At 55.7% G+C, this 53,221-nt stretch carries 45 protein-coding genes (1 of these 45 running past the window's edge); 23 read left to right on the forward strand and 22 right to left on the reverse strand.

The window, feature by feature from the left end; all coding sequences use genetic code 11:
- The 3 genes from E1H13_RS08240 to E1H13_RS08250 all read left to right on the forward strand — a co-directional run.
- Window positions 1-77, forward strand: the 3' portion of a protein-coding gene (locus tag E1H13_RS08240; protein ID WP_169612930.1) for a DUF4168 domain-containing protein. Its footprint begins 430 nt before the window's first position; only the last 77 of its 507 coding nucleotides appear in the window; its start codon lies beyond the left edge, outside the window; its stop codon occupies window positions 75-77.
- A 431-nt stretch (window positions 78-508) separates the two neighbouring features.
- Window positions 509-1,192 carry a type 1 glutamine amidotransferase domain-containing protein gene (locus tag E1H13_RS08245; protein ID WP_169612931.1) on the forward strand — a complete coding sequence of 228 codons (684 nt, stop codon included), beginning with the start codon at window positions 509-511 and terminating at the stop codon, window positions 1,190-1,192.
- Between the two features lie 104 nt (window positions 1,193-1,296).
- On the forward strand, window positions 1,297-2,220 hold the full coding sequence (locus E1H13_RS08250; RefSeq protein ID WP_169612932.1) for a CHAD domain-containing protein: 924 nt from the start codon (window positions 1,297-1,299) through the stop codon (window positions 2,218-2,220).
- Between the two features lie 21 nt (window positions 2,221-2,241).
- On the opposite strand, the gene E1H13_RS08255 is transcribed toward E1H13_RS08250, so the two are convergent.
- Together E1H13_RS08255 and E1H13_RS08260 are read right to left on the reverse strand one after the other, a co-directional pair.
- Window positions 2,242-2,388, reverse strand: coding sequence for a hypothetical protein (locus E1H13_RS08255; protein ID WP_169612933.1), 147 nt, complete (start codon window positions 2,386-2,388; stop codon window positions 2,242-2,244).
- A gap of 76 nt (window positions 2,389-2,464) precedes the next feature.
- Window positions 2,465-4,417 carry an FAD-dependent oxidoreductase gene (locus E1H13_RS08260; RefSeq protein ID WP_169612934.1) on the reverse strand — a complete coding sequence of 651 codons (1,953 nt, stop codon included), beginning with the start codon at window positions 4,415-4,417 and terminating at the stop codon, window positions 2,465-2,467.
- A 214-nt stretch (window positions 4,418-4,631) separates the two neighbouring features.
- On the opposite strand from E1H13_RS08260, the gene E1H13_RS08265 reads away from it, so the two are divergent.
- The gene (locus tag E1H13_RS08265; protein WP_169612935.1) at window positions 4,632-5,405 is read left to right on the forward strand and encodes an ABC transporter permease; all 774 of its coding nucleotides are present in this window, start codon (window positions 4,632-4,634) and stop codon (window positions 5,403-5,405) included.
- A gap of 194 nt (window positions 5,406-5,599) precedes the next feature.
- On the opposite strand, the gene E1H13_RS08270 is transcribed toward E1H13_RS08265, so the two are convergent.
- Together E1H13_RS08270 and E1H13_RS08275 are read right to left on the reverse strand one after the other, a co-directional pair.
- A complete protein-coding gene (locus E1H13_RS08270; protein WP_169612936.1) occupies window positions 5,600-6,013 on the reverse strand; it encodes a DUF4058 family protein in 414 nt (137 codons plus the stop codon).
- 453 nt (window positions 6,014-6,466) lie between these two features.
- Window positions 6,467-7,480 (reverse strand): endonuclease/exonuclease/phosphatase family protein, encoded by a 1,014-nt coding sequence (locus E1H13_RS08275; RefSeq protein ID WP_169612937.1) that lies wholly within the window; start codon window positions 7,478-7,480, stop codon window positions 6,467-6,469.
- Window positions 7,481-7,646: 166 nt separating this feature from the next.
- Here E1H13_RS08275 and E1H13_RS08280 point away from each other — a divergent pair, with 166 nt between their 5' ends.
- The 3 genes from E1H13_RS08280 (at window position 7,647) to ald (ending at window position 11,387) form a co-directional block, all read left to right on the forward strand.
- On the forward strand, window positions 7,647-8,891 hold the full coding sequence (locus E1H13_RS08280) for an adenylate/guanylate cyclase domain-containing protein (protein WP_169612938.1): 1,245 nt from the start codon (window positions 7,647-7,649) through the stop codon (window positions 8,889-8,891).
- 187 nt (window positions 8,892-9,078) lie between these two features.
- Window positions 9,079-10,266, forward strand: coding sequence for a hybrid sensor histidine kinase/response regulator (locus tag E1H13_RS08285; protein WP_169612939.1), 1,188 nt, complete (start codon window positions 9,079-9,081; stop codon window positions 10,264-10,266).
- 23 nt (window positions 10,267-10,289) lie between these two features.
- Entirely contained in the window at window positions 10,290-11,387 is a 1,098-nt protein-coding gene (ald, locus tag E1H13_RS08290) for an alanine dehydrogenase (RefSeq protein ID WP_169612940.1), read from the forward strand.
- Here the strand turns inward: ald and E1H13_RS08295 are convergent.
- Together E1H13_RS08295 and E1H13_RS08300 are read right to left on the reverse strand one after the other, a co-directional pair.
- Window positions 11,371-12,948, reverse strand: a complete 1,578-nt coding sequence (locus E1H13_RS08295; protein ID WP_169612941.1) for a type II CAAX endopeptidase family protein — start codon at window positions 12,946-12,948, stop codon at window positions 11,371-11,373. The genes ald and E1H13_RS08295 overlap by 17 nt on opposite strands.
- A gap of 329 nt (window positions 12,949-13,277) precedes the next feature.
- The gene (locus E1H13_RS08300) at window positions 13,278-14,741 is read right to left on the reverse strand and encodes a YdiU family protein (RefSeq protein ID WP_169612942.1); all 1,464 of its coding nucleotides are present in this window, start codon (window positions 14,739-14,741) and stop codon (window positions 13,278-13,280) included.
- Between the two features lie 139 nt (window positions 14,742-14,880).
- Here E1H13_RS08300 and E1H13_RS08305 point away from each other — a divergent pair, with 139 nt between their 5' ends.
- Together E1H13_RS08305 and E1H13_RS08310 are read left to right on the forward strand one after the other, a co-directional pair.
- Entirely contained in the window at window positions 14,881-15,021 is a 141-nt protein-coding gene (locus E1H13_RS08305; RefSeq protein ID WP_169612943.1) for a hypothetical protein, read from the forward strand.
- Between the two features lie 57 nt (window positions 15,022-15,078).
- On the forward strand, window positions 15,079-15,852 hold the full coding sequence (locus E1H13_RS08310) for an MOSC N-terminal beta barrel domain-containing protein (RefSeq protein WP_169612944.1): 774 nt from the start codon (window positions 15,079-15,081) through the stop codon (window positions 15,850-15,852).
- Between the two features lie 116 nt (window positions 15,853-15,968).
- Here E1H13_RS08310 and E1H13_RS08315 read toward each other — a convergent pair whose 3' ends face one another.
- The gene (locus E1H13_RS08315; protein ID WP_169612945.1) at window positions 15,969-16,292 is read right to left on the reverse strand and encodes a hypothetical protein; all 324 of its coding nucleotides are present in this window, start codon (window positions 16,290-16,292) and stop codon (window positions 15,969-15,971) included.
- Between the two features lie 305 nt (window positions 16,293-16,597).
- Here E1H13_RS08315 and E1H13_RS08320 point away from each other — a divergent pair, with 305 nt between their 5' ends.
- Complete coding sequence (locus tag E1H13_RS08320) at window positions 16,598-17,482, forward strand: GvpL/GvpF family gas vesicle protein (protein WP_169612946.1); 885 nt, start codon at window positions 16,598-16,600, stop codon at window positions 17,480-17,482.
- Between the two features lie 173 nt (window positions 17,483-17,655).
- Window positions 17,656-17,856: a heavy-metal-associated domain-containing protein gene (locus E1H13_RS08325; protein WP_169612947.1), complete on the forward strand. Its 201-nt coding sequence runs from the start codon at window positions 17,656-17,658 to the stop codon at window positions 17,854-17,856.
- Window positions 17,857-18,025: 169 nt separating this feature from the next.
- Here the strand turns inward: E1H13_RS08325 and E1H13_RS08330 are convergent, their stop codons facing one another.
- From E1H13_RS08330 to E1H13_RS08340, 3 genes are all read right to left on the reverse strand, one after another.
- Complete coding sequence (locus E1H13_RS08330) at window positions 18,026-19,015, reverse strand: Gfo/Idh/MocA family oxidoreductase (RefSeq protein WP_169612948.1); 990 nt, start codon at window positions 19,013-19,015, stop codon at window positions 18,026-18,028.
- A gap of 24 nt (window positions 19,016-19,039) precedes the next feature.
- Window positions 19,040-19,924 carry a hypothetical protein gene (locus E1H13_RS08335; protein WP_169612949.1) on the reverse strand — a complete coding sequence of 295 codons (885 nt, stop codon included), beginning with the start codon at window positions 19,922-19,924 and terminating at the stop codon, window positions 19,040-19,042.
- 69 nt (window positions 19,925-19,993) lie between these two features.
- Window positions 19,994-20,656 carry a hypothetical protein gene (locus E1H13_RS08340; protein ID WP_169612950.1) on the reverse strand — a complete coding sequence of 221 codons (663 nt, stop codon included), beginning with the start codon at window positions 20,654-20,656 and terminating at the stop codon, window positions 19,994-19,996.
- 608 nt (window positions 20,657-21,264) lie between these two features.
- Between E1H13_RS08340 and E1H13_RS08345 the strand changes: the two genes are divergently transcribed.
- The 6 genes from E1H13_RS08345 (at window position 21,265) to E1H13_RS27220 (ending at window position 29,831) form a co-directional block, all read left to right on the forward strand.
- Window positions 21,265-22,914 (forward strand): alpha-amylase, encoded by a 1,650-nt coding sequence (locus E1H13_RS08345; RefSeq protein WP_169612951.1) that lies wholly within the window; start codon window positions 21,265-21,267, stop codon window positions 22,912-22,914.
- Window positions 22,915-23,365: 451 nt separating this feature from the next.
- Window positions 23,366-23,515, forward strand: coding sequence for a hypothetical protein (locus E1H13_RS08350; RefSeq protein WP_169612888.1), 150 nt, complete (start codon window positions 23,366-23,368; stop codon window positions 23,513-23,515).
- A gap of 259 nt (window positions 23,516-23,774) precedes the next feature.
- Window positions 23,775-25,283: a sodium/proline symporter PutP gene (gene putP, locus E1H13_RS08355; protein WP_169612952.1), complete on the forward strand. Its 1,509-nt coding sequence runs from the start codon at window positions 23,775-23,777 to the stop codon at window positions 25,281-25,283.
- A 121-nt stretch (window positions 25,284-25,404) separates the two neighbouring features.
- A complete protein-coding gene (locus E1H13_RS08360; protein WP_206070238.1) occupies window positions 25,405-26,478 on the forward strand; it encodes a fatty acid desaturase in 1,074 nt (357 codons plus the stop codon).
- 98 nt (window positions 26,479-26,576) lie between these two features.
- Window positions 26,577-26,996, forward strand: a complete 420-nt coding sequence (locus E1H13_RS08365) for a hypothetical protein (protein WP_169612954.1) — start codon at window positions 26,577-26,579, stop codon at window positions 26,994-26,996.
- Between the two features lie 153 nt (window positions 26,997-27,149).
- Complete coding sequence (locus E1H13_RS27220; RefSeq protein WP_240966538.1) at window positions 27,150-29,831, forward strand: glycoside hydrolase family protein; 2,682 nt, start codon at window positions 27,150-27,152, stop codon at window positions 29,829-29,831.
- 366 nt (window positions 29,832-30,197) lie between these two features.
- Here E1H13_RS27220 and E1H13_RS08380 read toward each other — a convergent pair whose 3' ends face one another.
- On the reverse strand, window positions 30,198-30,593 hold the full coding sequence (locus E1H13_RS08380) for a response regulator (RefSeq protein ID WP_169612955.1): 396 nt from the start codon (window positions 30,591-30,593) through the stop codon (window positions 30,198-30,200).
- A 329-nt stretch (window positions 30,594-30,922) separates the two neighbouring features.
- On the opposite strand from E1H13_RS08380, the gene gyrA reads away from it, so the two are divergent.
- Both gyrA and E1H13_RS08390 read left to right on the forward strand, forming a co-directional pair.
- Window positions 30,923-33,463, forward strand: coding sequence for a DNA gyrase subunit A (gene gyrA / locus E1H13_RS08385; protein ID WP_169612956.1), 2,541 nt, complete (start codon window positions 30,923-30,925; stop codon window positions 33,461-33,463).
- Between the two features lie 69 nt (window positions 33,464-33,532).
- Window positions 33,533-34,120 carry a Uma2 family endonuclease gene (locus E1H13_RS08390; protein WP_169612957.1) on the forward strand — a complete coding sequence of 196 codons (588 nt, stop codon included), beginning with the start codon at window positions 33,533-33,535 and terminating at the stop codon, window positions 34,118-34,120.
- 40 nt (window positions 34,121-34,160) lie between these two features.
- On the opposite strand, the gene E1H13_RS08395 is transcribed toward E1H13_RS08390, so the two are convergent.
- The 6 genes from E1H13_RS08395 to E1H13_RS08420 form a co-directional block, all read right to left on the reverse strand.
- Window positions 34,161-34,517: a PIN domain-containing protein gene (locus tag E1H13_RS08395; RefSeq protein WP_169612958.1), complete on the reverse strand. Its 357-nt coding sequence runs from the start codon at window positions 34,515-34,517 to the stop codon at window positions 34,161-34,163.
- The gene (locus tag E1H13_RS08400; protein ID WP_169612959.1) at window positions 34,514-34,777 is read right to left on the reverse strand and encodes a hypothetical protein; all 264 of its coding nucleotides are present in this window, start codon (window positions 34,775-34,777) and stop codon (window positions 34,514-34,516) included. Before E1H13_RS08400 ends, E1H13_RS08395 begins: the two co-directional genes overlap by 4 nt.
- Window positions 34,778-34,922: 145 nt before the next feature.
- The gene (locus tag E1H13_RS08405; protein WP_169612960.1) at window positions 34,923-35,093 is read right to left on the reverse strand and encodes a hypothetical protein; all 171 of its coding nucleotides are present in this window, start codon (window positions 35,091-35,093) and stop codon (window positions 34,923-34,925) included.
- Between the two features lie 101 nt (window positions 35,094-35,194).
- Complete coding sequence (locus tag E1H13_RS08410; RefSeq protein WP_169612961.1) at window positions 35,195-35,434, reverse strand: CopG family transcriptional regulator; 240 nt, start codon at window positions 35,432-35,434, stop codon at window positions 35,195-35,197.
- A gap of 172 nt (window positions 35,435-35,606) precedes the next feature.
- Window positions 35,607-35,870 carry a PIN domain-containing protein gene (locus E1H13_RS27225; protein WP_240966539.1) on the reverse strand — a complete coding sequence of 88 codons (264 nt, stop codon included), beginning with the start codon at window positions 35,868-35,870 and terminating at the stop codon, window positions 35,607-35,609.
- 189 nt (window positions 35,871-36,059) lie between these two features.
- Window positions 36,060-39,575 carry a filamentous hemagglutinin N-terminal domain-containing protein gene (locus E1H13_RS08420; RefSeq protein WP_169612962.1) on the reverse strand — a complete coding sequence of 1,172 codons (3,516 nt, stop codon included), beginning with the start codon at window positions 39,573-39,575 and terminating at the stop codon, window positions 36,060-36,062.
- A gap of 309 nt (window positions 39,576-39,884) precedes the next feature.
- Between E1H13_RS08420 and E1H13_RS08425 the strand changes: the two genes are divergently transcribed.
- Window positions 39,885-40,712 (forward strand): trypsin-like peptidase domain-containing protein, encoded by an 828-nt coding sequence (locus E1H13_RS08425; RefSeq protein WP_169612963.1) that lies wholly within the window; start codon window positions 39,885-39,887, stop codon window positions 40,710-40,712.
- Window positions 40,713-40,885: 173 nt separating this feature from the next.
- Here E1H13_RS08425 and E1H13_RS08430 read toward each other — a convergent pair whose 3' ends face one another.
- A complete protein-coding gene (locus E1H13_RS08430; RefSeq protein WP_169612964.1) occupies window positions 40,886-41,980 on the reverse strand; it encodes an Rpn family recombination-promoting nuclease/putative transposase in 1,095 nt (364 codons plus the stop codon).
- 205 nt (window positions 41,981-42,185) lie between these two features.
- Here E1H13_RS08430 and E1H13_RS08435 point away from each other — a divergent pair, with 205 nt between their 5' ends.
- Together E1H13_RS08435 and E1H13_RS08440 are read left to right on the forward strand one after the other, a co-directional pair.
- Window positions 42,186-44,030 (forward strand): CHASE2 domain-containing protein, encoded by a 1,845-nt coding sequence (locus E1H13_RS08435; RefSeq protein ID WP_169612965.1) that lies wholly within the window; start codon window positions 42,186-42,188, stop codon window positions 44,028-44,030.
- 163 nt (window positions 44,031-44,193) lie between these two features.
- Window positions 44,194-45,003, forward strand: coding sequence for a DUF928 domain-containing protein (locus E1H13_RS08440; RefSeq protein WP_169612966.1), 810 nt, complete (start codon window positions 44,194-44,196; stop codon window positions 45,001-45,003).
- A 3-nt stretch (window positions 45,004-45,006) separates the two neighbouring features.
- On the opposite strand, the gene E1H13_RS08445 is transcribed toward E1H13_RS08440, so the two are convergent.
- The 4 genes from E1H13_RS08445 to E1H13_RS08460 form a co-directional block, all read right to left on the reverse strand.
- Window positions 45,007-47,670 (reverse strand): CHAT domain-containing protein, encoded by a 2,664-nt coding sequence (locus E1H13_RS08445; protein ID WP_169612967.1) that lies wholly within the window; start codon window positions 47,668-47,670, stop codon window positions 45,007-45,009.
- Window positions 47,671-48,180: 510 nt separating this feature from the next.
- A complete protein-coding gene (locus E1H13_RS08450) occupies window positions 48,181-48,330 on the reverse strand; it encodes a hypothetical protein (protein WP_169612968.1) in 150 nt (49 codons plus the stop codon).
- 45 nt (window positions 48,331-48,375) lie between these two features.
- Complete coding sequence (locus E1H13_RS08455) at window positions 48,376-48,720, reverse strand: hypothetical protein (RefSeq protein ID WP_169612969.1); 345 nt, start codon at window positions 48,718-48,720, stop codon at window positions 48,376-48,378.
- Between the two features lie 295 nt (window positions 48,721-49,015).
- Window positions 49,016-51,151, reverse strand: coding sequence for a S8 family serine peptidase (locus tag E1H13_RS08460; RefSeq protein WP_169612970.1), 2,136 nt, complete (start codon window positions 51,149-51,151; stop codon window positions 49,016-49,018).
- 524 nt (window positions 51,152-51,675) lie between these two features.
- On the opposite strand from E1H13_RS08460, the gene E1H13_RS08465 reads away from it, so the two are divergent.
- Complete coding sequence (locus E1H13_RS08465) at window positions 51,676-53,175, forward strand: filamentous hemagglutinin N-terminal domain-containing protein (protein ID WP_169612971.1); 1,500 nt, start codon at window positions 51,676-51,678, stop codon at window positions 53,173-53,175.
- The last annotated feature ends 46 nt before the right edge of the window (window positions 53,176-53,221 follow it).

Genomic DNA, 53,221 nt, shown 5'->3' on the forward strand with positions numbered 1-53,221 from the left:
TTGAGCAAATCTTGACCCAGGCCCAGCAAGACCCCGCCTTGCAGCAGGAAATCAATCAGCGCTTGGGTGGGCAGTAGCAGTTGTGGTGACGCGACCATAGCCTTTAGCCACCGAAACTAACCCCTTACCCCCGGCCCCTGCCGGGGGTTTAGTGTGTGACCAGCCCCATGGCAGCAAGATGGATTGGGACACCTGTTGTCCCCAGACGTTACGGATCTAGGGCATCGGTTCAGTGTGGCTAAAAACCCGGTTTCTTCGTCGCTGCGCCAAAGACATAATCTGCGGTATGGCTGAGAAACTGGGTTTCTGTACCGGCGTTCTAGAGTGTCCTCATCACCGTGGCATCTACACCCTAATTACCAATCCAGGGGGATGGCAGCAACGATGACCAACAGCGACAATGGGACTCAGTCATCTTGCTTGTTTCCCCAGCCGAATGCCTGCTGAGTGTTTGAAGCATCGGCAGACAAGCAGGATATGGCATTGCCCATTACGCCAAGGACAACCCGTGAACATATTGATGGTATTGACCTCCCACGACCAACTGGGAGACAGTGGTCAAAAAACCGGCTTTTGGCTGGAGGAATTTGCCGCTCCTTACTATGTCTTTAAGGATGCTGGGGCTACTCTCACCCTGGCCTCTCCCCAGGGCGGCCAGCCACCCCTAGACCCCAAAAGTAACGCGCCGGAAGCCCAGACTGAGGCTACCGAGCGGTTCCACCAAGACCCGGACGCCCAGGCCGCCTTGGCCAATACAGTCGTGCTGTCTGAGGTATCTGCCAATCACTACGATGCGGTGTTTTACCCAGGCGGCCATGGGCCGCTGTGGGATCTAGCCGAGGATGCCCGCTCCATTGCCTTAATTGAGGCGTTTTACCAGGCAGGGAAGCCCGTTGGTGCTGTCTGCCATGCCCCTGGGGTGCTGCGCCATGCCAAAGGCCCTGCTGGCCAACCCCTGGTCAAGGGTAAGGCGGTGACAGGCTTTGCTAACAGCGAGGAAGCCGCCGTGGGCTTAACCGAGGTGGTACCGTTTTTGGTGGAAGATGTGCTCACCCAAAACGGCGGCAATTATACTAAGGCAGAAGACTGGCAGACCCATGTCGCCTGTGACGGTAGCTTAATTACTGGGCAAAACCCGGCCTCCTCGGCGGCGGCGGCCAAGGCTGTGCTGCAACACCTGGAGGTGGGCTGAAGGTATTGGTCAGGTATATGACTGGTATGATTAGAGGTTTCGGGTTTCAGGTATTAGCATCCCCTCGAGGGGCAGGGGTGGGTTATTTAAGTTTTCTCTTCTCAATGGCCTATCGTTTTTTTCGTTACAGCACCGTTGATGCCGATGTTCAGCGCATTTTGAGCGAACAGCTCGAAAAAGCGATATATCAGCTCAGCGAAGCCTTTCCCATGGCTCCGGCGCGGGCCGTGCATAATGCCCGCAAACGCCTGAAGCGATCGCGGTCAGTGCTGCGGCTGGTGCGCAAGTCCATCGACAAAGCCACCTACCAGCGGGAAAAGTCCTTGCTGCGCGACCTGGGGCGAGTGCTGGCCCCGGCCCGCGATGCCGAAGCCTACCAAACCACCCTGGTCTCCCTGCTGGAGACCTACGACCTGACCCTAGATGCCGATGGCTTTACTGACCTGCAAATTAGCCTGGCCGACTTGCAACAGGAGAGGCTGCATCGCCTGACTCAGTCAGACAATACCATTGCAGCTATGGTTGGCGAGCTGAAGGGGAGTCGGGCTCGTCTCGCCCAACTTTCCCTACACAAGACGGGCTGGGAGGCTGTTGCCAAGAATGCCAAGCGACTATACCGCCAGGGCCAAACCCGCTATCAAACTGCCTATGACACGGGTAGCGATGAGGCTTTTCACGAATGGCGCAAGCGGGTCAAAGACCTGTGGCACGATACCCGCCTACTGCGGCAGCTGTGGCCCCCAGTGATGCAAGCTTTTGACGACGAGGCCCACCAACTGTCAAGGCTGTTGGGGGACCACAATGACTGTGCTGAACTCAAGCACTTTTTAGTCAACCCACCAGACGATGTGGTTATCAAGGATGTCCATACTCAGGTTTTGCTGCCACTGCTGACCCATCGCCAAGACAGACTCCAGCAACAGATACAGGGACTGGGTGAAAAACTCTACAGTGAAAAACCCGGCGCGTTTACCCGACGTCTAGCCAGCTATTGGCAGGTGTGGTCCCGAGAACCGGACGCCCTCTGAAGAGGTGGCTGAAGAAGTCACTTAAACATCGTCTGAGGCTGGCGATCGCAAGTATTTCGGTCGCCCTGCCGCGAAAACCAGATCAGCGCCATTGACGAGCCCTTCACCACAGACGGGGCACCGCCATTGCTGACGTTTTTCTCTGCTGGGCAGGGACGATAACGCCATTAGACCAAGGGTAGTTAATTTAGAAGGAGAAGCGACTGTTGTCTGGGACGAAAGCGTGCTTAGGCTTAGGTTATGCCTAAATCTTCAGCACTCCCTCGGGGTTGACGCTGAGAATCGGGCGGCGCTTCACCCCTTGCTGCTGCAAGATGGCATTGGCGGCCAACAACCCACTGCTGACGGCTCGTTCCATCAGGCCACAGGGAAAGGGCATCCGCACCCAGTCGCCTGCAAATAGTAGGTTGTCTGCCGCCGTGGTGGTTTGGGGTCGGTTAGCAAAGCTACCCGGTGGAAAACCGGCAAAGTTCTTTTGGTTAACCAACTGGCGATGTAGCACCGTGGCCCCTTTTAGCTCGGGCACAATCTCGTACAGTTCAGCTTCGAAGGTGCTGAGGATATCCGCCTGGGTAGGAAAGTCTTTTTCTTTATAGCAGTAGGCGTGTAGCTCGACCACGCTGCCGCCGGTACGTTCGGCCCAGGCAATGTAGTCGTCCTGGATGCGGTGGTACAGGGTAATGCTATCGGTGAGGCGGTAGCCCGAGAGGCTGGTGAACCAGCTGTGTTGCCAGTCGAAGTCGCGATCGAACCAGAAGCGGCCCACAGCAAAGGGATCGGCCACTTGCAGCTCGTCCACCTGGGCGGCCAAAGTGGGCTCGACGGTGCCTTCCGACAGGGCAAACAGAGCCTTGATGCCAGGGATGTCGGCGGCCATCACATAGTAGTCGGCTTTCAGGGGCATCGGTGGGTTGCCCTGATTGAGATTGGCCGCCACAAGCTGAAGGCGATCGCCCTCTCGCTTCAACACCTGATACTGGGTAAGATTGTCTTTTGCCGGCCCCGCCAGCACCTGGCCATTACTGGCATAGGCCGCACCGTGGCAAGGGCACAGGTAGCCCGCTTCGTTGGGTTCCACCTGCCGTTGCACACTACAGCCCTGGTGAGTGCAGGTCAGGGAAAGGGCCATGTCGGCACCGGGGGCCAGGGAATAGACCTGGTCGCCAGCCCCGAAGTACTCCATCTGTTCGGAACTGAGCAGAGGATTGCGATCTACCCAGAAGGGTACTGAATTATTCGCGACACTACCCTTTTGGTAGGTCACTCCGGCAATTTTATTATCTTGCCAATCCACTTGGCTGACGGTGACCCCCGTCAGCACCTGGCCACCGTTGGCCTCGATCGCCGCCACTAGAGGGTCCACCAGACAACGACCCATATCCTGGCAGGTGCCGTTGAAAGCTAGCCCCTCTGGATTGCCAAAAAAGTAAAAGTGGAAGAACTGCATCAACTCCCCAGCACTCAGCACATCGGGGGCATTTAAGCTGGACTTGGCAAAGGGCAAAAAGTACAAATCATAGAGCCCTCGGGGAAAGTCATCCCCCACCCACTCCTCTACAGAAAGTTGGTCCAACCGCTGGTAGCTCTGGGGGTTACGGAAGCCGGTAATCTCCCGAAACACCTGCAGGTGTTTGATATGGGTGAGGTTAATCCCCCACTCCAGCCGATTGGAGGAGGAAATGGCCAGATCCACAATGTTCCAAGGAAAGGCAGAGTTGCTGGGACGGAACACCTCTGGGGCGTAGTGCTCTTTGTAAACCAGGGAATAAAAGTCCAAAGACTTAAAGTTCTGGCTGATGTTCAGATCGTTGACCAGGCTAAATAGGTTGTAATACTGGGGGAAAAAGCCATGGAAGCCATGCTCCATCATGAAGGACTGGTCTCCCACTTGGATCGGCCAGCTGGCAATTTTGCCCCCGAGTTGGGGCGATCGCTCTAGCAGCGTTACCGCTACCCCCCGCTGACTGAGTTCGTAGGCGGCGGCCAACCCGGCCAGTCCACCGCCGATCACCACAGCGGTAGCCGGTTGTGACAGCCGGAAGGGTAGTTCCAGCCGGTCTTGCTGAAACACGGTGGGCTGGGGTTTGCTGAGGCGAGAGTAGCCCAGCAGGGCGGCTAGGCCCCCAATGCCAAATAGCTTGAGCACATGGCGACGGGCAAGGGTTTGGGCGAATAGCCCCTCTAAAGATTGACTCATTTAAGGTATACGGACAGTGCTTAGGTCAAACTCAACCTTAGGGAGAACCCTGAGGGTGTGAGAAGAGCGACTTCGGCATTACGGTATCACAGACTCCCGGCCAGAGGAGTGAGGTTCCAGCCTGTCGGCCAAAACAGCGGAATCCCCCCGTGAAACCCAATTAATGACTAAGTAAAGACTAGTATTAAGTTGCTTTTACAGTCTACTCATCCTGATGAAATACGTGCGAGAAACAATTTCGGTTGCTCAGCGAATTTTGGCCGAGCTGTGGCGACGCAGGCGTAGCCTGGTATTTTGGGCCATTTTTCCGACCCTGCTGCTGATCCTCAACAGTTTGATTCTGCAGGAACGGGCTCAAATTCCCCTGGAGGATGCCTATACCAATGCCTCGCCCCCCACCCTGGTCGGTGCCGCCCTGTTTTTTAGCTGCCTGGGGGGCAGCGTGGCTACGGTGGTGGCTGAGCGGGAGCAGCAAACTCTGAAGCGGTTGTTCCTATCGCCCCTGAGCGGAGTGTCATACTTTTTGGGGATTGTGTTGGCCTATGGGGTAATTGGGCTGGGGCAGACGGTGCTGCTATACGCGATCGCCTTTTCCCAAGGTGCGGTGATTGAAGGCTCAATTCTCGCCAGCCTGCTGATTGTGCTGCTCAGCATTGCCGCCTATGTGGGGGTGGGGTTTGTGCTGGGCACCCAATTTGCTCGCCGCACCGAAGATGTCAACGCCCTGGTGGCCGCCTTTGGGGTGCCATTGATGATTTTGGGCGGGGCGTTTTTGCCCACTGACTTTTTTCCCGAGTCGCTGCTTACCCTGACCCGGTTCAACCCGATCTACCACATGATCGAAGCCATGGGTGGCATTGCCGCCGACGGCAGCAGCCTAGCTGAAGTCAGCGGCAATGTGTGGTTTTTAGGGATATTTGCCCTGGTGATGGTGGCTGCGGGCTGGCTGTCCTACCGGCGGATGGTGCGGGTGGAGCGGCAGTTGTAGGGGAGTGTAGACGCGGAGCGGCTTCCCGCAGGGTAGGGGGGATGGGGGGATGGAGATGGGGAGGGTGGGGAAGGTGGGGAGGTTTTGGATTTTGGATTCGTAGCGTGGGTTAGGCGGTCGGGGTTGGGGCGATCGTCAGGTCACTCAAGGCTCGCCGTAACCCGCGTCTGGGGAGTTAACCTTAGTTAGCGATTTTACAGCAGCACCTGATTTACCCAGGCTTGCTCCTCTGCAGATAGGGCTGGTGGTGGCACAGGGGCTTGGTAATCTATCCGAATGCTGTATCCACTGCGCTCATAAATGCCGTTAACCAGTGGTTGCAAATCAACCATCACCTGCTCCCCCATTGCTTTTAGAGGCAGCGGAAATGCAGGGCTCGCCGGAGTAAACGGTCCTGGGGTAGACAACACAACGGCATCCGGAATCCTCACTAGTAATTCTTCATCGGCACTATCCATATAGGTGCGAGTCTCTACCGCCACGTAGTATTGCGGCAGTAAGCTGGGGGCAAGGGCATCGGCGATCGCCACAATCAGGCGGCTGTGAAACTCTGACCAAAAGATGGCCTGTTCTAAGTAAGGATCCATACCTGGAAAGGGAGATGCCATGGTGAGCCTGCAAACGGGGCTGCACCAATTTTAGCGGACGCTCCCATCCGGGCCCTCTGTCCGCCTATCCACGTTAACCATCCCCTGGCAGGGCGGACACACCAGTCCGTATCTGAAAAACGAAAAAGGAAAAGGGAAGAACGAAAATCCAAAATCCAAAATCCAAAATCTCCCCACCCTCTCCATTTCCTCGCCAGGGCGGACACACCGGTCCGCCCCTACGCCACCTTCTCCATCCTCTCTGCCTTCTCGCCGGTTCATTTCCTCGCCAGGGCGGACACACCGGTCCGCCCCTACGCCACCTTCTCCATCCTCTCTGCCTTCTCGCCGGTTCATTTCCTCGCCAGGGCGGACACACCGGTCCGCCCCTACGCCCTATCTATAACCTCCCCACCCATCACCCCATCACCCCATCCACCCATCACCCCATCACCCCATCACCCCATCCACCCATCACCCCATCCGCGGTCGCGCAGACGGCGCGCCGTCTAACTCAATCGTCGCCACGACCTGGCCGTGGTCTGACTGCCAGGGTTCGATGTTGTCTTCCAGCAGGGTTTGGTCAAACAGGTGGTCGTTGTACACCGATACGTAGGTGACCCGGCCAATGCGATCGCGGTTTTGGGCGGAAAATTCTTCGCTGACCATGATGTGGTCCAGGCTGTCGTAGTGGCCGTTGTGGATGTGGGTGTAATAGTGGTCGCCGTAGCCCAGGCGAGCCTGGATGTCTTTGGCCTGGTACAGTAGCACATCCCAGACGGGGGCTTTTTTGCGGTAGGGCCAGCATTCCCAGGGGGGTTGGCCGGCCACAATTTGAGTGGTAATGGCTGTGTGGTTGTCGTTAACGTCGCCCAGCACAATTACCGGGTAGGCGCGATCGCGCAATACCTCCATCAAAATGCAGCGCAGGGCGGTGGCTTCGGCAGCTCTGCGAATTAACGAACGGGCGTGACCCTTAGCAATTTCCACCGGGTCACTGCGATCGGCCCGGTCTGCCATCATTGGGCGTTTGGACTTCAGGTGGACCACAAACACCGTGCAGTGAATGGCCTCGGTCAGGGCCAGGTCCACCGCCAACACTGGGTGGGAAAAGCTATTGAGCTGAATTTCCGCCCCTTCTATATCGATCCGACTATCGGCAGGGAAGGCTTCGTAAATCCGCTGATCGAGCACTGGAAACCGGGTGGCTAGGGCTAGCCCCGGCCCCAGGCCAAAGCCTTCTGCCATCACAATTTCATGGCGTTGGTGGTAGTCACTGCGATGCAGGGCCTCCTTCAGGGCTCCCCGGTGAAAGACCTCCTGAAAGCCGATAATATCAACCTGCATGCGGTCCAGTTGTTGCCCGGTCCAGGTGAGCTTTTTCAGGTACTGCTCTTGGCTGTAGGTTTCTCCTTGGTAAAAGTCGCGCTCTGGTAGGGCCAGATTACGCAGGTTAAACGTGCCGACACGAAACTGGTTGCGCTCCATAAGGGGTCTAGAAAAAAGATGGGGACGGACAGCAAACTGTGCCAATTATCGACGATTGATCGACCGGCAGCCGCGATCGCTGTGATTTGGTAATGGACTGCTACATTAAAAGCATCAGAGTGTGCCAGGTTGAGCGTTACTGCATTATTCCTCCGAGGTTTCGGCGATGAGGGTACCGTCATCCCCAACGTTGGCCTGGAACGATCGGCCCCGGTCCCTGACGATTCAGGCCTCCCTTGACCAGGTCGTAGCCGATGCGGCCCACCGTAATGAGCTGCGGCTGGCCTATGTGCGATCGGTGGTGTTGTTGATTTCCCTGGTGCTGGATGGGCTGGTGTTTTTGTTTCCCAAACCGTTGATGGGGCAAGACCAGATTCCCCCCACCATTGTGATCATCAGCTTTTGTGCCACCCTGGTAGCCCTAGGCCTGGTGCATAGTTTACGCCAGGAGATGGCCCTCAGCACCCTACGACGCTGGCAGGTGGTGATTCCCCTGTTTGATGGTCTGTTGCTGTGGGCCTTCATCACCAACATTGCCCGGGTGTTTGGGGAAAGCCAGCCGTTGATTTTTGCCAACATTGCGGCTTTTTGCGGCCTGATGGCGGTTTCTGGCGGCATGCGCCTGAGTCGTCGGGCCGCTTGGCTGACGACAGTCTTAGCCCTGGTGAACTTTGCCTATGGGGCGATGCTGTTTCAGGCCAGCCTGGCGGTGGGGCTCTTTGCGGCGGTTACAATTTTGGGCACCGGCCTTTTGGGGCTGTGGATGGCCACCATTGTGCGCCGCCATGTCAAAAACGAGGCGGGCCGGGTGCTGATGGAGCGGTTTTTGCCTAAAACTGTGGTGCAGGCGGCCTTCGAAGATCCCCTCAGTCTGGTGCAGCGGCCCCAAAAGTGCCAGGTGACGGTGATGGTCACCGACCTGCGCAACTTCACCCAGTTTGCTGAAACCCAAGACCCCCAAGCAGTTTTATCGTTCCTAAACCGCTACCAGGGGTTGCTGGTTCACTTGGTGGAGGGTCACGGCGGTTGGGTTGATAAGTTTATGGGCGATGGCATGTTAGCGGTGTTTGGGGCTCCAGAACCGCTAGACAATGCCGCAGACCAGGCCCTGCGGGCGGCCATGGCCATGCTGGCAGAAGTGCAGCAAATTTCGCCCCTGGCTATGGGCATTGGCCTGCACTCGGGGCCAGTGGTAGCTGGCTGCTTGGGCACTGGCAGTCGGCTCGAGTTTACGGTGATTGGCGACACTGTCAATGTGGCCACCCGGATTGAAGCCCTGACTAAATCCCTGGGCCATGGTCTGCTATTGAGCGCCAGTACCCAGCAACAGCTGCAAGATTGGCCCCTGGTGTCTGTGGGGTTGCAACCAATTCGAGGACGTCACGAGGGCCTCGAACTATTTACCCTTTAGGCTAAACGCTGAACCAGGCGGGGAAACTTATATCCTGGGATAGAGGAAGGTAGAGCGCTCTGTGTGACACTAATGGGCAATGAGTCAGGCCAGCTCTCGGGGAGATTTTTAGATGCGATCGCCCCATCCCTAAACAGCTGAGCTTATTCATCTTGTAGCGCCCTTCGCCGATACCTCGGAATCTATAATGCCTCCGGATTTTTCCCAAGGTTCTCATCACATCCTGGCCGTCGACGATTCCCCGGACAATTTATTTTTGATTGAGACCATCTTAGATCACCCCAGCTACCAGATCACCTGCGTGGCCAGTGGCCAGGAGGCGCTGGCGGTGGTAGAGCAGTCTCCCCCCGATGTGATTTTACTGGACGTGATGATGCCGGGGCTAGACGGCTATGCCGTCACCGCACGCATTCGCCAAAATTCCTCCCTGCCCTACATTCCGATTTTGCTGATTACGGCCCACGACCAGTCCAGCTTGGTGCAAGGCCTAGACGCTGGAGCCGACGAATTCATTCGTAAGCCCGTGGATGTGAACGAGTTGAAAGCCAGGGTGCGATCGCTGTTGCGGTTAAAGCGGAGTATTGATGCCCAGGCCCACATGATTCGCCAGCGGGATGATTTTGTAGCCCGTCTTACCCACGATCTCAGGACTCCACTGGTGGCCGCCAACCGGATGCTCAAGTTGTGCCAAGATGACGCCTTCGGACCTATTCCCGTCGAGGCCAAACAAGCCGCTGGCAACATCATTGACAACAACAATAACCTGCTCAATATGGTCAACACTCTGCTAGAGGTGTACCGTCACGAAGCTGGTCACAAGTCCTTAACGGTGTCGTCTGTGAACTTGGTTGAGCTAGCCGAGGCGGTGGTGCAAGAACTGGCCCCTGTAGCCGCTGAAAAGCAAGTTGACTGTTTAATGGGTCCAACCGCTGAGAGCACGCCGCCGACACCCCCATCCGTGTTTGACATCGAAGGCGACTATTTGGAACTGCGACGGGTTGTCACCAACCTGGTGGGTAATGCAATTAAATTTACCGACCAGGGTAGGGTAACTGTGACAGTGGGAGCTGGGCCAGAACTGCCCCCTGCGATTCAAGCTGAAATCGCCTCGGCCAAGGCTGATACTTGGGTTTGGGTTGCGGTGGCTGACACCGGTATCGGTATTACCCCTGAGGATCAGGCTAAGATTTTTCAGTGGTTTCGTCAGGGCAATCAGGCCCGGGCCGGTCATGGGTTGGGGTTACACCTAGCCCAACGGATCGCTAAACTTCATGGTGGTGCCATTGGCGTCACCTCAGCCGTGGGCCAGGGGAGTTGTTTTACCCTATATTTACCAGCGGTTACCCCAGCCGAGATCACCACTGAATCCAGCTAAATCCATTCAACCAACACATCACCATGAACATTGGGCTACCCAAGGAAGTCAAGGATCAAGAATTTCGGGTCGGTCTGACCCCTGCCGCCGTAGCTAGTCTTTGCCGCCAGGGCCACCAGGTCGTGGTTGAAGAAGGCGCTGGCGTCGGTGCCGGGTTTGAGGATACGGCGTATCGCCAGGCTGGGGCTTCATTGGTGACTGATCCTACCATCGTCTGGAACCAAGACATGGTGGTGAAGGTGAAGGAACCGCAGCCTTCGGAGTATGGCTTCTTTCGCCCCAACTTGATTTTGTTTACCTATTTGCACTTGGCCGCCGAGCCTAAGCTTACAGAAGCTCTGGTCAAAAGCGGCATTACCGCCCTGGCCTATGAAACCGTCACCACCGCCGATGGCCGCCTACCACTACTCACCCCGATGAGTGTGATCGCGGGTCGGTTGTCGGTCCAGTTTGGGGCTCGCTACCTAGAGCGCCAGCAAGGGGGACGAGGGGTGCTGATAGGGGGCATTCCTGGGGTTTCCCCAGGAACCGTATTAATTTTAGGAGGCGGTGTAGTCGGCACTGAGGCGGCTAAAATTGCCGTGGGTATGGGAGCCAGGGTGCAAATTGTCGACATTAATTTGGACCAATTGGCCTATCTAGAAACCTTGTTTGGTTCTCGGGTGGAGTTGCTATACAGCAGCCCCAGCCAAATTGAAGCCCTGGTGCCCCAGGCTGACCTGCTGATTGGGGCTGTGTTGATACCTGGCCGCAAGACCCCCACTCTGGTGTCTAAGCCAATGGTGTCCACCATGCGTCCGGGCTCTGTGATTATTGATGTGGCAGTGGACCAAGGGGGCTGCATCGAAACCCTGCGGCCCACCTCCCATAGTCAGCCCACCTACATTGAGTCGGGGGTGCTGCATTTTGGCGTACCCAACATGCCGGGGGCAGTGCCCTGGACAGCCACCCAGGCCCTGAGTAATGCCACCTTGCCCTACGTGACCAAGCTGGCTAACCAGGGGCTAGTGGACGCCCTTGATGCCGATAATGGTCTGCGGGGGGGGCTAAACGTGGCCGAGGGTAAGTTGGTGCATCCAGCGGTGCAGCAAGTGTTTCCCGAATTTAGCCACCCAAAATAAACAACCCCACCATGGTGACGCTGTTCCAGGCGCTGTGGAGCACCATGGGGGAGAGGAGATTGCGCGATCGCGTGTAGACAAACCCCAAAATCGCGCCTAGCAGGGTCAGGGGCAACACCTCTGACAGGCTCAGGTGGGCGGTGGCGAAAATCAGGCTGCTGAGCACAATCGACCAGCCCACGGACATGTACTTGGTCAACGAGGGCAGCAGAAAACCCCGAAACAAGACCTCTTCAAACAGCGGGGCGGCAATGGCAGCGGTGAGGAAAAACACCACCAGCGCCACCGGGTCCTGTTCTTCCAGCACGGTTTGCAGTAAAGGGTTGCTGCCCCCCTGTCCCTGCCAAATCTGTTGGTTGATCAGCGCCACCCCAAACATCAGTGGTAGGGCCACAAAGTAGCCGCCGATGCCCCATAGCAGGCCCCGACTCGATGGTTTCAGCCGAAACATGTCGGTGGGGATGGGGCTGTAAGCCCGAATGGACCACCACAGCACCCCTAGCCCCCCGGCGGCCATCAGTAGGTAGTACACCAGGGAAAAAACCGCTCGACTGCGGCTATCCAGGTTGGCACTGGCAATGCCCAAGCTCCCTAGCACTAGGGGCAGTACGATTTGCCCTACAAAGAAAAAGCCGACGATCAACACTTGCCAGATGGTCTCCGCTGTCCAGGGGATGGCCCAGCCCTGGCTGGCATTTTGTCGCAGTAGGGATTGGTTACCCCGGATCACCCGCTGGGCTAACAACCAGAGAATCAACCCCACCCCAATCGCTGCTCCTATGGCGGGTAGGATACCGACTAGGGCCAACTTCAACAGTTTGGTGCGGGCGGTCGCTTGTTCTTGAGCCTGTAACTGCGATCGCGCTTCCTCTAGCCCTTCTATGGTATAGAGCTGATCTAGGGCACGGTATTCAAACCAGCCATCTAGGGATTGCTGTAGCCAAGCTTCATCCTCCGGTTGAGGGGGTTGGTCTTGCCACAGGCGGATGAGGGTATCGGCGGTGCGCATCAGCGGGGCCGGGGTCGTGTTGCTGTCTCGCACTTGGAGCCAACGGTCGAGGGCCGACTGGGTGTCCCCCTGGTAGGCCTCCATCAACCCCAGGCGAATATCCAATTGGTCAATCAGCGCTCCCTGTTGGCTAATCGCCGTTTGCAGTCGCCGTGACAGGGGTTTGCCGGCATTGGTTCCATTCGCTAGGGTGTCAGGCCCTAGGGAACCAGTCGCCCCAGGCGCCTCTGGTTCTGACCAGCGGCTCATGGTTTCAGCTGCATCTTGACGAACCGTCTCATACTGGGTTTTGGCCGTCCCGACGGGGTCCTGGCCCAATAACCCTTCCCGGACTATGGGCCACTGGTCCTCCGGCAGCCCCTCCCCCTGCCAGGCGCTACCTTCCAGCAGTAGGTCCGTTTGGTATAGCTGGAGTTGGTTGGCCACCTGGGGTTCGTTCCAACTGTTCAGCAACGACTGCACCAGCACCAGGCCTACCAGGGCTGTTACCACAATCAAAAACAGTCGCTTCACAGACAGCCAGGGCTGAGGCGGGGTCGGTTTAGGGCTCATAGGGTGTGATGGCAATGTCTAAGGCAAAAACGCAATTTTTCTATTATCACACTCTACTTGGCCAGGGGGTGGCGAAGGGGGGAGTGGGGGAGTGAGGGAGTGAAGGAGTGGGGGGGGGGGGGGGGGGGGGAATTTTGGATTTTGGATTTTGGATTTTGGACCCTTCCCTTTGCTACGCACGGGCTACGCCCTATGTTTTTCTGTTTTCGTTTTTCGTTCTTCAGATACGTAGGGGCGGACCCACGTGTCCGCCCTGGTGGGGAATATAGACGCAGAGTAACTTCCCGCCTGATAGCAGGGGGACAAGGACGTTCAAAATAATGCCCCTGTCAATTCGCCTCAAACGGATGCTGGATACGCTGCAGCAGATCGTAAAACGGTTGCCAGTGGTTGTCGGTGGTAATCGGTTCCCAGATCGCTTCGATCTCGGGGCGCAGCAGCACCGTTTTAGGATTGGTGCTGCTGAGGCATTGCCTCACAGTTTCCATGGCCTCTGCCGGTAACGTTTGCAGGCAACGGTGGTAGAGATCGCGCCAGAGTCTTAGGGCCTCTGCTGCGGCTGGGTCTGAGGCCTCTAGGGTGGTGCTCAAAATTTGGCTGGAATCGTCTCGCCACTGGGGACTAAACTGCTGGGTCAGTCCTAGAAAAAAGTCGTGGTAGCCGACGTTGACTGAACCTAGCAAGTTCTGGGTTTGGTTGACGATCGCGATCGCCAGTTCCGCTGCTAGATTCTCCAGCCCTAGCTTGCGCAGCATCCGCTGGCGATAGTGGCCCAGGTAACGCTCTTGGTAATGCCCTAAAGTGGCCTCAAGATCGGCTTCGACCATCACCAGCTTCAGGGGTTTGTGCAGTGCCTTCAGGTTCAGCTGGCAAATCATCGGCTGGTTGCCATAGCTGTAGCGACCAGCATAGTCAAAGTAGGCGGCGGTAAAGCGGGGATCGTACTGATCTATAAAGGCATAGGGGCCATAGTCAAAGCTTTCCCCGGTAATTGACATGTTGTCGGTGTTCAACACCCCATGGCAAAAGCCCGCCGTCATCCACTGGGCGGCCAGGGCCGCCACCCGGTCTACCAACTCATCGTAGAACTGTAAAAACCGGTCTTGGGGGTCGGTAAACAGGCGCGCTGCTGGGTAGTACAGGTCGATCACATGCTCCAACAACTTGGTAATTAGGTCGGGGCGCTGGTGAAACTCCAGTCGTTCAAAGGTGCCAAACCGAATGTGGGAGCGGCTAAACCGCACCATCACCGCCGACCGGGTGGGGGAAGGTTCATCCCCGCGCCACAGGCCCTCGCCAGTTTCAATCAGACTAAGGGTGCGAGAGGTGGTCACCCCCAGGGCATGGAGGGCTTCTGCCGCCAGCACTTCCCGCACGCCGCCTTTCAAAGTCAAGCGACCATCGCCGCCACGAGAGTAGGGGGTTGTGCCCGACCCTTTGGTACCAAAGTCATAGACTGTGCCATCTGTACCCTGCACCTGGCCGTATAAAAAGCCGCGTCCATCCCCTAAATAGGGGTTATATTCCCCAAACTGATAGCCGTGGTAGCGTAGGGCTAAAAATGGCTGTCGCTGCAAGAATTGGCCAAAGGCTTGAATAAAGTGCTCGTCGCTCACCTGGGCTGGATCTAACCCTAGCTGTGCCAAAATGGCATCATTACGAAAGCGCAGTTGGTGCTGAGGAAAACTAGCCGCCTCCACTACGTCGTAAAATTCGTTCCCCAGGGCCTCAAGGGCGGGTAAATAGTCGAGGTTGAGCAGGGGATTGGTGGTGGCCGCGAGGGAGGAGGTCATGGAGCAGGGGTAAAATTAGACTTTAGCAACATACACATTTCTAAAGTATGCCGCAAGATTACCACCCCTGGTAGCGATCGCCCTATCCCTGGCCCATGGGTTACGGCGGCATTTGAGACCGGTGCAGTGCGGCCCCAGGTTGACCGCCAATCCCCCGACCCCGACCGCTAATGCACCCTACGAATCCAAAATCCAAAATCCCCCCACCTTCCCATCCCTTCCCCGTGGGTTACGGCGGCACTTAACTGGCCAGGCGATCGCCATTACCCTGACCGCCTAACCCACGCTACGAACCCAAAATCCAAAATTCCCCCACCTCTTCACCTCCCCATCCCCCATGCCCCCCCATCTCACCCGCATTGACTTATTCCCAGTTAAATCCCTAGATGGGGTCAGGGTCCCCAAAGTGACGGTGCTAAACAGTGGGGCGTTGGAGCGCGATCGCACCTTTGCCCTGTTTGACGCCAAAAACCGGTTTATTAATGGCAAGCGCAATGCTGCCATTCACCGGCTGCGGGCTACCTTTTCCACGGATTTGCAGGCCATGGCTATTCGGGTGGATGGCAACGAAGCAGAGCACACCTTTCACCTCCAGACCGACCGCTCAGCCCTGAACGCCTGGCTGAGTGACTATTTTCAACAGCCGGTGACAGTACAAGCTAACGACACTGAGGGGTTTCCCGACGATACCGAAGCCGCTGGCCCTACCGTTATTAGCACGGCCACCCTGGAGGCCGTTGCCGCCTGGTACCCCGACCTCACCGTAGCTGAGGTGCGCCGTCGCCTGCGCACTAATCTGGAAATTGGTGGCGTTCCAGCCTTCTGGGAAGACCAACTGTTTGGCCCTGGTGCTACCCCTGTATCTTTCGCGATCGGGGATGTGGTATTTGACGGCATCAACCCCTGCCAGCGATGTGTCGTACCCACCCGCGATGCAAGAACAGGGGAAGTCAGCCCCAATTTTCAGCGGGTGTTTACCCAGCAGCGGCAGACCACCTTGCCTCCTTGGACCCACCGCGATCGGTTCAACCATTTCTATCGCTTAGCTGTGAATACTAATATTCGCAACCAAGGGGGTAAGGTTTTGCGGGTTGGAGACGCAGTAAAGTGACCTTTAGGTGGATTAAGAGCAGGTTAGTTACTTAAGTCCACTCATTTCAATGGTTGGCCAGAACAAGATTCCCTTCTCTGTTTGCTAGATACGATGATCTCTCAGATAGAGAGCGATCAAACTGAAATTTGATATTCAATTTGATCAGACCTAGGCAATAGACTATTGTTCTCGTTACCAATCACCAATCCAACTAAGAAAGTTGCTGCTACAGCCCAGATTCCTACTACCGTAAAAAGAACAACAAACCATATTGGAATCTGGTAGGAATGGGATGAGTCGTCCTGTAGCTTCAAAGATTTTAGTGCTTGGTTTACGTTCTCCTGAATGATTTTCAAATCGTTCCTTAGTCTTTCGTCTTCTTCCCTTCTCTCATCATTTTTTACAGATTGTAGAAATACTTCCAAATCTTGTTGGATAGCATTAGAAAGCTTAGCCATTATGCACCTCCGATTTGTCAGCTCGTAAAGCAAATTCATTTAATAAGAGCTTCTGCAGAGATCTCCGCATAGAAACCCTGAATGCTTTCCTTTCATTTCATTTATTCAGCAACAGTTTGAGAAATGGCTCGATTAGTTGCTGAAATTTGCACACTCTCTTTGGTTTGGGTATCGTCGGGCTTGCATACTCTCACCAAATTTATCGTATGGTTTTAATTGTTCTTGAGTCCCAAAAATCATCAAATTTTTACTGTACTTATCAAATTTAAACAGTATATAGATCCATTCCTGGTAGGGGAGAAGCCATGGGCAAGATTACACGTGTTAGCGCTGTACCTCTGGTTAGAGGAGATGCCCCCATTATTGCCGATATCCCCGACGCTGTAATATCCATGGTTAGCTCTGGGGGGAAGCAGATGAAGCGATCGCGACCAGAGCGGGGGGTTTCCCCTGGTGGTTCAGCAGACTACCATCAAAGGAAAGCCCTGACTGAAATGACCATGGCCGCTACCGAGTTGATTTACATCTATGGCATTTGTGTGCCGCCGCCTGCCTCCCTGCCGCCGCTGCCCCTGGGCTTAGAGGGAGAACTACAGGTGGTCACCGAAGGGGCGATTGCCGCGATTGTTGAGCCAGGCCTAGATCTAGAGGGCTTACAGGCTGACGATCCCCGTCTGCTGACCGCCGTGCTTAGCCACGATCGCGTCATTTGTGAGCTGTTTCAGCAGATGCCCCTGCTGCCCCTACGGTTTGGTACCCAGTTAGCCTCTCTGGAAGCCCTCAAACAGCACTTAGCTGACCAGCAGCACACCTACCAGGCCAAGCTAACCGCCCTGGCAGACAAAGTTGAGTACCAAATTAAGTTGTTGCCCCAGGACATTCCTTTACCCCCTGTACCCGATGGATTGAAAGGACGGGACTACTTTCTAGCTAAAAAACAGCAACTGCACGATCAAACCACTGCCCAAGAACAGCAACAGGCCGAACTGCATACCCTGCTACAGGAGTTACATACTGCCTATGGTCCCGGCGTAGAAGGGGGTAGCCCCACGGGCGAAGCGAAGGTATACATTTTAGTAGAGCGGCAGCGAGCTGTTGACTTGCAGCAGTGGCTAGAGGCCGTAAACACACGGGTGCGCCATTGGGACATCACCCTCAGCGATGCCTTGCCACCGTATCATTTCGTGTAGAACGCCGGCACAGATCCCAGAGTTCTGCCCAGGGGTGCCCCAAAGTTCATAGCCAATCAGCCCAAGCACCCTGGGATCTTGATAAACTGGGCCGGTGCTCTGGGGATGAGCTGTCTGAAATCAGCATCTAAAATACTAATGTTCACCCATGGCTTTAATGCCCACAAAATCCTATGACCACTGTTAATCTGACGGTTCCTGATATGGCCTGTGGGGCCTGTGTCGATACCATTACTAAAGCGATCAAAACCCTTGATCCTACCGCTAAGATTGATACCAATCTGGAATCTAAGGCGGTTCAGATTGAAGCCAGTATCAACGAAAGCTCGATTACCGAGGCGATTGAACAGGCCGGATACATAGTAAAAGCTTAACTTCTAGTTCCCCATGTGGCCCTTTAATGCCGCCAGTGCCCCTGCCCGATGCCCCACCTGTATGGACATTGGAGCGGGGCAGGGGTTGTTTGCCGTGCAGTTTGCCCAAGCTTACCCCCACAGCCCCTTGATCGCCATTGTGCGTACCCAGGCACACTATGCCAAACGGCTACCCTGCAACAGTGATCGACTGGCCAGATGCCGCCGACTGCTGCACCGCTGTAGCCACCCGTAGGCTATACACACTGGCGGCGGGGGTACAGTACAGGGGCTTGTCCGCCAGTAAATGGTCCAGCACCGCTGTGGTGTCGGCGGCAAATAGCCCTCGCCGGGAGCCCAATGAAAGCGATCGCGCCCCCTGGGCATTCACCCATTCCCCTCCATCCCCGTCCAGCACCAATTGTCCCTGGCTGCCGTAAACCTCTAACCGGCGGGTGGAGGTCCAAAAGCCTTCCCCCTTACCGTAAGCCACCGCCGCCACCAGGCCGCTGGTAAACGTGAGTTGGGCGGTGCAGAGGCAGGTGGTGTAATAGTCCAGCCCGTCGCTTGCCTGGGCCAGGCCGCCGTACTGGTTTTGGCCATACACCCGCTGCACTGGGCCAAAGGCATCGATCAGCCGGTGCAGCCGCGATAGAGCCCCCACCAGTGGAAAGCCAAACTGCTGGGGGCAATAGGACCAGGAGCGGGGCACCCGACGTTTCGGGGCCAGGGTGCTATAGCGGGCGTAGTGAATCTGGCCCAGGGTAGCTAGATGGGTCTTTAGGGCCTGGTGGGTGCCCCCCAGCAGCTCAATGTGCTCCACATGCAGTAGGCGATCGCGGGCATGGGCCAAGGTCAGCAACGCTTCCGCCTCAGCCACGGTCAACGCCAGGGGATACTCCACCACCACATGCTTTTTGGCCCCTAGGGCCGCCGCGGCCACCGCCCCGTGGTAGCAGTTGATGTGGCACACCAGCACCAGGTCAACCTGGGGATGATGGACCACCTGCTGCCAGGTAGGTAGGGCCAGCGTCTGGTACTGCTGGGCAAAGGCCTCGCTATCCCCAGGCAGATAACCAGCCACCGCCACCAACCGGCCCCGGCCATCCTGTTCCAGGGCTTCAGCCCGCTTACGGGCCACAAAGCCAGTTCCGACGATGCCCACCCCTACGGCTGCCATGGTAACGCTGGTTGCCCCCAGCCGTTAAAGTTCCGCCACGGCCCGCTCAATCAACCGGCGGGCCAGGGTTTGGGTGCCAGTGTGTTCGTAATATTTAACCGACATGTCCAAAAATGCGCCCAGGTAGTCGAGCTTGCCCCTAGACCCCTCAATAAAGCCGCCCAAATTGTCCAACAGGCCGCTTTGGGTAATCCCCTTGTCGGCCACAAACGTATCCATCCAGCCCTTAGTGGACTCAAAGCTTTCGGTCATAAACGACAGCTTGCCCTTAGAATCGTTGCCCGGAATTTCGTTCTTAATCCCCTTAAAGGTTTGATTGCTTTCAATGTCCGAAGGGGACATGCCCTTGATGGCATTGAGGGCTTTGGTGGAAAATTCAGCCCCCAGGGGGATAATGCCATCGAAAGAGACCAGGGCTGCCATCCGAACCAGCGACTCACTGCTGTAGTCTCCCAGGGCGGTAAGAAAGTCCCCCAGGCTATCCCCAGGAATGCCGCTAATTTTGCAGAAGGCCACCACCTCTGTCACCAGCTTCACCGCCAGGTCAATGGTTTGGGCTTGCTCTGGCTTGGGGGAAATATTTTTCAAAAACCCTAAAAACGTGTCTTGACCAATGCGGTTAGCCAACGCGGCAGTGCCCAAGAGGCCAGAGGCAGAGTCGACGGTTTCGTATAGCCAGAGGGCCGTCTGGTACCCCTGCTTCTTGTCATTGAACAGGGCCACAGCGCGCTCACCGATGGCCTGGATCATGGCCTCATCGGTTTCTCCGGTGACCACCTTGATGGTGTTGTCAAACCCCACCAGATTGTCCCATTGGCCCGGCACAAACGTATCAAGGGATTTTAACGCCCGTACTGTTAGCCCCCCTTTAGGCAGCTTATCGACGACTTCGTAAATCTTTTTGCTCACAGGTCAGCTCCTTACGGTTTGCTGTGCGTATCTGACTATCCGTCCATGATGGCCAGGATCAACCCATCCCTAGCCCGCAGGCTGAAGGGTGGGCTCTGGTGCCGGTACTTGAATTTTGGGTAGCTTGAACCCGGGTTTGGCTGGGGTGGCGTCCTTGGCCACGGGGGTATCCGACGGGGTAATGGGGTTAGCTGCCGATCGCTTGGGCTGCACGACCGCCTTGCCTTGCAGTTGGGCTAGCCCCTGCAGATCAAATTTTTGCAACCAATCAACCCGCTCTGCTTTGCCAAAGGAGGCATCCCGAGACAATACCTTCACCTGGTAGCGACCGTTGACCAATAACCCGGTGGCGGTCGTCCCTTGGTCGACCGAGGGATAACCGCTGACTAACTCGGCGGCGTCCACATATTTCTCGGCGGCAACGGGCAGGCTGATGGTGTCGTTAATGGTGAGCATGGCGACGGTGGTATCTCCCCGTTGTAGCTTATATTCTGCAAAGCCTTTCTTCTCTTGATAGGGAATCACCTGATAGTCTCCCTGGCTGGCGGGAAAGAACTGATTGAACGTACCACCCTTCTCGGCCTTCTTATCTACCGCCGCTGGAGACCGAAAACCAGTGGTATCTTTCTGTACCTGGTCATACCTAGACGGTGCCGATGAACAGGCCGTAACCAATAAAACTAAGCACAACACTAGCGGTGCTAACCGCTTTAACCAGCGGGTCAAGGTCATAACGCGCTCCTTTCGGGGAAAACAGGCAAGGCCGAACCACCTTTCAATCAAACCAATTCTGACCGTGCCACAGAAACATAAGACCAAAATAAGGGGTCACTATTGTCAATAAAACGTAACCTGGCAATGATTCTTAATAGCTTGATCGATAGCCTGATCGGTCTTACTCCGTCTAAAGACAGAATCTGCGCAAACTCGTATATTTTCCTTACTTGTGTAGCTTATGCTGATTTGATATTTCAATCATTTGGCAGGCGGCGCTGGTGCTCAGTCAATCTGATAATGACTGGGTCTTATAGTCCAGGATTCACGGCTTCAGATGTAAGGTTAATGGCCAGCCGTGAACCTTACACCCTACTGACCTGTCATCTTTAGCTTGGCAGATTACTTGGGCACCGGTACCGATTTCAGAGTTTCCCATGGGGAAGCACCCAAATTCATAGCCCATAGGCCTTATACCAAGTCCAGTCACCACATACCCGACACCTCGTACCTGACACCCAACACCTTGCATCGCTCACCACATACCCGACACCCGACACCTTCAACTCTGATGGTCGCTTTTCTGCTAACCCCTACTACTTGCGTCCTTTACCCCCACTACTACGATGGCGAACCCTTTCCAGCAGCTTAAAGATACCTTTGCCTCCTTTGGCTCTGATCTTACTGTCGAAGCCCGTGACAATGCTAAGAGTCTCCTGCGAGATTGGCTGAACGCCAATGCCGACGTTATTCGGGGCAAGCGCAAATCCGGAGAGTTTAACGGCACTATGATGCAGTACTTCCACTGGTATACCCCTGCCGACGGCAGCCACTGGAAGCAGCTTAAGCAGGAAGCCAAGGCCCTGGCTGACGCTGGTATTACCGCCCTGTGGTTGCCGCCAGCCTATAAGGGGATTGGCGGCGGTTACGACGTGGGTTACGGGGTCTACGACCTATTTGACCTGGGGGAGTTTGACCAAAAGGGCACCGTGCGCACTAAGTACGGCACTAAGGACGAGTATGTGGCTGCGGTCAAAACCTGTCGGGAACTGAGCATTAACATCTACGCTGACGTAGTGTTTAACCACAAAATGGCGGCGGATGAAGAGGAAGAGTTTAACGCCACCCCCATGGACCCCAACGATCGCCACCGGCCTTTGGGGGAAATGCGCAAAATCAAGTCCTGGACCAAGTACACTTTCCCGGGGCGGGGGGATCAGTATTCCAGCATGAAATGGCACTGGTACCACTTTGATGCTGTGGACTACAACAGCTACGAGCCTGACTATAAGGCCGTCTGGCTGATTGAAGACAAGGCTTTTGAAGACAAGGTGAGCTGGGAACTGGGCACCTTTGACTACTTGATGGGCTGCGACCTGGATATTGACCACCCAGAGGTGCGAGGGGAACTCAAATATTGGGGCGAGTGGATGTTGGACCACATTGGCGTCGATGGCTTTCGCCTGGATGCGATTAAGCACATCTGTGGTGACTTTTTTGTGGACTGGTTGGGACACCTGGAACACTATGCCCAGCGGGATCTATTCTGCGTGGGCGAATATTGGACCTACGACCTCGGCACCCTGAGTTGGTACGCTGGTAATTCCGGGGGGCGTTTGGATTTATTCGATGCCCCACTACACCTGAATTTCCATAAAGCCAGTAAGGCCGGTCCTCACTATGACCTGCGCCGCATCTTTGACCATACCGTGGTCAAGGAAATGCCGTTGTTGGCGGTCACCCTGGTGGAAAACCACGATACCCAGCCGCTGCAAGATTTAGAGTCGGTGGTGGAAGCCTGGTTTAAACCCCTGGCCTATGCTCTGATCCTGCTGCGGGCCGAGGGCTACCCCTGCATCTTTCACTGCGACTATTACGGGGCCCACTACGTCGATCACGGTAAAGATGGTAACGAGTATGAAATCTGGCTTGCTTCCCATCGATGGATATTGGATCGCCTGTTGATTGCCCGCAAGCACTTTGCCTATGGCCCCCAGTACGACTACTTTGACCACCCCAATGTGGTGGGCTGGACCCGGCTGGGGGAAGAAGCTCACGATCGCGCCATGGCGGTGTTGCTGAGTAACGGTGACAGCGGCACGAAATGGATGGAGGTGGGTAAACCAAATGCTAATTTCTATGACCTGACGGGTCACATCAAGGCACCGATTAAGACCAATGAACACGGTTGGGCCGAATTTCGCTGTAACGGTGGCTCGGTGTCGGTCTGGGTAGAAGAACACCCGATTTTGGATCGGTTGTTTCAAGTGCTATAGAAGGTGTTATGGGATGGATAGCCTACTCTAATGTCAGTAACTGAAGAATGTCCTAAATCAGGTTTAAGGTAGGGGAAATGGGAAGGTGAAACCGTAGGAAAATGCTATCTTTTTTTGAAATTAGAATTTTATTGAATGCAAGTTTTGCAGGTTAGATAGCTTACCTGCCCGTGGAGAGCTGAGATGGCTATCTCACGTTATTTAATCCTTGCTCCTTAAGAAAATGGCACGATCCTGACGGCTGAAACCTTTTCCATTGCTTCGAGAAACTTAATCTGCGGGGGCAGTATCCCTGACTACAATAATCTAACAAAGATATATTGGGCTGCGACCTGCTGGGCGTCATGTCTGGGGGCAAGTGTTAACGATCGCTTGTGTCGTTTAACCTTGCCCTATCAACTTTTGCGACTGGGGACGTAGCCTCTACTCACGAATAAGAAAAGGTTATGTCATGGATAGTGCGTTTACTGCGGCCACCTGGTTTTGGCTGCTGATTCCTGCGGTGATCTGCTTGGGTTGGTCGGTATGGCAATACTGGCAAGAACAGGCCCACATGCGATCGCGCAAACAACCCTACAAGCTAGAAAGTCGGTCGGAATGATCCCCAATCTAAACCAAATCCAAGTCCAGACCTGGAGTTCTGCCTGGGGAAAAACTCCAGATCCCGAGCTGGACTTGGTATAGGACGCCGTGTCTATTACTCAGTCAAGCTAATGGGGGTGAGTTCTGCGCACTGGAGTTCACAGCCCGTCATAGACCGTGAGCCGTGAGCCGTGGACCGTGGACCGTGAGCCGTAAACCGTGACCCCTGTCAGCTATTCAGATCAGATAATAAACATCTGTTTTAGGAAACTTTTGTCATGGCTGCGAGTACCTTGATTGCCTTTGCCCTTTACCTGTTGGTGATGTTGGGCATTGGCTTATTTGGCTACAAACTCACCAACAAACATGCCGATTACATTTTGGGTGGCCGCAGTCTGGGGCCAGGGGTGGCGGCCCTCAGCGCTGGAGCCTCTGACATGAGCGGTTGGCTATTGCTGGGGCTGCCGGGGGCCATCTACGCCGACGGCATGAACCAGGCCTGGATTGTGATTGGCTTGATGATCGGCATTTTTATTAACTGGCAGTTTGTGGCCAAGCGCCTGCGGGTTTATACGGAGGTATCGGGAGATGCCCTCACCCTCCCTGACTTTTTAGATAACCGCTTTCGCGATCGCGCCCGGCTGTTACGAGTCCTGTCGGCCATTGTGATTTTAATCTTCTTTACCCTCTACACCTCCGCCGGGCTGGTGGGGGGCGGCATCTTGTTTCAGCAATCCTTTGGCCTCGACTACACGGTGGCCCTGTGGGTAGGGGCGTTGATTATCGTCGGCTACACCTTCCTGGGGGGCTTTTTGGCGGTCTGCTGGACCGACTTTATCCAGGGCATCATCATGTTCTTGGCGATTGTGATTGTGCCCATCGTGGCCATCACCTCCCTGGGAGGACTGGGGGAAGTGGCCACCCAGGTGGGGCAATTAGACCCTGGTTTTAACGACATCATGACCGGTACTTCGCTTTTGGGCATTATCTCTCTGATGGCCTGGGGGTTAGGCTACTTTGGGCAACCCCACATTCTGGCCCGGTTTATGGCGGTGCGATCGCCCCGGGAAGTGCCCACCGCCCAACTGGTGGCCATGTTCTGGGTGGTGCTGGCCATGTACGGGGCTCTGCTCACCGGCTATAGCGGCGTGGCCTTCTTTGCTGATGCCCCCCTCGACAACCCTGAAACCGTGTTCTTACAGTTTACCCAGGTGCTCACCAATCCCTGGGTGGGCGGTGTCTTGCTAGCCGGGGTGCTGGCGGCGATTATGAGTACCGTCGACTCGCAACTGCTGGTGTGCGGCAGTGTGATTTCCGAGGACTTCTATCGGGGCATCGTCCGTCCCCAGGCCAGCGAACGGGAACTGGTCAACCTGGGCCGAATTAGTGTCGTGATCATTGCATTGATTGCCACCGTGCTGGCTTCTAACCCCGAAGCCCGGATTTTGGCCCTGGTGGGCTACGCCTGGGCCGGGTTTGGCGCTGCCTTTGGGCCGGTGATGATTTTGTCTTTGTTTTGGCACCGCATTACCCGCAATGGCGCCGCCGCTGGCATTGTTGTGGGTGCCCTGACAGTGATTATCTGGGCCCAACTGGAAGGGGGGCTGTTTGATCTGTACGAAATTTTGCCCGGATTTATCTTTAGCCTGGTTGCGATCGTGGTGGTTAGCTTGCTGGATACCACCCCGGCGATCGAAATTCGCCAGGAATTTGCCCTAGTCCGTGACCAGATGACCAATCGCACCTATGGCCCACCCCTAGATGCACCCCCTACCGCCCTGGACTAGGGTGCATTTTTATACCGCTAAAAGTTAAGATATGTAACGGCCTGCTCATAAAGCTAGCGGCTGGCAGGCTGTGTACACCTTAAGCGGTTAAATCGGTACCTCTGTGCAATTAGATAGCGTTCTGCTTGGGCCTGGGGCATCCACCCCAGCGCCCTCTTCCTCTCAGTCAGACCTTCCTTTCACCCTGCAAGATCTAAAAGCCGCAATCCCTCAACCTTGTTTTGAGCCCTCGGTGCTGCGATCCCTGGGCTATTTTTTTGGGGATATAGCCATGATCGCCGCCCTCTACGGGGTGGCTGCCCAAATTAACTCCTGGTTATTTTTACCCGTGTTTTGGCTGATGCAAGGCACCTTATTCTGGGCGCTGTTTGTCGTTGGGCACGACTGCGGCCATGGGTCGTTTTCCAAGGCAAAATGGCTGAATAATCTGATTGGCCACCTGGCCCATACCCCGATTTTGGTGCCTTACCACGGCTGGCGCATCAGCCACCGCACCCACCACGCCAATACCGGCAACATCGATACTGACGAGAGTTGGTACCCCATTGCTGAAGCAGACTATCGGGCCATGTCATGGATCGCTAAGCTGGTGCGATTTTATGGATCCTTGCTGGCCTATCCAGTTTATTTATTTCTGCGTTCCCCTGGCCGTGATGGGTCCCACTTTTTGCCCAGCAGCGCCCTGTTTCGCCCTTCTGAGCGCAGGCAGGTACTCACCAGCACAATTTGCTGGGCAGCGATGGTATTAGTTTTAATTGGGCTAGCCATCCAGTTTGGGCCGTTGTTTTTGCTGAAGTACTATGTTGCCCCTTACCTGGTGTTTGTGGTTTGGCTAGATCTCGTCACGTTCTTGCACCACAGCGACTCTGAGATCCCCTGGTACCGTAACGATGATTGGCACTTCCTGAAAGGGGCTCTATCTACCATCGATCGCGACTACGGCTGGTTGAACCCGATTCACCACAACATTGGTACCCATGTGGCCCACCATATTTTTCTGGGTATTCCCCATTACCATCTGAAAGCAGCTACAGCCGCAATTAAGCCGGTGCTGGGGGACTACTATCGTTCGTCTGACGAGCCCATCTGGCGCAGTTTTGTGCGATCGTACTGGGCCTGTCACTTTGTCCCCGATCAGGGGTCGAAGGTGTACTACCAGCCTCACCCGAGCTATGGGAAACCATGGGTTGACTAGTACGCTGTGGTATGCGTCCGAAAAGACTATAAAGACCCTGAGCCCTCCCTAAAACCTTGGCTACAGTAGAATTGGCTTCTTTATGTTTAGGTGGCGTGATGACCCGTCCAGACTCCCCAGGTCCGAATCGCTCGGTGCAAATTAGCGGTAATGTCACCGGCGGCGCTGTCGTCGTCGGTGACAGCAACACGGTCTCGGTTCAGGTTCAGCAGGCCACCTTGCCGGCACCCGACGCCGTCGATATTCGAGCCGAGTTGCAAGCCCTGCAAGCCGTTCTGGTCAGTTTAAATGACCCCGTCGCTAGCGGTGTGGCCCAAAAGCTCGCCGAAGAGGCGCACAAGCCAGAGCCCAGCAAGGATGTCATCGCCACCACCCTGGAAACCGGGTTGACTTACACCAAAACGTTGTCGGGCTTTGCGGAGGCGATCGATAAATTGCGGCCCCATGTGGAAGCAACAGCGGGCTGGTTGGGCAAGCAGGGCCACAAGCTGCTGCCCCTGGTGGGGTTGGTCCTGTGAGGGTGGCCTGGTTGACTTACTGCAGCATCACCCCACCGTTTACAGGCTCACCCCCTGCGCTACAGCCTTATCACTTTCCTACATAGTCCTTGTACAAAAGAGATCGGGATACCGTAGCGTTAGCCCAGGTGGGCATTAGAGGGGTGACTCAGGATGGGAACGTGGATTAAAGAAACCGATCAGGCTCTGTACTTAATGCAGGGCAATGGCTACCTCGACTCTGTGTTGAAACGCCCTTCCCCCAGCAACCCCAAAGAGCAGATTGCCAATGTCAGCCCGCTCAAGGGGTGGTTTGCCCGCAGTGATCGACCTCGGGGTATGACCGTAGCTGTGGGAACGGGGGCTCCAGAACCGGAACCCGTGGCCCCTGCCCCTGGCCCTGGCGATGAGGCCCTGGCAATAGCCTTTAATGGTCAACTGCATGTGGTGGGCGACACCTTTTTCAAAACCAGTACCCAGCCCTCTAGCCAACTGGGCGATCGCGACAAAGTGCTGGTCAGGCAAGGCACGATTCTGCCAATTCGCTACTACAGCGAGGCCAGCGCCAATCACTGGCTCGTGGATTTACAGGCACCTAGCCTGGGTAGCGGCGATCGCACCCTCTGGTATGTCTACATCCCCCACATGCGCCTGGGCACCGATGACACCCTAACGGTGACTTACGATACCCTGTTTAAGCTAGCCCCCCAACCATCCACCACCCTGCCCGATGCCGCCAAGGTATTTGTGTCCCAGGGGCATCAGTTCAGGCTCGCCTCTTTCCTGCCAGCGGCAGCCAACCACACCCAGATTGAGCTAGCCGATGCCACCCTCGGCCCCAATAACGGCAGCCTGTGGTATGTCTATAACCGCCACGCCAAAACCCAGGACAATGGCAGTATCCCGCACCAGGGGCTGCAAGTGGAAACGGTGCGAGACACGGTTTTCACCCTGAGCCCCCAGCCCCCCCAGGCTCTGCCCGAGGACCAACAGGTGCAGGTCAAGGCTGGGGAAATCTTGCCGATTCAATACTACCTGGACCACAGTACCCATCAATGGCTGATTGAGCTGGTGGAACCCAACCTGGGGGATGGAAAAGCCACCAGCTGGTATATCAACACCCGCGATACCAAACTGGTGTCTGACATCACCCTGACCGTGACCAGCCCCACTATCTTCAAGAAATCCCCCCAGCCCGCTGTCACGTTGCCCGACAGTGCTAAGGTTTCCGTGGCCACGGGCAGCCAATTTACCCTGATTAGCCACCTGCCCGCCGCTGGCAATCACACTCGCATCGAACTGGCCGATACCCACCTGGGTCCTAATCAGGACAGCGTTTGGTACGTCTATAATCCCCACGTCACGATTCAGGGCCAGCGGCAGTTGCTGCAGGTGCTGAGTGACACGGTGTTTAAGACCAGTACCGCTCAGTCCAGTCAGTTGCCCGCCGAGGAAAAGGTGCTGGTGCGGCGCAACACCATCTTTGAGCTCAGTTCCTACGCCCAACCCGCCAGCAACCACGTCAAAGTCGCCCTCAAAGGGGCATTTCTGGGTCCGCAAAACCGTAATACCTGGTACTGCTTTTTGCCGGACATTTATGTGGTGGGTACAGAGATTGGGAACAACCCCAATGACCAAAACAATGGCGGATCGGGCGGGGGCGGCGATCGCGGCATTCCCCTCCAGTTTCCTGGCTTTAGCGGCACCTACTATGCCAATGATCCGATTTTCTGGCAGACCCAGTACGGCGATCGCGGCAATTTCACCTGGGGGGAAGCCCTCCACGTCAACCCGACCACGGGCCAGTACCGCCGTCCGGCCAGTGCCGATGTGATCTATGGCATCCAGCGCATCGCCCGGGCCATGGAAGATATTCGTAAGCGCTACGGCGATCGCCCGATCACGGTCACCTCCTGGTATCGGGACCCGGCCACCAACGCGGCCGTCGGCGGATCACCCAACTCTCGCCATTTATTTGGCGATGCCGTGGACTTTGTGGTGCCGGGCCGCCATCCCTTTGATGTCTACGCCGACTTAGACGCCTGGTGGGGCAGCCGGGGCGGACTGGCCAGTGCTCGCAGCTTTACCCACATTGATGCCAGGGGCTACCGGGCTCGCTGGGACTACGGCGATCGCTCCGTAGCCATGGCCACCCAGGCGCCCCTGTCATCAACCACCGGCACCTGGATGAAAGCAACCGACCTGGCCATTTACCTGATGCGCGGTAACACCTGGATTTCCCGCCTGACCAAAACCCCCTCCGCTGCCAATCCTCAAGAACAGGTGCTGAACATTACCGGCATGGCCGCCTGGTTTGAGCGCCCCGACTACCCCACTGCCATGACCTTTGCCATGGGCACGGGCGCCCCCGAGCCCGACCCCTGGGTGCCCAGCCATAGCGGCAAAACCAACCCCGCAGGCATCGCCCTGATCAAGCACTTCGAGGGGTTGCGCCTAACCGCCTACCAGGACCCGGTTGGCATCTGGACCATCGGCTATGGCCACACCTCCATGGCCGGACCACCCCCGGTTGTCGAAGGTATGACCATTACTGCCGCCGAAGCCGAAGCCATTCTCAAGCAAGACCTGGATCTGTTCGAACGGGGGGTAGCCGATGCTCTGACCATCATCACCAATGACGACCAGTTTTCAGCCATGGTTTCCTTTGCCTTTAACGTCGGCCTGGGGGCTTTCCGCAACTCCACCTTGCTGCGCAAGCATAATGCCGGGGATTTTGCCGGGGCAGCCGACGAGTTTCCCCGCTGGATCTATGCCGATGGCCAGATCCTGCCGGGGTTGGTGCGCCGTCGCCAGGCAGAAAGGGCTCTGTACCTGGGGCAAAACTGGGGGCCGTGAGTTCCGCAGGAGGGAGGTTGCCTCAATACACCAGGCCTTACCATACCCTCCCAAGGAGGGGTGCCCGTTCGCGTTCGCGAAGCGTTCCGAGGAAAAGCGTTCTGCAGGAAAGGGCGGGGTGTTCCCCTCCTGGGAGGGGTGCCCGGAGGGCGGGGTGGGTTCTTCGGGCTTGCTTGACCCACCCCTACCTACTTCGACAGGCTCAGCACAGGCCTCCAAAGGAGGGGATTTCGGACCTTGACGGCACAAAATCCTTACATCTGTTAACCCTAAATTCAAGACTTGACTCAAGACTAGTGGGGCGTTAAAGAGCTACTGCTGTAGGCTTGTCAAAGCACCTGCGATATAGTACAAAAATACCACTACCTATTCTCCCATGGCAGACTTGATTTGATCCACAAACTCCTGATGGTCGATTACGGGTTTAGAAATATAGCCATCGGCACCACTTTCATGGAGGAAATTTTCTCGATCCCCCTCCATGGCGTGGGCGGTGACCAAAATCACTGGCAAACTAGCGGTGTTGGGGTCAGCCTTGAGGAGCTGGGTGATTTTGATGCCATCCATCGGTTTTCCCTGGTACATGCTGTGGGCCAGAGACACATCCATCAGTACCACATCGGCTTCGCCGCGACGGGCAATGGCCATCACCTCGTCCACATCTTCCGTGTGCTTAACGGCCAGGCCGCCGCGTTTGGTCAAAATCTTAGAAAAGACGCGGGCATTGACCAGGTCATCTTCCACAATCAAAACAGTTTTCATGGCTTGGGTGTTTCCCTACGACCAAAACGATAGGCTTGCCATACCCAGGGCATTGCTTATAACGTACAGCATTGTTAACCCTGATGTACCACATCCCACTGATGATTCGTTGTCTTTGCCTATCTTGGTCGCCAGTACCGTCCAGGGATTACCGTAGATGAAGGTACTCCCATCCACCCTAAGGGGCTTTATCCCCCTGTTATGGCCTTGTCAAAAGACAGGTTGACAATTCCAGGTTCAGGCTGGGAACGTTAGATTCCCTAGGGTTAAGCGCCTGACGTCGTTGCCACCCATGCCCCATATCTCTCAGTTCACCCAGGATCCTGCCCATGGCCGACCAACTTAACATCCTTGCTTCTGGGCAAATTGTGCCCACCTCTCTGCATACCGAGGTGCAACGGTCATACCTGGAATACGCCATGAGCGTGATTGTGGGTCGTGCCCTACCCGATGTGCGTGACGGTCTGAAACCAGTGCATCGGCGGATTCTGTACGCTATGCACGAACTGGGGTTAACCCCCGATCGCCCCTACCGTAAGTGCGCCCGGGTGGTGGGGGATGTGCTGGGTAAGTACCATCCCCATGGCGATCAGGCGGTTTACGATGCCTTGGTGCGGATGGTGCAGACCTTTTCCAGCCGCTATCCCCTGCTGGATGGCCACGGCAACTTTGGCTCGGTGGATAACGACCCCCCGGCCGCCATGCGGTACACCGAGACTCGCCTATCGCCCATCAGTAATGAGGCCCTGCTAGAGGATATCAGCGAGGCCCTGGTGGACTTTAGCGATAACTTCGACAGTTCCCAGCAAGAACCGGTGGTGCTGCCGACCCAGTTGCCCAACCTCTTGCTCAATGGGTCCTCAGGGATTGCGGTGGGTATGGCCACCAACATCCCGCCCCACAACCTGGGAGAGGTAATCGACGGGCTGATTGCCCTGATTGATCGACCCACCCTGTCTGACGAAGAGCTATTTCGCCTGGTGCCAGGGCCTGACTTCCCCACGGGCGGCGAAATTATCGGCACTGAGGGGATTTATGACGCCTATCGTACCGGTCGGGGCAGCATTCCGGTGCGGGGAGTCAGCCAGTTTGAGGAAATTCGCCCCGGTCGAGGCCGCCAGCGACGCAATGCCATCGTGATCACCGAACTGCCCTATCAGGTGAATAAAGCGGGCTGGATTGAGAAGATTGCCCAACTGGTCAACGCTAATAAGCTGGATGGTATTGCCGATATTCGCGATGAGAGCGATCGCGACGGCATGCGGGTGGTGATCGAACTAAAGCGGGAAACCTCGGGACAGCGGGTGCTGCAAGACCTGTACCGGATGACCCCCCTGCAAAGTAATTTCGGGGTAATTATGCTGGCCCTGGATAATGGCCAGCCCCGCCAGTTGCCCCTGCGGGAGGTGATGCAGGCGTTTCTAGACTTTCGAGAAACCACCCTGACCCGCCACTACCAGCATCAGTTGGACAAAACAGAAAACCGGCTGCACATTCTGGATGGCTTATTAACCGCCCTGGGCAACCTGGATGCGATTATCGACATTTTGCGCAATGCTCCCGACGGCACCACCGCCAAGCAGCAGTTTCAGCAGCAATTTGAGCTCAGCGAACGCCAAGCCGATGCGATTTTGGCCATGCCCCTACGCAAACTAACCGGCATGGAACGGCAAGGGCTGGAAACTGAGTATGAAGAGTTTACCCAGCGGCGAGACCAGCTGCAGCGGCTGTTGTCAGACCGGCGGGAACTGTTGAAGGCGATGAAGAAAGGGCTCCGGGCGCTGAAGAAGAAATATGGCGATTCCCGCCGCACCCGAATTCAAACAGAAGCTGAGCGAGAAGAAGAATCTCAACAGATTGAGGACATCATCGCGGAGGCGGTGGAAGAAGACACCGTGGTGGAATTTAGCCAGAAGGGCTATGTGCGGCGGTATTCCCAGCGATCGTACCAGCGGCGCCAGGCGCGGCTGGATGCAGACACCAACCCCAAGCTGCATGATGCCGAAGAGGACTTAACCATTCAGGTGGAAGCGGCTGTCACCACCCAGGAGGTGCTGACCCTCACCCGGGATGGTCGCGCCTTTACGGTGAGCGTGGAGGATATTCCAGCCAATCCCCGCCAGGGCAGAGGGGTACCGCTGGTGAACCTGTTGCCCGATTCGGTGCCCGCCGATGCCGATGCGGTCGTGACCCAACTGATGATTAATGACAGCAACCTCGGGCAGGACCTGATTTTGGTCACCCGCAAAGGCAAAATCAAGCGTGCCCCCCTGAGGGAGTTCACCAACCTGACCGGGCGGGGGCTGACAGCGATGAAGGTAAAAACGGGCGATGACTTAGCCTATGTCACCCTGGCCCAGGCGGGGGATGAGGTGATCTTAGGGACATCTGGGGGCAGACTGCTGCGCTTCCCCATCGATGATGACAATTTACCGATCATGGGGCGGGCCGCCCAAGGTCCCCAGGGGATACGCATGGGTAAACATGAAACCCTGATTGGCTGTGTGGCGGTGCAGGGGAAAAACGATTGTGTGCTACTGATGTCAGCGGCGGGCTATGGCAAACGTCTGCCAGGGGAGGCCCTGCGCCTGGCCAAACGGGGGGACATTGGCACCCAATCGTTCCAGTTCAGCCAAAAGACCGATCACCTGGTGGCCCTAACCCCAGCCATCCCCCATACGGCCCTGACGGTGCTGACCAGCGCCGAGCGGGTGGCCATCGTGCCCATCGAGTCGGTACCGCGTCAGGGTCGCACCGGAGAATGCGATCGCGTGGTTAAGCCCACCAAAGGCGAAACCGTCACCCAGGTGCTTACAGTTACCCTGCCAGAGTCCAGCGAGAACCAGGCCGCATCCACCGAGGAGGAGTAACCCCGGTGCGATCGGAGGTACGATCAAATAACCGTTTGCTCAACAGCGTCACCCCTGGGTATACCAACGATGACGGCCACAACGCAAAAACTGACCTTTGAGGATTACCTTGCCTATCACGATGGGACAGATACCCGCTATGAACTCGTCGATGGGGAACTGGTGCCCATGAGTCTGGGGACTGGCCAGCATGGCAGGATCATCGAGTTTTTGAATGACCAATTTCGGGACGAAATTAAACGCCAGCAGCTACCGTGGACCGCTAAAGCCATGATGGTGGGGGTGCAGTCGCCTCGCGGTAGGCGCTGGGACACCTCCCGGATTCCTGATGTGACGATTTTACCCCTAGGGCAGTGGGACGCCATGGCTGATCGTGAAGCTGTCATTCGCCTACATGAACCGCCACCCTTGCTGGTGGTCGAAGTGGTAAGCGACTCCACCGAAGCCGATGACTACCGCTCTAAGCGCTCAGAATATGGGCTATTGGAAATTCCTGAGTACTGGATAGTGGATTCGTTAGACAAAAAAGTAACCCTGTGTGTGTTAGACCACCAGTTCTATGACTCCACGGAGGTTTGGGCCGATCAGCAGATTCAGTCGCCCACACTGCCGGGGCTGCACCTCAGTACCAATCAAATTCTGGCTGGCAAACTGTAACAGAGTGGGACATAGCGTCAACTCACTACTGGCTCAACAGTTAGAAAGCTGGCTCATAGCAAATTACCATCCGTTTCAGCTTGGGCTTGTAACCAAATTGCAAGTCTGAACAGTCAGTAAGTTCTAGGAGGGCTTCCCCTAGGGACTCAATCTGCGCTAAGGAGAGGGTATAGGTGAGCAAATCAGTCAGCAGAGTTTGTGCCTGGGTTGGGGTTGGCCGAGGCTTAACCGGCAATCGGGTGATAACGCTATACACCTCGGCCAGGCTATGGGTGGAGATGTAAGCTGTGGTTTGGCGCTCTTTGGCCGCTTTGAGGTAGGGGTAACAAAGCTCATGGCAGGGATGAGATGGAACTAAAGCCGGAACCAGTACCGATGAGTCCAGTAGAATTTTCACAGAGAAAGCAACTTTTGTAGCCGTTCTTCTCGCGTCTGGCTGACCAGATCGGCTAAGGCAGGCTCGTCTAGTGGCCCTGTTTCAATCACCAGCACACCCCCTTTACGGCAAAGCTTGGGCTCTACCGGGTGATCGACGATCAACTCAGACGCCACACCTGCTTCAGCCTGACTAATTTCGGCTAAAAGAAACTGCATGGCTTGAAGTTTCTCAACCCGCGATAGCTCCCGCAGGGCAGGTGAAAGGTCCACAAGGGTCATGAGCGTTATCTCTGCAATGCTTACTGTCCTTAGGTAGGCACCTAACTATCCTGATCATACCTTGACCCTAGAACCCAGGGTTCTGCCTCAACCTTTGCCGCCCGCCAAGGTCTACCGCTAGAACCCTGGGTTCTGGCGCACCACCCTACTCACAGGCATGGCTGAGCACTAGGCGGCCATCGGGGAGCTGGTAGACACCGTCGGGTTCTTGCAGGGTGGCAGTGGGTTCGGCCAGGGTGCGGACGGTGCCGGTGGGGTAGGTGGAAATGCCGCTGTCCCCCGGGCGCTGGGGCAGACCCCCACTGCCAGTAACCACGAAGTCGCCGAGGCTGTCGTCGGTGCGGGCGATGCAACTGCCGGTAGTGAAGGTGGAGGGATCGATGATGATTTCTTTCAGAGAGGTGAGGCTGTTGAGCTCTACAAAAGTTCATCCCCTGGTAGCGGCTCAACATCCGGCACTCGTGCCAAAATTTGTGCAAACTGCTCCTCATCAGCTTTTTCAGCATAATGACGCAGTAGGCGCTCGGTTCTAGCGGCTCCAACTTTCTCTGAAATAGCTGCTACTAACCACTGATCAAGCGAAACATCATTTTCATTGGCTAATTGGCTAATTTCTTCCAGCAAGTCATTAGGTAACAACAACGTATAAGAACTCATTGAGCTAACTCTCCCCTAACCTATGCCTATGTACTAACTCTTGTGGTCTAATCACATCAAGGCCAAATTTCCGCGCCGCAGGTAGAAAATCTTGAGCATTGAAGGTTACAATCGCGTCGGCCCGGGCATTAATGGCACAGTCCAGCACTCTCTCGTCATCCGGATCCGAGAGTTATGGACGCCATGTAAAGTAAATGGGTACTGGCATCAAGTGAGACGCTAGCATCGCTAAAACCACTTCTATTTCATTATTATCAGTCCAGAAATTTTTGAGGTTCGCATCTCGGCGCAGCACATCGCCATATTCTAAAAATAATGCTTCTGACACGGCACCGCTCATTAACCTACGGCTGAGAGCCGATAGAACGACAAAGCTTGCTCCACGACGAGATCTAAGGGCAGCTACCCAAACGTTAGTATCAAAAACGTAGAGCATAGGCAGTGAGCAGGCTAGTCAAGGGTTTTTGAGGCAACATACTGCTGATGGCTCTTATGTCAGGCATCAAACCACTTTAATTTCCTAGCTTTCAGTATACCTTGGCCATCATAGAGCCCAGGGTTCTAGCGACAGACCTCGGTGTTTAGCAAAGGTTAGGGCAGAACCCTGGGATCTGGCGCAGCAACCTTACTCGCAGGCGTGGCTGAGCACCAGGCGGCCATCGGGGAGTTGGTAGACGCCGTCGGGTTCTTGCAGGGTGGCGGTGGGTTCGGTAATGGGGCGGACGGTGCCGGTGGGGTAGGCGGAAATGCCGCTGTCGCCGGGGCGCTGGGGTAGGCCACCGCTGCCGGTGATCACAAAGTCGCCGAGGCTGTCGTCGGTGCGGGCGATGCAACTGCCAGCGGTGAGGGCGGCGGTGTCGATGATGGTGTCGGCTAGGGAGGTGAGGCTGTTTTCGATGAAGCTGCTGTCGCCCACAATGATTTGCCCCGATTCAACGGCACCACTGGCGTTAACATCCACGCGATCGTTGTTAATCAAGTCAAATAGTTCTTCACGGGTGAGGGAGCCAGAGCCAATGTTGGCGTTTTGGCCGAAGAAGGTGGTGCGGCTGAGGTCAATGTTGCCGCCGCGACCATCGGCGGAAAAGGCAAGGATGTCGCTGTCGTCTAGGGCAATGACAAAATCGGCAATGATGGTGATATTGCCACCACTGCCTTCTCCAAAGGCAACCGCAGTCAAAATATCGCTGTTGTTTCTAAGAATTAGGTTCCCTGCTTGAATATCAATTTGCCCACCGGAGGTTTCTAGCGCAAATGAGTCAATTGTTCCATTGACAACTCGCATTCGACCATCGACGTTAATCACCACATTCCCCGCATCGCCCGTGCCCTCGGTGCTGGTACTCAGTCGTGCCCCATTGGTCACAGCTAGAGAACCTGTAGTAACCACCACGTCTCCACCAGCTCCCACAGCCCCGAATTCGACGGTGCTAAAGGCAGCACTAGGAAACTGACCATCGTTGCTGGTGCCATCAAAGAGGATAGTGTCGCGGGCGTCTATATCTACCCTTCCTGCATCTCCAATACCTCTAGTGTCGGTAATAAGCTGTGCTCCGTTAGTTACTGTCAAGGAGCTAGTGCGAATCACTAGGTTCCCTCCAGTACCTGATGCTGTAGACGCGACGTTGCTAAAGACAGTGCTGTTATTGTCAAATACAGCGGCACCGCGGACATCTATATCTACATGTCCTGCATCTCCAATGCCTAGTGTTGACGATGTAAGGGTTGCACCACTACTCACTTGTAGCAAATTGGCTGAAATCGTGATGCCTCCTGCTTGGCCCGTTCCCTGACGTTCGACACGAGTCACGACACCACTAGGAAATTGGCCATCATCACTTCTACCGTCTAAGATAACGCTGCCATGGGCCTCGATTTTCACATTGCCTGCATCCCCAAAACCTGCAGTACTAGTATTGAGTCTAGCTCCATTTGTGATCGTCAGGGAGCCGGTGCTAATAAGCACATTACCCCCCACTCCTTCTGCCATAGGTCCAACACGGCTAAAGGTAGCACTACGAAATCGGCCATCAGTGCTAGTTCCATCAAAGACAACGCTATCGCGGGCCTCGATTTCCACATTGCCCGCGTTCCCAGTGCCAAAGGTGTTGGCATTGAGTCCCGCCCCATTAGTAACTATCAGAGAGCCGGTGCGAATAATCACACTACCCCCTGTTCCCTCCGCTGCAGCTCCGACATCGCTAAAAGCAGCACTAGATAATTGACCATCAGCACTAGTTCCATCAAAGACAACGCTATCGCGGGCCTCAATTTCCACATTGCCTGCATCACCTATGCCAGCAGTAATAACTTGCAGTTGTGCCCCGTTAAACAATGCGAGAAAGCCAGTACGAATTACTACATTACCTCCTGCCCCCTCTGCCTCAGGCCCGACATCGCTAAAAGCAGCACTAGGTAATTGACCATCAGCACTAGTTCCATCAAAGACAATGCGATCACGAGCCTTGATTTCTACATTTCCCGCATTACCGGTGCCATCAATACTAGATTGCAGCTGTGCCCCGCCAAAAAGCTCCACATTTGTAGCGACAATTCGGATATTTCCTCCAGTTCCCGTTACGCCTGCTGCTAAGTTACTAGCCGCCACCGTCCGACGAGTTTGCCGTTCAAAGCGAACTGTATTACCTGCATTAATCACCACATCGCCTACGACTCCAGCTCCTGTAGTCTGAATTGAGCTATTAGTCACTACAACATTATTTCGAGCATCAAGATATACGACTCCTCCTTGACCACCAAAACCTCGCGCATCAATGCCAACATTAGCAAGTCCCTGTCCGGTAACCAAAATGTTGCCTCTAGATAGTCTTGCGTTAGGCTGGTATCGAGTAGTGAGCAGCACTAGCCCATTTGGTGCAGCCATCAACACATCGCCAACGGTAATATCGCCATTAGTCGGCACAGTCGTGGCATCCAGTCCCAATAGAATGAAGGCCGGATCGAGGCCAGTGATATTGCCTGGAGGCACCAGCCCAATCGCTTCAGGAGACACCCCAGCCCGCACGTCCAAGGTCGGCTGAGCCCCCCCGTCGATCTCAACTACAGTGCCATCGGAGAGAGTAATCGTTTCTCGCAGAAAATCAACGCCCAGTTCCCCAGGGTCAGCATCGGTAATAATTGCCGTACCAATATTGACTGAGCCCCCCGCAAGGATGTGGAGGGATCCCCCGCTATAGCCAAGCAACTCCACATCACCCAGGGCACGAATCACCGGGTCGATGGGGCTGAACAGCTCCCCCAAAGAATGATCTAGAGTTTCCACCCGAAAGCTGCCGCCGCTCCAGTAGTGGGCATCGCCTGCTACGGGGTTCCCAGATCGCAGCACCATATCCCCATGGCTATACAACCCACTATCCCCATGGCTCAACGCCACAATATCCACCAATTCATTCCCCTGCACCAGCAGGGCACCCCCCGCAAACCCCACAAACGGCGTATCTGCCGTATCGCGAATCTGCACCGTATCCAACCCCAGCAGCGTCAAGTCGCCCCCCGCCGCCACCTGCCCCTGCAAATCCAGATTATTCGCCGCCAGGGTCAGATTCCCCTGCGCCGCCAGTTGGCCCCGGTTCTGGATATCCCCAGAGGCATCGCTCAGGTAGTTGCTAAACAACGCACTGGGGTGCACGGTCAGCAAACTGCTCTGCTCCGGTTCTGTGGCGCTGTAGATCCCATCCCCCAGGGGGATCGCCTCGGCGGTGCTGGCATAAAACGAGCCCTGAATATCCAGGGTGGCATTTTCGCCAAACACAATCCCATTGGGGTTAATCATAAACAAGTCCGCGGCCCCATCTACCCCCAGGGTGCCGAAAATATTGGATGGATTGCCTCCCGTTACCCGGCTAAGAATCGATTCAATCCCCGCCGGATTGGCAAAATACACCCGCTGGCCGTCATCAATGTTGAACTCTAGAAAACTGTGAAACAGGTTGCCATCGCGCACTGCCCCCCCTTCAATCAGTTCGGCCTCGGCCCCCTGCACCATCTCTGGGGTCACCACAGACCCCTCTGCTCCCAAGGTGGCATCGGGGGTAATCTGGGCCAGGGTCGGCAAAGGTGCGGCCAGGCACAGCCAGGGAGCAAGCAGGCTAGCAACGTACCACGGGCGAGGGACAAACATAGACACGGTGAAAGCAGACAGCAAGAATGGCCCAAAGTTATCACATTGGCCTGCCAACCATTCGCCCTTGTGACATAAACGTTAGCTTCATTCAAGTAGATGAACAAAAGTAAATTTGGTCAGCATGGCTGGTTTCGACGGATCAACTGGCTGATTCAAGTCAGATAACTTGGCAGATTTCAGCATCGCATCTGGCTGGTTTTAGGAATGACTGCTGTCGTGGGTTTCCCTAAGCTGAAATCAATCGGTTCTAAACCAGCCGATTGCTCCTTACACAATTCACGATGATCCATTCTTAAGAGGGTCCCCATGAAACAAGCATTTGTACGGTTCATGAGTTCTGGTTTGCTGGCCACAACCTCAGTACTGGCCTTAGGGTTGGTGGCGCCCAACTTGCCGAAGTCGGCGCAACTCTCTCATTGGCTTCCTAGCAGTAATGCATTGGCCTCAACTTCATCTGCAACAGCGGCATTAACACCAGCTGAAATCTATGAGCAGGTGAACCCTGCAGTGGTAACAATAGTTTTGCTCGATGAAGACCAAAATCTTTTGAGTCATGGCAGTGGGTTTATTGTCCGTGCCGACGGCTTAATTATGACCAATGCCCATGTCGTCAGTGCAGACCACGCTGCTGTTGGTGTTGTTTTGGCTGATGGTTCCAGCTATCTAGCCGATATCGTCGGCTTTGACCGCCAAGGCAACGATCTGGCTGTCGTAGAGTTACGCGGAACTCATCAGCTACCTGTGGCGACCCTGGCGGCATCCATTGGTGAGAGCCGGATTGGCGATGCCGTTTACGCCATTGGTTCACCCCAAGGCATTCGTAATACCCTGAGCAGCGGCATTATCAGCAATATTTTGGCTGATCAAACAGAAGTCATGCACAGTGCAGCCATCAACCCCGGCAATTCTGGTGGGCCTTTGGTCAACAACCAGGGTCAAGTGATTGGTATTAATACCAGGATGCTGGGCGCACCTGTGACGTCCTCTGAGGGCAATGTAATTGGTACAGCCCGCACGACCAACGGTATGGGGATTGCGATTACAGCGGACGAAATTAGGACGTTTATGACCGTGGTGCGCCTAGGGATGGCCGCACCTACCCCCCGCTCGGAAAGGGTTGTTAGTCATCGATAAAGACTCTCGCAGCTAGCGGTAATGCTGCCCCGCGTGTGTGCCCCAGTCGCCTTTATTGTCCTCGTTCCCATGCTCTGCGTGGGAACGCTTCCCGGCGGCTCAGCCTCTCTCCGTGGGCGGCAGGCGAGATGCTAGCGCTACTTGACTACCGGCTCAAAAGGCAAACAGCTGACTCAGGGCAGACTATCACTATCATCCGTTTCAGCTTGGGCTTGCAACCAAGCGATAAAGTCGGACTCATCAGCCCAGTCTGCCAAGGCCACCTGTAGCTCAGCCAACTGCTCCAAAGAGAGGGCCTGTACCGCTGCCACAGACGGGGGGGACAAGGTTGCTAATTGAGTCGTTAACTGCTCCACGATCACCGCCTGTCGCTGCTGCTGCTGCGCTAGCCAGGTTTGCAAGTCGGAGCGGTCGGTAAACTCTAACAGAGCCTCCCCCAGAGATTCAATCTGCGCTAAGGAGAGGGTAACCACGGCAGAGCGAATCGCCTCTGGCAAAGCCCCGACTCGACGGCTCAAGAGTCGTAGCACCAGTGCTAGCGCCTCCTGGCGCCGCCCCTCCTGGCGCCCCTCCTGTAGACCTTCCTGACGACCTTCTTGAAGTCCTTCCTGAAGTCCTTCCTGTAGACCTTCCTGCCAGCCTTCGGCTTTGATTTCTCGATAAATGACGGACTCTTGCATCAGTTCCCTCCTCAGGATTTGCTGAATCAGGCTTTTGTCTAATACTAACCCGGCCAGAATGGCGGCAGAGGCGGCGACGTTACTCTGGGTGCGGCGATCGCCAATAGTGTCTATTTCCGTCGCCACTTGACGCAATAACTGAGCTGGATCGTCGGTTTGGGTGAGTGGGGCCAGGGGTAGCAGGCCGGTTTGGTTGAGGAACAAAGCGGAGGGCTGTTCCCACAGACGCACGACTTCAAAGTCGTGGCGGGTGCCGGGCACTTCAAAGGTGGTTTGATAGACAGCCTCTGACTGAGTGGGGGTGAGGTAAATGACCACCTGGCGCATGGCCTTGTGGGGAAAGCGGCGATAGACCCGCAGGCGGTAGTCGATCATCCTGAAGGCCATGGTGGGATCGGGCCGGGCCTGAAATTCCAGGTGCAGGATGGTGTCGGGGGATTGCAGGAGAATCAATGCATCGGCGCGGATCGGCTCTAGGGAGAGTTCGGCAGGGCTGAGTTCGGTGAGGGCGATGGGTGCGCCCAACAGCCAGGTGGCAAAGTCGGCGGAAAAGGTTTCGACCAAAAATTTGCAGACGGTGTCAAACATGATGAGCAACTTACCACCAAAGCAGCCATAGAAATGGCCTAGACTGCCATTAAATGCAACCCAACTTCGACTTAAACCAACGTCAAGTCCAGACCTAGAGTTCTGCCTGCGGGAAAACTCCAGATCCCGAGCTGGACTTGGTATAGCGTAAGTCAAGATACACATTTCCACCAATCGCTATTCCACGACCTCAACAATTTTGCCCATGAAGCGCTTTGTCCCCTTTCAGCCGCTGTCATCCAGATCGCTGGCCTGGCGTCAGCTACTGCCCGGGGCAGTGGTGCTGGGGGTGATTGTCGCCCTGCGGCTGCTGGGCTTGTTTCAAGAGCTAGAGCTAAAAATGCTGGACACGCTACTGCGCTGGCGACCGGCAGAACCAACCGATGAGCGCATCTTGATTATTGGCATTGACGAAGTTGATATTCAGCAGTTGGGCACCTACCCTGTTCCTGACGGAGTCTTAGCCGAGTTAATTCAGACCCTGGAACGTCACCATCCCCGCGCCATCGGCATCGATATCTTCCGGGACATGGTAGTGGAACCAGGTCATCAGGACCTGGTGGAGACCCTGATAGCCCTGCCCCAGGCGATTGCCATTGAATACATCTTAAGCAATCCCCCCATTGCGGCCCCCGACTACCTGCCTCCAGAACAGATTGGGTTTGTGGACTTTCCCACCGACAACGACGGGTTTGTGCGACGAGCCTTACTCGGTTCCCCCGATGCCGTGGGGGAGTACCGGCTTTCTTTGGCCCTGCGGCTAGCGGAAACCTACCTGCAACCCGAAGGTATGCCCCTGACCAATGGAGTGCGGGACCCCTGGGCCAAGCGCTTTGGCGACACAGAGTTTTCTAGCATCCCCCCCCATACGGGCGGGTATGTGGGGGCTGATACCGGCGGCCACCAGGTGCTGCTGAATGGGCGCAGTGGGGCCACCCCCTTTCGCCAGGTGTCGTTGGCTGAGGTTTTGGCGGATAGTGTGGACCCCGACTGGATTCAGGACGCCATTGTGCTGGTGGGTATCACCTCCCCCAGTGTGAAAGACTTTGTTAACTCAGCGGCGGTGGTGTCTGACCATCCAGGGCAGGTGTATGGGGTGGTGATGCATGCCCATGTCACCAGTCAACTGGTCAGTGCGGTGCTGGACGATCGCCCCATGTTGCGCACCTGGCCCCAGGAATTTGAGTACCTGTGGATTATTGTCTGGGGTGGGGTGGGGATGGTGCTGATTCGGGGCCTCAAATCCCCTTCGCGCTACTTGCTGATGGTGGGGGTGATTGGCTTGGCGATCGCGGGTCTGAGCTATGGGCTACTGGTGTTGGGGGGCTGGTGGGTGCCTTTGGTGCCCACCCTGGTGGTATTTAGCCTGAACGGGCTGGTGCTGCCAGGATTTTATTTATATGACCAAACCCTGCGATCGCGGATCGAAGCCCGCCAGCGAGCCATCGATCAAACCTATACGGCCATCCACAATGGTCCGCTGCAAACCCTGGCCCTACTCCTGCGCGAGGCCGACAACCTGGATTGGCTCCAGGCGGTACCCAGGCTCCACCAGCTCAACCAGGAATTGCGAGATATCCGCGAGCGCTTGCCCGCCGACCAACGTAGGGTCGATGCGCCCCAAACTCCCCTCCACGAAGACCTATGGGAAACCTACACCGCCACCCTGCATCGGGGCCAACGGGAATTTCCAGGGCTACAGGGGATTAAGTTCCAAGTGGTGGACTTTAAACCCCTGAATGCCGACCACTTATCCGCCGACGATCGCCAGGCCCTGTGCCAATTTTTAGAAGAGGCACTGCTGAATGTGGGCAAACATGGGGTGGGGGTCAGCCGGTTGACGGTGGTGTGCCAGGCCACCACTGACGAAAACCTGATCCAAGTCACTGATAACGGCCAGGGGCAGCGCGACCACTCATCCGAACCAGGGGTAGACGGCTGGGGGACCCAACAGGCCCAGCAGTTAGCTCGACAACTGCGGGGACATTTCCAACGCCGTTTTACCGAGGCGGGTACCTGTTGCGAACTGCGCTGGCCTTCGCCGCGTTAGGCAGAAACCAGCCAGGGGCTTGGCACGTATAAGACAACCCCATGGCGCAACCACCCGCTACGGTTAAACCATCCCAACCCGGTAGCTTTGCTAATTTTTTCTGCCGACCTCGTTTCCCCTTTGTCCACTGCCATAGGATGGCATTAGCGTCAGGAGTAGACCCATGATTCAGTACTCAGGAATGCGCCGATCGACCTTAGCGATAACCTTACTGAGCCTAGGCAGCTTAACTGGGCTGTGGATGGCCGCCAGTTCCCCCAGTTGGGGGCGCACCCTACCCACTGGACCTCAGTCAGGGCCGGGGCAGGTCCTAACACAGCGGGGGAATCAGCGGGGTTATCAACCTCCCCCCAATACCCGTGCCCCTCGCCGTACCACCGGAGGAGGAACCCGAGGAGGCTGTGCTGGAGATGCCCCCATTGACCTGACTATTCTGGCACCCCAGGGCCATGTAGGCCAGACGGCAATGAGCCATCCCACCCTGGTCTGGTACGTACCGGACGACACCCCCTACGATACTGAGCTCCAGCTGTATCGGTATGCCGAGGCCCAGGGGGATGAGCTAGAGCCGATCGCAGTCTTTGACCTGGGGCCTAGCCAATCTGGCTATCAGACCTTTACCCTGCCGGATGATCAGCCGGGGCTGACGGTAGGGGAAACCTACCGCTGGAAGGTAATTGTGCACTGCTTTCCGGGGCAGCCGTCCCGGAGTGCCCTGGATGAGGCTGACCTGGTGGTGGTGGCTGATGGGGTCGATCAGCCTGCTGCTGATCCGGTGAGTCAGGCGGAACAGGCGATCGCGGCGGGGCTCTGGTACGATGCGATCGCCCTCCTCTCCCAAGCCCCCGTTTCCCCCGAGGCGGCCACCTACCGCCAGGCACTATTGGCTAATCTAGCGGCCCTGGAAGCCGAAAACCCTAACGATGACCTGTCGCTGTTTAGCGAACGGCTGCTGTACCTGGCGAATCCGTAGCGCCTAAAGCCAATTGCCCACTAAAATCAACGGTGCCCACTTGCCCGGGGTCACACTGGCCCCCCGCTGAATCGCCTGGATTTGAGCCTGCTGCAGAGCTTGGGCCTTATTCAGTTGTGGGTCTTGCAAGTAGTGATAAAAGTCCTGGACGATTTGGGCCGTGGTCAAATCGTCAGCTTGCCAAAGGGAGGCGATCGCGCTTCTAGCCCCGGCCCGAATGGCTACCCCAGCCAAGCCCAGGGTGGAGCGATCATCCCCCGCTGCGGTGTCGCAGGCGGTGAGCATCACTAAGTCAACCTGGGGATCGTTCGGACTGCTAGCCCGAATCAAGGCCTCTAACTGACCGAAGGTGACCGTCTCCCCCTGTCCGGTAATGATGAAATTCTCCTGGGGGTCGGGGCTGAACTGTCCATGGGTGGCAAAGTGCAAAATGTCGTAGGGGTGGGCTTGCAGCAAACGCTGCAAGCTGGCCTGGCTAAAGTCTGTATCCAGCAGGGCCTGGCTGCCCGGTAGTGCCGCTAACACCGAGTCCACTTCCCTGGGCACCCCTGGCAACGGTCGAAACTGACGCCCAGCGGCGACAACCGCCTGACTACTACCCAGCACGAGGGCCTGCATGTTCTCCAGGCTCAAGGCTTCTGGAGCGGTGAGGGTGAGGGCCGGGGTGGTGGCGATCGCGTATTTTTCAATCAAAAACCGCTGACCGTCATAGAGGGCGGCCATGGGCACACTGCGCAAAAAGCCATCATGGATAAAGACAAGGGTGTTAATGTCAGCGGCCTGTAAGGTGGGCTCCAGGGGCGCAATCAGTTGCTGATACAGGTGCTGAGCGATCGCGGTGTCATAGGGTTCGGTAAAGAAGGCTTCGAGCCCCAGGCGAAATTGAATCACCTGCTCTTGCAGGTCTTGGCTATGGTCGATCCAAATTAATTTGGGGGGCTGGTTGGGGATGTTGGCAATCAGGGCGGTGCGATCGGGCAGCACCACGGAGCTAATCACTGCCGTGTTGGTACTTTGGGCCAGCAGGTCAACCCGGGCCTGGGCCACTGGGGTAAGGATGCAGTCGTTGCCAAAGTAATTTTGCAACTCGGCTAGCCTTAGGGAATCGGCGGTGACCAGGGCGGCCTCAAGCAGACGGGTGGCGTCTGTGGGCGGTGACGTCCCCTGCTTCACCCCTGGGGCTACGGCCACGGGTAGGGCCGGGTCAACGGTTGAGAGTTGTAAATCAATCAGCTCTCGATAGATCGGTTCCACCGTATCTCGAAAATCGAATTGCAGGTCTTGATCGGCCACGAGAATTTCGGTGCGGATGCTCTCTAGGGTGGCTACCGCCTGCTCGTAGGCTCCCATGGCCTGTCCCCACTGTTGCTGTTGCCGGTAAATACGGCCCGCTTGCCACTGCCACAAATACAGACTATCGGCTGCCCCCAGGCCATCGGTAGCGGCCAGTTGAGCCCTTGTGGTCCAGCCCATCGCTTGGGGGAAAGCGCCTCGGCACTCATACAGGTGCCCCAGTTCGCCCAGGGCAAAGGACTCGGCCCGGCGATCGCCAATGGTGACGGCGATCGCAGCTCCCCGTTCTAGCCAGGGCTGAGCCTGGGCTAGCCAGTCAGTGCCCCCACAGCGAAAACCAACATCCATGGGTTGGTAGGATTTGCCCAGGGCGATCGCCCCGTAGGCCACCGAACGACTGGCGGGTAGTTGGGCCAGCAATGTCGCCAAGTGTTGCCGGTTCTCTTGCAAGGCGCCGCTATCCGCCTGATGGCGGTAAATTGGCAGTAGATTCAGCCGAGTTTGTAATTCCCCCAGGGGATCTTGGTGCTCCTGGGCCAGGGTTAAGCTGCGTTCGAGCACCTGCTGGGCTTCGGCTTGGCGCTGCTGGGCCTGGGCAAAGAAGTCGCTGGCAAAACCACTTAGCCCCAGTTGCTGAGCTGACTCAGCCCGCTGAGAGCTGACGCGGGCCTGGCGCTGGGCCAGGCTGCCTAAGCTGTTCAAGATGGGGACCTGAAATTGGACGTAGCCCTCGGCTTCGGCCAGGGTCAAGCCCTGCTGCAATAGCTCCTCGGCGGTGGTGTAGTTTCCCCAGAGACGATAGCTTTCCCCTAAGCTACCCAATGCCGCCACTTCCCCCAGGCGGTCTTGGTGGGTCTGGGCCAAGGCCCACGCTGACCCAGCGACGCAAGGTTGATCGGACTGATCTAGCTGGGGATGGCACAATAGCGCGATCGCCCGGCGATACTGGCCCAACCGTAAATGCACCTGGGCCTGTTCGGTCAACGTGCGACCCAGCTTAGTTGCATCCCCTAAACGGCGGTAGTGGCTAGCCGCCGCCCCCCAAGCATCCAGGGCCGCCGCCGGTTGCCCCAACTGTTGATAGGCCCGGGCCAGGTTTTCGTTAATCACCGCTTGGGCGGCCACATCAGCCGCCTGGGTATAAGCTTGCAAAGCGGATTGCCAACGGTCTATGGCTGGTTGAAAGTCCCCGTCCTGGTACAGGGCCACCCCCTCCTGAACCAACTGGGCTGGTGTAGTCCTCTGGTCGGTGCTACCCATATCAGCTATGCTGGGCCACGACAGGGTAGGATGCAGCCAAATGGTCAGGGTCAGGCTGACCAAAAAGAAAACGCCCCAAACCCGACATAGACCAAGACGGAGCAGATTTGGCATGGCAACACCATCCTTGCCGAACAGGATACAGAGAGTGACAGACTCAACGGCTACCCTTAAGCGTATCAGAGGTGCCCGAAAGAAGATTAAACTCTTAATCAGCCGATCCTTTTTTGCATGAGCAACCGGTAGGTATGATTTGAGTCCTAGAACGCCGATACAGAACCCAGGGTTCTTGGGCTGATTAGCCAGTATTTTTTTGGGTATCCGAGAGCAGAGCCCTGGGTTCTTGACCTATTGTACCGATACTCTAGCGTTGGTCTCTTGCGGCCTCTTCAAGTGAGAGTTGGAGGGTACATCCCACTTTTGCAGCCCACTCAAGAGAAGCCGCTCCGCGTCTACACCCTAAATCCCTCTCCCAGAGCGGGAGAGGGACTTTGAATCCGGCCCCCCTTCTCCCATTTTGGGAGTAGGCCGTAGGACGTGCGTAGCAGGGGCTGGGGGATGTAGAGCTTGCGCTTCCCGCAGGGTGGGCCAACTTGCATAAGTGGGATGCACTCGAGTTGGACCTTAGCCTCTAATCTTAACGCCTTTCTTGACATATTCAGCTAACGCTTCGCTGAGTTTTTCGTCAACAGTTTTTTCGGGCTTTGGAGGCTTAGAGAAACAGCCAATCGTATGAAGAATAAAAACAACAAAAAGCACAGTTAGAAATTCCATAGTCACAGACTCCTGGGGGATAACTATAGTGGAGTAATCGAGGGGCTATTGGTCGTAAACACAGACTGAAAGCTGACCAGGTCGATTACAGCCTTCCGGGCCAAATCCCATATCTAAATCACCCACGATCGTCCTTGAATTATTAGGGGCCTGAGAAAAGTTAGGAATCAGGGGCTGTGTAGCCCCGTCGCCGTAACCGCCGCCAATAATGGGAATTTCACCCTGGGTTGACTTGGGCTCAACCACTAAGTCTTCAGCGTTGAAGGATAAATTATTACGGACCAGATCTACATTTTGAGTGGCCGAAACTGGTAACGAGGAAAGACCTAAAACCGATACGTTAATCACCAGCAGCTGACCAAAGAATTTGAGAGTTTTTTGAGTTACCATGGGGGCTTTTGGATATCAACAACATCTTTACTGTATGGTTTGAGATGGTTTGATTCACTAGAGATAATTGCCAGCCTGACTTCCAGTTTTGTCTATGTTCATTGCTGAAAAGTGCAAGCTAAGTAATAGCTTGATGGCAGACCCCTGGGATCTGCCCTGGGGTTCTAGGCGGCAGCTAGTACTGCCTGGCAGAAATATAACCACCGTTGCTGAGGGTGTCAGGTATCGGCATCCCCTCCTGGGAGGGGTAGGGGTGGGTTACACAGGTGTCAGGAATGGTGGGCCGACTTATGCCTCAGAGTACTAGCTCGGGCAGTAGGGCTTGATCAAACAGGGAGGGGAGATCCCAGGTCAGGAGTGACTCTAGGGACACTGGCTCGACTAAATGGGTAGTCAAGGACTGTGGCGTCAGTTGTACCGGGCGGTCTATCGCGATCGCCCCTACCCCAGCGTCTTCATCTCCGATTTCCAGCCCTTCCTGCGTCCCCTGGGAATTAAACCCGGTCACAAAATTATGGGGATCACTGATTCTGGCAGATAAAGCCACCAGTGAGGGTTGAGACAGGGGATGGGTGGACGAGGGGATGAGTGGATGCGCTGGGGCTACCTCAGCAATGCTCTCCTGGAAGGATCCAACTATCTCAGTCAGGGGACGCAGCACTGGGCTCCAGTCACGGCTAGGGGCCATAGTCCCCGCGACCTCCGCACCAAAGGCGTTAGGGGCCAGGTAAGCCTGACCGCTCACCCGTGATAGGGCCAGGGCCTTACGCACGGCGGCATCGGCATTGACAAAGCCGTGACCGTAGATGGGGTCATAGCCGGGGGCACCCAAATCATAGGCGGTGCGGGCCAAGATACTGTGGACATCCACGGCACTTAACCCAGGATTGGCGCTCCACACCAGGGACGCCACCCCAGACACGTTGGGCGCGGCGGCAGAGGTGCCATTGAATGGTTCGGTGCCATGCTGCCACATTGGAGCATTTAGGTTATAACCAAATTGCACGTCAGACCAGCCTAATTCAGCCCGGGTAGCGATCACCTCCGACGGTCCCATTAGCGATAGGCCCCAGCCATAGTTGCTGCCCCACCACCCGGGGTAGGAGATGCGATCGCCCGGATTCGTCTCTTGGCCAAACCAATCTTGGGTGCCCCAGGAAGCCCCCACCGCGATCACATTGCTGTAAGCGTTGGCCAAAATGGCTGGATACGACAGCATTGGCGCATCATCGTTGCCTGAAGAAATCACAAACAAAGCATTGTCTTGGTTAAGGGCAATCAAACGTTCTAGAGTGGGAAAAGCCCCAATTGGGGTACCATGGTCACCCCGACTCAAACTCATATTGATCACCACTCGACGCCCTGTGGCGCGGGCATGGTCGGTCATGATTTGGGTGGCTTCGTCCAAATCCAGATCCGTTGGGTCACCGCCCAACACATCGATATTCATCACATCGGCATACCAGTTGATGCCGCTCATGCCCTGGCCGTTGTTGCTACTGGCGGCCATAATCCCCTGCACCGGCGTACCGTGGGAGGTCGATCGGCTGAAGTCGTCTTGAATATTGCCAGCGATACCATAGGTACGACTGAGGTCAATATCGCTGTGGGTCAACCCCTGGCGATTAAAGGCCAGTCCAGAATCTTGCACCCCTAGCAAGATCGAGTCACTGCCTTGGTTAAATCGCCAAGCATTGTGAACCCCCATCATGTGCAAATTCCACTGTTGACCAAACAGCGGGTCGTTGGGCAATACACTTTGATTGAAGTTATGCCAGCCTTTCTGAAATACCAGACCGTCTAACCCTTCCATTAAAATCACGTTGCCGTTACTCAAGGTCATGGCATCAAACACGCGCAAGCCATCGGCCATCTCTAGCACAACCCCACCGCCACTACTAAAAGCCGGATCCCAGCCAGTGACGTCATTAATAGAAATATGGGATAAATCGAGGATGTCCCAATACCCAGAGCCAAAGTCAACATTGCCATGGCCAGAGTAAATACTGACTTGGCTTTGGCCAGTATAGGTAAACCAATCAGCCCGTAAACTGCCTTGATAGTGGTGCACCGTGAAATCAGCCGTGCCAGCAACACTGTCAGTGGGAAAGAGACCAGTCAGGGTATCCTGGCCAGAGGCGGCGAGTATCTCTGTTTCGTTACTGTGGTAGAGGATATCGGTGAGTTGATAGTGACCAGAACGCTTGAATAGACTAAATTCAGGGGCGATCGCGCTTAAATCTACACTGGTGGTAACACTATCTAGCCAGTCATCAAGGTTGCCCCCATCGGGGAGGGCCAACTCATGGATAGATTGCGAATTGAAAAGACTACCGGCATCAGCCGACCAGGCGTCAAAGGCAATTTTCTGACTGGCTGAAAAGTCATAGACTGTTGGAAATAGGGATTGATCTTGGGTTAGGGTTTCCATGATTGTCTTGGCCTTTACACAGAGGATTGCCATTAGCATAAAAACCAAGAGAGTTGGCTTATCTAGTCATAAATGCCAACCCTATGGCAGGATTTAGACAGTCTTTTGGCCAGTAACGGAGCCCACTTATGCAGTTTTCAGCAAGCTCAAGCTGATTGAAAGGGCGTGAGCATTAGACTGGGAATTTTGAATAGGTCAGGAGGTAAGAGGCAGGAGACAGGAGGCAGGAGTCAGGAGACAGGAGCTAGTACACCAAGGCAGAAATCAACCTGCTGTTCAGGACGCTTAAAATCCTTGCGCAGCAACAATTTTTCATCTTGAACTTTGCATTTTGAATTCCGCGTAGCGGTACTAGTCCTCTGTGGCTTAAGTGGGTCAACCAGTCCTGATATCTGACACCCAGAACCTGACACCCTCAAAGGTGACCGCATTTCCTTAGCTAGTACTAGCTAAAGAATCCTAAACGGTGGCGCTCTACAGTGGGAAAGCGCTTACGATTAACCTAAGATTTCAGGGTGCACGGGATGGGCCTAGGACTCGTGGGTGGGGTAAGCCGTGGTCGGTTAGGGCTGGTTTTGAGCTTGGGAGCAGCTCTGGCTATACCCTCGGTCGCTCAGGCTCAGATCATTCCCGATAGTACCCTGGATGCCGAAGCATCTCGGGTGCTACCCCAGGCAGTAGTGGATGGTTTAGAGACCACAATCATTGAGGGCGGTGCCGCAAGGGGCCAAAATCTGTTCCATAGCTTTGCAGACTTCAATATTGATGCCGGGCAGCGGGTCTATTTTGCTAATCCTGCTGGCATTGAGGCCATCCTGAGCCGGGTGACAGGGGGCAACCCGTCCAATATTTTCGGCACCTTGGGGGTGGATGGGCCAGCGAGTTTGTTTTTGATTAACCCCAACGGGATTGTGTTTGGGGAAAATGCCAGTTTGGATATTCAGGGCTCGTTTTATGCCAGCACCGCTGAGGCGATCGCCCTGGGGGATGGGGTCTATAGCGCCACAGAACCGGAGCAGAGCAGCCTGCTGACGGTGAACCCCAGTGCCTTGTTTAGCACCTACCTGAGTGATGCCTCTGGGGATATTCAGAACCGGGGCCAACTGACGGCGCAGGGCAACCTGACCCTGGCGGCGAACAATTTGGATTTGCAGGGGCAGGTGGCGGCGGGGGGCAACCTGATGCTGCTGGGGTTGGATACGGTGCAGATTCGCGATACGGCAGATACGCCGTTTGTGGGGTTTGCGGGGGGTGACCTGCTGGTGCAGGGGAATGAGCGGGTGGATATTGTGGCGTTGGGCCACCGGGATAGCGGGTTGTATAGCTATGGGGATATGGTGCTGCGGTCTGGCAACCCCGTAGCAGGTGATGCCCACTACTGGAGCGGTGGCAGCTTTCGGGTAGAAACTCTAAATGAAGCTTTAGGTCAACTGTTTAGTCCCATTGACCCTATCATTCGTGCCCTCGGAGATGTGAATATTGAGGGGTATAGAGGTAGTTCTTTACATGTTTTGGCAGGAGGGTCAGTCACAATCGGTACTGCCTATATCTATTATCTAGCCGATTCTGGTGTTCCTGGAATCGACTTTTTGCAAGAAACATTAGTTCTAACCGATGGCACCGTTATAAGCATTGATGGTGGTGCTCAACCAACTTTAGATATTAGGGCAGGAATATCTCCTAATATAATTAGTATACCTGTAGAAAATATCACAGGTTTGGACCTGGATTTTGATCGATTTCTCGATCAAAGCTTACAACTAACTCAACCCAGCTTTTTTGATTTGCCCTCAACTGCCGACATTAGTATTGGTGATGCTTGGATAGATGCCCCTAATGGCTTAGTACTTTTAAGTAATCAATACGAGCCTAATGTAGAACTGTCTAGGGGTGACATCCTTGTTACAGGTGAAGGCTTTTGGGGAGATGGTATTTATGTTTCCAGGTTTGGAGAACAATCGGGAGCTGTGTTCATAGATTCTCGAGGTGATATGGGGTGTGATTTAAGCCGGGAAACCCTCTAAGTGAAAGGGACTGAGGGTTTGTGCTTTTAGTGACTGACGGGCAAGG

Source organism: Nodosilinea sp. P-1105 (genome assembly GCF_012911975.1).
Taxonomy (GTDB): Bacteria; Cyanobacteriota; Cyanobacteriia; order Phormidesmidales; family Phormidesmidaceae; genus Nodosilinea.

Bases quoted from the DNA above. Each gene is read 5' to 3' on its own strand.
- putP (WP_169612952.1), top strand. From the start codon at position 23,775: ATGGCTGCGAGTACCTTGATTGCCTTTGCCCTTTACCTGTTGGTGATG.
- E1H13_RS08435 (WP_169612965.1), top strand. From the start codon at position 42,186: ATGAAGCGCTTTGTCCCCTTTCAGCCGCTGTCATCCAGATCGCTGGCC.
- E1H13_RS08265 (WP_169612935.1), top strand. From the start codon at position 4,632: ATGAAATACGTGCGAGAAACAATTTCGGTTGCTCAGCGAATTTTGGCC.
- E1H13_RS08390 (WP_169612957.1), top strand. From the start codon at position 33,533: ATGACGGCCACAACGCAAAAACTGACCTTTGAGGATTACCTTGCCTAT.
- E1H13_RS08255 (WP_169612933.1), bottom strand. From the start codon at position 2,388: ATGGCGTTATCGTCCCTGCCCAGCAGAGAAAAACGTCAGCAATGGCGG.
- E1H13_RS08285 (WP_169612939.1), top strand. From the start codon at position 9,079: ATGCCTCCGGATTTTTCCCAAGGTTCTCATCACATCCTGGCCGTCGAC.
- E1H13_RS08455 (WP_169612969.1), bottom strand. From the start codon at position 48,720: ATGGTAACTCAAAAAACTCTCAAATTCTTTGGTCAGCTGCTGGTGATT.
- E1H13_RS08420 (WP_169612962.1), bottom strand. From the start codon at position 39,575: ATGTTTGTCCCTCGCCCGTGGTACGTTGCTAGCCTGCTTGCTCCCTGG.
- E1H13_RS08250 (WP_169612932.1), top strand. From the start codon at position 1,297: ATGGCCTATCGTTTTTTTCGTTACAGCACCGTTGATGCCGATGTTCAG.
- E1H13_RS08345 (WP_169612951.1), top strand. From the start codon at position 21,265: ATGGCGAACCCTTTCCAGCAGCTTAAAGATACCTTTGCCTCCTTTGGC.
- E1H13_RS08400 (WP_169612959.1), bottom strand. From the start codon at position 34,777: ATGACCCTTGTGGACCTTTCACCTGCCCTGCGGGAGCTATCGCGGGTT.
- E1H13_RS08340 (WP_169612950.1), bottom strand. From the start codon at position 20,656: ATGACCTTGACCCGCTGGTTAAAGCGGTTAGCACCGCTAGTGTTGTGC.
- E1H13_RS08430 (WP_169612964.1), bottom strand. From the start codon at position 41,980: ATGTTTGACACCGTCTGCAAATTTTTGGTCGAAACCTTTTCCGCCGAC.
- E1H13_RS08450 (WP_169612968.1), bottom strand. From the start codon at position 48,330: ATGGAATTTCTAACTGTGCTTTTTGTTGTTTTTATTCTTCATACGATT.
- E1H13_RS08325 (WP_169612947.1), top strand. From the start codon at position 17,656: ATGACCACTGTTAATCTGACGGTTCCTGATATGGCCTGTGGGGCCTGT.
- E1H13_RS08410 (WP_169612961.1), bottom strand. From the start codon at position 35,434: ATGAGTTCTTATACGTTGTTGTTACCTAATGACTTGCTGGAAGAAATT.
- E1H13_RS08465 (WP_169612971.1), top strand. From the start codon at position 51,676: ATGGGCCTAGGACTCGTGGGTGGGGTAAGCCGTGGTCGGTTAGGGCTG.
- E1H13_RS27220 (WP_240966538.1), top strand. From the start codon at position 27,150: ATGGGAACGTGGATTAAAGAAACCGATCAGGCTCTGTACTTAATGCAG.
- E1H13_RS27225 (WP_240966539.1), bottom strand. From the start codon at position 35,870: ATGCTCTACGTTTTTGATACTAACGTTTGGGTAGCTGCCCTTAGATCT.
- E1H13_RS08315 (WP_169612945.1), bottom strand. From the start codon at position 16,292: ATGGCTAAGCTTTCTAATGCTATCCAACAAGATTTGGAAGTATTTCTA.
- E1H13_RS08295 (WP_169612941.1), bottom strand. From the start codon at position 12,948: ATGAGCCCTAAACCGACCCCGCCTCAGCCCTGGCTGTCTGTGAAGCGA.
- E1H13_RS08380 (WP_169612955.1), bottom strand. From the start codon at position 30,593: ATGAAAACTGTTTTGATTGTGGAAGATGACCTGGTCAATGCCCGCGTC.
- E1H13_RS08260 (WP_169612934.1), bottom strand. From the start codon at position 4,417: ATGAGTCAATCTTTAGAGGGGCTATTCGCCCAAACCCTTGCCCGTCGC.
- E1H13_RS08320 (WP_169612946.1), top strand. From the start codon at position 16,598: ATGGGCAAGATTACACGTGTTAGCGCTGTACCTCTGGTTAGAGGAGAT.
- E1H13_RS08350 (WP_169612888.1), top strand. From the start codon at position 23,366: ATGGATAGTGCGTTTACTGCGGCCACCTGGTTTTGGCTGCTGATTCCT.
- E1H13_RS08445 (WP_169612967.1), bottom strand. From the start codon at position 47,670: ATGCCAAATCTGCTCCGTCTTGGTCTATGTCGGGTTTGGGGCGTTTTC.
- E1H13_RS08300 (WP_169612942.1), bottom strand. From the start codon at position 14,741: ATGACCTCCTCCCTCGCGGCCACCACCAATCCCCTGCTCAACCTCGAC.
- E1H13_RS08440 (WP_169612966.1), top strand. From the start codon at position 44,194: ATGATTCAGTACTCAGGAATGCGCCGATCGACCTTAGCGATAACCTTA.
- gyrA (WP_169612956.1), top strand. From the start codon at position 30,923: ATGGCCGACCAACTTAACATCCTTGCTTCTGGGCAAATTGTGCCCACC.
- E1H13_RS08425 (WP_169612963.1), top strand. From the start codon at position 39,885: ATGAAACAAGCATTTGTACGGTTCATGAGTTCTGGTTTGCTGGCCACA.
- E1H13_RS08275 (WP_169612937.1), bottom strand. From the start codon at position 7,480: ATGGAGCGCAACCAGTTTCGTGTCGGCACGTTTAACCTGCGTAATCTG.
- E1H13_RS08365 (WP_169612954.1), top strand. From the start codon at position 26,577: ATGACCCGTCCAGACTCCCCAGGTCCGAATCGCTCGGTGCAAATTAGC.
- E1H13_RS08270 (WP_169612936.1), bottom strand. From the start codon at position 6,013: ATGGCATCTCCCTTTCCAGGTATGGATCCTTACTTAGAACAGGCCATC.
- E1H13_RS08460 (WP_169612970.1), bottom strand. From the start codon at position 51,151: ATGGAAACCCTAACCCAAGATCAATCCCTATTTCCAACAGTCTATGAC.
- E1H13_RS08330 (WP_169612948.1), bottom strand. From the start codon at position 19,015: ATGGCAGCCGTAGGGGTGGGCATCGTCGGAACTGGCTTTGTGGCCCGT.
- E1H13_RS08280 (WP_169612938.1), top strand. From the start codon at position 7,647: ATGAGGGTACCGTCATCCCCAACGTTGGCCTGGAACGATCGGCCCCGG.
- E1H13_RS08310 (WP_169612944.1), top strand. From the start codon at position 15,079: ATGCCCCCCCATCTCACCCGCATTGACTTATTCCCAGTTAAATCCCTA.
- ald (WP_169612940.1), top strand. From the start codon at position 10,290: ATGAACATTGGGCTACCCAAGGAAGTCAAGGATCAAGAATTTCGGGTC.